Here is a 57,282-nt window from a genome sequence, read left to right as displayed (position 1 = left end):
CAGGAGCTGGGGGTGAGGGAGAGTCCGGCGGGAGAGCCCCTGAGTGCCGTCCGGGATGAACAAGGGCTGCAGCACTGGTTCTGGCAGGAAGAACCCTGGATCCCGGGAACCGTGGTGACCTTGCTGCAACCCAGGCTGAGCCAGCACCAAGCGGTGCCCGGCACCCTGCCCGGCGCGGGAATGCGGGTGCTGCTGGTGGAAGATCACGAGGTGAACCGGGTGCTGATCAGCATGCAGCTCAGCCAGCTCGGCGCCCGGGTACTGAGCGCGGCCAATGGTCGCCTGGCCCTGGATCTGTTGCAGGAGGAGACGGTGGATCTGGTGCTGACCGACTTGCAGATGCCGGTGATGGATGGCGCCGAACTGTGCCAGCAACTGCGTGGTAGCGAGCGCTGGCAGCATCTGCCGGTCTATGTGATCACCGCGGACCTGAGCGAGCAGGCCGCGCAACTGCTGACCAGCTGTGGCTGCCACGGTCATCTGGACAAACCGGTTCTGCTCAGGGAGCTCGCCACTTTGCTGCGCACTGTCTCCGGTCGCGAGGGCTTCACTTCGCAAGAGAGGGAGGAACCCACCCCCGCCTGGGTCCAGCAGGGCCTAGTACCACTGAGTCCCGAGTTGGCGACGCTCTACCTGACCTCCACCCGCCAGGATCTCGCCGACATTGAGCGCTGTGTCACACAAGGGGACATTGCAGCCCTCGAGACGGCTTTACACAAGATGAAGGGGGCCGCCAAAATGGTGGGGGCGATGCCCCTGGTCCAGGTGATCGATGCCTGGCAGAAGGCGCCCGATAAGCCCCTGGTGGAGCCCCTTACCCGTGCCGTGGATGATGTCTGCCGGCAACTGAGCAAGAGAGCATGAGATGATCATCACTGAGGAAGAGTTATTAGCGCTGCTGGAGTCCGATGTGAACCTGGAGCCGGCATTTCACCCCGTCAGCATTCATGCCCTCGACGCCGTGTCATACCAGGCCGCCAAGGCTCTGGGCATCCCGGATTATGCCAGCCTGCACCGTACTCAGCCTGATATCCACTGGCGCTGGGAGGGGGCCTTCACCACCAGCGCGATCGCCCTGTTCGAGCCCGAGGCCCACCAGGGTCAACCCTATCTGCCCCAGCTGATGGCCGAGGGGCAGGGGATCTACCGCGTGACGGATCCCTGGCTGGCCGAACTACAGGCCCGGGAGCTGCGCTGGCGTGACTGGCTGGCGAGGCTCTCGGTCTTGCTGCTCGAGGACCACCCGTTTCAAGGGGCCTGCATTGCCCAGGAGATCCAGTCTCTCGGGATGCCCTGCCAGTGGGTGCAAGATGGGGACGCCTGTCTGCAGGTACTGGCAAAGCACGAGGTGGGATTGCTGGTCTGCGATCTCAGCCTGGGGGAGGAGGATGCCATCGGCCTGTTGATGGGCCACGCCCAATACAAGCATCTGCCCATCATCCTGCTCTCCAGCCACGATCAGACGCTGATCGATGGTGCTCGCCGCCTGCTCCACGATGCGGGATTCAACGTGCTGGCGGCCCTCGCCAAACCGTTGAATCACGGCGATCTGCTGCGTCAGCTCAAGGCCCTCTATCTGGGGCCGGCCCAGTCACTCAGACGACACGGCTTGAAGCGCACCATCCGCAACTGGCAGGAGGAGGTGCTGGGCCAGATCAGCCTGATGGCGGATGCTGCCACCACCCATTCCCCCATCTGGCTGGCCCTGAGTGGCGTGCCACCTCATTGGGATCCCCTCAAGACCTGGCTGGAACAGCACGGTCGGCGAGCCGACGAACTGACCCTGATCGTGCACAAGCGGGATCAGCTCTTGAGCCGAGCGGATCGCTTCGCACTGGTCTTGCAGGCGAGCATGGCGGGGGGGCAGCTGGCGCTGCTGCTGGACAATGGTCAGCATCTGCCCTTCGAGGAGTTGGAGCGCTTGCCTCTGCGTTACCTGTTGCTGGGGCCCCACCTGTTGCCTGAACTGGAGGCGATGGCGACGGATTCCCTGCTGGATCGCTTCATCGCTCGCGCCAGAGAGCTCGGTATCGGCCTCTATATTGATGATCCCTTCAACCAGCAGGATGCGGCCTTGTGGCAGGAGCGCGGCGTCGCGGGTCACTGGTGACTCGCTATCTCTGCTGGCCAGTGGACGAGGCGCGGCTATTGGCCGGGTTTACCGGATGGCTGCATCCTGCGCGGCGCAGCGACCTGCCGGTCATGATGGTGGTGGGTGCGCGTGATTGCTGGTTACGGGAGTTGGCGGGGGCGGATCCCGTCCAGCTGGTGGCCGCTTACGAGCGTCTTAGCGAGCAGACAATTTACCTGCGCTTCATGCGCCCCAGACAGAAGCCAAGCGCCGAGCAGGTCTCCTTCTTCATCGATTACCCAAGGGACACCCAGATAGGCTTGCTGCTGACGGACAACGATGGGGCGCCATTGGCGCTGGCGCAGTCCATACGGCGGCGACGACATCCGGATCGGGCAGAGTTTTCCTGCGTGGTGGCGGATGACTTCCAGCATCAAGGGGCGGGTCGGCGCATCCTGCTGGCGCTGGCGTTGCTGGCATACGGGGAGGGGATCCGGGAGTGGACCGCCGAGGTGCTGAGTCAGAATCGCCCCATGCTGAGCCTGCTGAAGGGGTTGGGATTGCCACTGACCCTGGTGACGGGACGGGAGATGGTTTTCGTGCGCCTGGATTTGAGCGTTCTCGGCAAGCTGGATCTCCATCGGGCCTAAGACCAAGGGCGAATGGGCCGGACTCGTCCCCTGTGTTAAGGTTTGCTGGTCATCGTCAGAGGAAATCAACATGGTGCAGTCTGCCAAACATATCGTGATCCTCACCGGTGCCGGCATCTCGGCCGAGTCCGGCATCAAGACCTTCCGGGCCAGTGACGGTCTCTGGGAAGAGCACAGGGTTGAGGATGTCGCTACCCCGGAAGGCTATGCCCGGGATCCCGTTCTGGTGCAGGGTTTCTACAACGCCCGCCGCCAGCATCTGCAAAGTGCCGACATTCACCCCAACCCCGCCCACTATGCCCTGGCCCGTCTGGAGCGCTTGTTGCCAGGCCGGGTGACGCTGGTGACCCAGAATATCGACAACCTGCACGCAGAAGCGGGCAGCAAGAACCTCATTCACATGCACGGTGAACTGCTCAAGGCCCGTTGTCCCGCATCGGGTCAGGTGGTGGAGTGGCGGGGGGATCTGCATCAGGAGGAGCTCTGCTCCTGCTGCCAGTTTCCCCAGCCCTTGCGGCCCCATGTGGTCTGGTTCGGAGAGATGCCATTGGGACTGGATCGCATCTATGCCGCCCTGGCCCAGTGCGATCTCTTCATTTCCATCGGCACCTCGGGGGCCGTTTATCCGGCGGCGGGCTTTGTCCATGAGGCGGGGCTCAATGGTGCCCATACGATCGAACTCAATCTGGAACCGAGCGAGGTGGGCAGCCAGTTCGATGAGAAACGCTATGGCCCGGCTTCTGTACTGGTGCCAGCCTTCGTGGACGAGCTGCTGCAAGCCCTCGGGATACAGCAGCCCAAGGCCGTCCAGGGACATAACTGGATGGAGATGCGCGGTCCCTGACTATTGTGTCATTGCACAGTTGCATTGGTTCGATGAAGTCGCCACACTGACCATTAAAGTATCAGGTGCAGCTGGCGCAACCTCTCATGGATATCTTGAAACAATGGATGGCAGGTCTCCTGTTGGTACTGATCTCATTCGGTGCCGGGGCTTCTTCACCCCTGCTGCAGCTGGTCCTCGCTGACAAAACGGTCGTCAACATGGATGAGGCGGCGCTGGCGGCATTGCCAGAGGTGGAGTTCAAGACCGCCACCCCCTGGACCACGGGGGTGCACAGCTACCGGGGGCCGACCCTGGCCTCCCTGCTCGCGTCGCAGGGGCTCAAACAGGTGAGCATCATCGATGTCATCGGTCTCAATGGCTATCGTCAACGGCTGGATCTCTCCCTGTTTAGCGGGATTCCTCTTACCGTCACACGTTTTGAGGATGACAAACCGCTGACCCGTCGCAACAAGGGGCCGCTCTGGTTGCTGATGCCGTTTTCCGCCTACCCCGCGCTGGATCTGCCCACCATCCACAGCTACATGGTATGGCAGCTGATCCGTCTCGAGGTCGTCCAGTGAGTCGTCGCCAGCGCCATAATCTGCTGCTTGTCGCCATCTCCTCGCTCTTTCTGTTTTCGTCGGTCTGGGGGCTCTTCCTCCAGAACCGCCATGAACAGCTGGTCGATATCTTCTATCGCAATACGCACTGGAATATCAGCCAGGTCATGCTGGAGTCCCAGCGCTTCCTGTTTGACCTGCGCCTCTACCGGGCGGGCAGGCTCGACATGGAGACCCTGAGCCTGAATTACGACCTGTTGTGGAACCGGCTGGATATCTTTCTCATCAGCAGTGAAACCGCCGATGCCCGGACGCGCCACGGTCTTGGCGAGGTGCTGGCGCAACTGTTTGCCCAGGTGAAGCAACTGGAGCCCCAGATGCAGGCCGGGGCGCTGCAAAATGATGCCGCCCTGGATCAGATTGAGAGCCGGATTGCGGCGCTGACCCAGCAAGTGGAACAGATTGGGGAGCAGATCCTCTCCGGCCAGGAGCGGGAGGAGTCGGTCAACAAGCTGCGCCAGAGCTTGTTCTGGCTGCAGATCTGGCAACTGCTGCTGCTGGTGACCGGGGGTATCCTGGTGTTTGCCCTCATTCGCGCCAACCTGCAAAACCGCCGTCTCTCCCTGCTGGATCCCATGACGCGCCTCGGCAATCGCCGCGCCCTTCAGGGGCAGTTGCGACAGAGCCTCATCAAGAGCCCTGCCATGGCCCTGGTGGTGCTGGATCTCAAGCGCTTCAAGCAGGTCAATGATCAGCTGGGCTACCAGGTCGGTGATCGCCTGCTGCAGACGGTAGCGGCCAAGTTGCGGCAAGCCCATCCCAATCGGGCCTATCGGCTGGGGGGGGATGAGTTTGCGGTGATCCTGCATGGGGAGGAGTCACTGCTGGCATCCCAGCTGGCAGATCTGCAAGACCTCCTGCAGTTCGAGTTCGTCACCCGGGAGAGCAGCGTCGAGCTTGCCTGTCGCTTCGGGGTGGCGCTGGCTCAGGGGGGAGAGGCGAACCTGCTGCAGGAACAGGCCATCCTGGCCCTCAATCAGGCCAAGCGGGACAATCTCTCCCTCGTCTGGTTCCAGCCCGCCATGCAGATGGCGCTCAGGCGGGATCAGCAGCAGTTGCAGCAACTGCGCAACTGGCTGGCGGGAACGGGGCCTGCCCCCATTGAGAGCGTGTTTGAGGATCTCGAGGACGAGCGGGGCCAGCGCATCGCGGCCATGCGCCTGCGCTGGTGTGCGGGGCAGCAGGCGTGTGAAATGAGCTGGATGCAGGAGCGGGGCATACTGGGGCCCGTGGTATCACGACTCCTGACGGACGCCGTCGGCCCCTTGCCACTGTTGCTGGCGCTGGAACAGCAGGCACAGCTGGCTCATCTGCTCGCCAGCTTGCCACCCTTGCCGGGCGGTGCCGTGATCCTGGCGCTGCCCACCCTGTACGAGGAACCTGAACTGCTGACCAAGCTGCAACAGAGTGGTTGCGTGCTGGCGGTGCGGGAACTCGGCAGCCGCACGCCGGATCTGCTGGAGGCGGGCTGGCCCCTGGGTTATTGGCTGCCGATGATGGGGGAGCACGAAATCCTGTTGCAACCCCTGGCCCAGCGACTCGGGTTGCGGCGGCTGGCCAACGCCAGGGTCGGCACCAGATGGGACGAACTGATGGGCTAGACGGCCAGTCGAGCGGCCGTGCGGGTGAACAGGGCATTGAAAACGACAAAGGCGACCCAGGGTCGCCTTTTTCATGCCTGGCGTTTGCAAAGGCTCATGGCTGGGGGAAGGGGGCGCAGGATGACCTGATCACCAGATCCGGGTCCACGGTGATCAGCCGGTTGTCGATGGCTTCACCGTTGATCCGTGCCAGCAGGCGGGTGACGGCGAGGCGACCCAGCTCCTCCTTGGGCTGATTGACGGTGGTCAGTGGCGGCGACATGTATTGGGCGAGAGCCACGTTGTCATAGCCGACCAGGGAGAGATCCGCCGGGATGCTGAGCCCCGCCTGATGGGCGGCGCTGATGACCCCCATGGCCATCATGTCGTTGCACACGAAGAGGGCACTCGGCCGACTGGGTTGGCTGAGCAGCCGCACCATGGCGTCGTGACCGCTGGCGCAATCAAAATCCCCCTCCTGGATCCAGGCCGGATTGATGGTGAGCCCGGCCTCCTGCATCGCCTGGGTGAAGCCGGCGAGACGCTGATCGGCGGGGGCACGGTTGTGCGGGCCCGTGATGCAGCCGATGTCACGGTGGCCGAGGGCCAGCAGATGGCGGGTGGCCAGATAGCCTCCCTGATGGGAGTTGTCGGCGATGAGATCCACTTCACGGCTCTCCATGCCCCAGTCCATTACCACCACCGGCAGATTCTTGAGCCAGTCGAGCTGATTGAACACCTCCTGCTGGCCTTCACTGCACATGATGAGCAGGCCATCGACCCGCTTTCTGAGCATCATCTTGAGGTAGGAGAGGGCAGTGTGGGCCTCTCCTTCGGTGTTGCCCAGCATCAGGTTGTAGCCCTGCTCGAAGCAGTAGCGCTCCACCCCGCGCACCACTTCGGCGAAGAAGGGGTTGCTGGAGGTGGTGACCAGCATGCCGATGCTGTTGGTCTCCTTCACCTTGAGGCTGCGGGCCACCAGGCTCGGGGCATAGTTGAGAGCCTGCATGGCGGCGAAGACCCGCTCCCGGGTCTCCTCGGCCACGAAACGGGTCTCGTTGATGACGTGGGACACCGTGGTGGTGGAGACCCCGGCCCGGGCGGCGACTTCCTTGATATTGGCCATCAGCGACCCAGGGCCGTCTGGGCTTGCAGGAAGCGCTCGACCTCAGCCTTGGCGGGGATGGAGCTCTGGGCCCCGAGCCGGGTGACCGAGAGGGCCGCCGCGCCGTGGGCAAAGCGTACCGCGGCAGTGAAATCATCTCCTGCAAGTTCTGCTGACAGCAGGGCGCCGTTGAACGTATCCCCCGCGGCAGTGGTATCCACTGCCTCGACCCGGAAGCCCGGCACCAGCATCTGGCGCGCCTCGTTGCTGCAATACACGCCCTGGGAGCCTAACGTGATCATCACGTCCGCAATGCCCATCTGATGGAAGCGAAGAGCCGCCTCGCGGGCGCTCGCCTCGTCCTTCACTTTGATGCCGGTCAGCAGCTCGGCTTCGGTCTGATTGGGGGTGATGAGGTCCACCAGGGCCAGCAGTTCGGCACTGAGAGGGCGAGCGGGCGCCGGATTCAGCACCACCCGGGTGCCGTGGGCGCGGGCCAGCCGGGCGGCTTCCTGTACGCTTTCGAGCGGCACTTCCAGCTGCAACAGCAGGGTGTGGGCCGCGGCGATGAGGCCTTCGTGTTCCCTGACCATGGCGGGGGAGAGGGCGCCGTTGGCCTCGGCGGAGATACCGATGCTGTTCTCCCCTTCGTCGCTCACGTAGATGATGGCGATGCCGGTGGGGAGGGTCTGGTCGAGTTCCACCGCACTCACGTCGATGCCGTCGTTGGCGAAGCCATCGCGCATCTGGCGACCGATGGCATCATCCCCGACCCGGGCGATAAAGGAGACGTCTGCTCCTAACCGGGCGGCGGCGACTGCCTGATTAGCCCCCTTGCCGCCGGGCACTATCTTGTATCCGTGGCCGGTCAGGGTCTCACCGGGACGAGGGAAGTGGGGGACGCGCAGCACATGGTCCGCATTGACACTGCCGAGCACAACGAGACGATTCATATTCAGTCACCCTTGGTTTAGAACATCTTGGCTTGAGGGGGCTCAAGCCAAGAGGCACTGGGATGCAAAGCACCCTTGATACGGGTCTTGCACGGGGGAGGCGAGCCTCCCCCTTCTTGCACTTACTTGCTGACGATCTGCAGGGGAACCGGGATGGATTGCTCCACCGGCTGACCCTTGAGCACCTTGTCGGCGGTTTCCACACCGATGGCGCCGATGAGGGCCGGTTGCTGGGCCACGGTGGCGGCCAGTTTACCCTTGGCGACGGCGGCCTTGCCATCATCGGTGCCGTCGAAGCCGACGATCATCACCTCTTTGCCTGCCGCTTGCACGGCGCGGATGGCGCCGAGCGCCATTTCGTCGTTCTGGGCGAACACCGCCTGCACGGTCGGGTGGGCGGCCATCAGGTTTTCCATGACGTTCAGACCCTTGGTGCGGTCAAAGTCGGCAGGCTGGGAGGCCAGCACCTGCAGCTTGTTGGCGGCTACCGCCAGGGCGAAGCCTTCGCCACGGTCACGGGCGGCGGAGGTGCCGGCGATCCCCTCGAGCTGGATCACCTTGGCGCCGGTACCGAGCTTTTCGGTGATGAAGTCACCGGCCAGCTTGCCACCCGCCACGTTGTCGGAGGCGATATGAGCCTTGACCTCGCCCTGGGCGGCGCCGCGGTCCAGGGTCAGCACCGGGATGTTGGCCTTGTTGGCCAGGCGGATGGCGTTGCCCACGGCTTCGGAGTCGGTGGGGTTGATCAGGATGGCGTCGACCTTGCGCACGGTGAGATCTTCCACGTTGGAGAGCTCCTTGGCCGGGTCATTCTGGGAGTCCAGCACCACCAGGGTGTAGCCAAGCTCCTTGGCCTTGGCTTCCGCCCCTTCCTTCATGGTGACGAAGAAGGGGTTGTTGAGGGTGGAGACCACCATGGCCAGGGTGTTGTCGGCGGCGTGGGCCGTGCCCAGCACGGACATGACGGCGGCGGCGAGCAGGGTATTGAGCTTTTTCATCGTTTCATTCCTTGTGTGTGCGTGGTTAACGTTCTTATCGGGTGCTTTTGTTGTCGATCATCACGGCGAGCAGGATCACGCTGGCCTTGGCAATCATCTGGTAATAGGAGGAGACGTCGAGCAGGTTCAGGGCGTTGTTGAGGAAGCCGATGATGAGCGCCCCGATGAGGGTCCCCATGATCCGGCCCTTGCCGCCCATCAGGCTGGTACCGCCGAGTACCACGGCGGCGATGGCGTCCAGCTCATACCCCATGCCGGCGGTCGGCTGGGCCGACGACAGTCGTGAGGTGACGATGAGGCCAGCCAGGGCCGCGAGGGCGCCACAGAGGCCATAGACCGCGAGCTTGACCCTGTCCACGTTGATGCCGGAGAGGCGGGTGGCGGATTCATTGCCACCAAGGGCATAGATGTAGCGACCCAGGCGGGTGTGGTTGAGCATGAACCAGGCCAGCAGGAAGACGATGGCCATCAGCCAGATGGGGGCGGGTAGGCCGAACAGGTAACCGGTCCCGAGCCAGGCGAAGTGATCGGCGCCATCGCTGAAACCGGTGGAGATGGGGCGCCCCTCGGTGTAGACCATGGTCACCCCGCGCAGGGCTGTCATGGTCACCAGGGTGGCGATGAAGGCCTGCACCTTGCCCTTGGCGATGATGAGGCCGCTGATGCTGCCGAGCACGGCGCCGGCCCCGATGGTGAGGGGGACCACCAGCCAGATGGGGAGCTCCATGGCGACCAGGGTCGCGGCCAGGGCGCCACACAGGGCCAGCACGGACCCCACCGAGAGATCGATGCCACCGGTCAGGATGACCAGGGTCATGCCGACGGCGATGATGGCGTTGACCGAGGTCTGACGCAGGATGTTGAGCAGGTTGTCGGCGGTGAAGAAGTTCGGGCTCAGGAAGGAGACCACCCCGATCAGTACCAGCAGCGCGACCAGGGATTTGTTCTCTATCCACCACGCCTTGCTCATGAGACCACGGCGGGGAAGGGTTTGGGTTGTCATCGTTGTGCCTCTTGCTCTGCTTGCCACTGTTTGCCCACGGCGGCCGCCATCAGTTTCTCCTGATTGGCGTCCTGGGTGTTAAATTCTGCGCTGATGCGCCCTTCGTGCATCACCAGGATGCGGTCGCTCATGCCGAGCACTTCCGGCATCTCGGAGGAGACCAGGATGATGCTCATCCCCTCCTTCTTGAACTGGTTGATGAGCTGGTAGATCTCTTTCTTGGCCCCCACGTCCACGCCGCGGGTGGGTTCGTCCAGGATCAATACCTTGGGACGGGTGAGCAGCCCCTTGGCGATGGCCACCTTCTGCTGGTTGCCGCCGGAGAGCAGCTTGATGAGTTGCTCGCTGCTGGGGGTCTTGATATTGAACAGGCGCACGTAATCGGCCACCGCCTGACGCTCCGCCTTGCCGTCAATCTTGCCACCCTTGTTGAACTCGTCGAGGGCGCACAGGCTCATGTTTTCCCGCACCGAGAGCTCCAGCACCAGACCATCCCCCTTGCGATCCTCGGAGATGTAGGCGATGCCGGCATTGAGGCCGTCGGCGGGGCTGCGGGGGCGCAGGGGATGCCCATCCACGGTGATCTCGCCAGCGCTGATGAGGTTGGCGCCATAGATGAGCTTCATCAGCTCGGTGCGCCCGGATCCCATCAGGCCGCTGAAGCCCAGGATCTCTCCCTGGCGCAGGGTGAAGTTTACTCCGCGCACCCCGGGGCCCATCAGATCCCGCACCTGCAGGCTGACCGGGCCGAGTTCGCGCTCGAGGCGCGGATACTGCTCCTCCAGTCGACGGCCCACCATCATCTCGATGATCTTGTCTTCATCGAGGGCGCTCACCGCCTTCTGACCTATCCATTTGCCGTCCCGCAGCACGGTGACCTGATCGCAGATCTGGAAGATCTCTTTCAGGCGATGGGAGATGTAGACGATGCCGCAGCCCTGCTCGCGCAGCTCGCGAATGACTGCAAACAACTGCTCGGTCTCGGTGTCGGTGAGAGCGTCGGTGGGCTCGTCCATGATGATGACGCTGGCATCGAACGACAGCGCCTTGGCGATCTCCACCATCTGCTGTTCGCCGATGGAGAGATCCCCGAGCCGGGTGTCCGGGCCGTGCTTGACCCCGAGGCGCGCCAGCAGGCCACTGGCACGTTCGCGCAGTTGCTGGTGATCGATGTTGCCAAAGCGGGTGCGCGGCTCACGGCCGAGGAAGATGTTGGCGGCAATTGACAATTCCGGCAGCAGGTTTAGCTCCTGGTGGATGATGCTGATCCCCTGATCCTGGGAGTCGCGCGGTCCCTTGAAGTGAACCGGTTGGCCACGGTATTGAATGCTGCCCGCATCGGCCTGATAGATGCCGGTGAGCACCTTCATCAGGGTCGACTTGCCGGCGCCGTTCTCACCGAGCAGGGCCATCACCTGGCCCGGATAGACCCGCAGACCCGCCTCGTCGAGGGCGCGCACCCCGGGGAAGGTCTTGACGATGCCACTGAGCTCCAAAATGGGGCTGAGGACTTGGTCGGCGACGCTGTCGTGGCCGGTGGCGGGTGAGGGGGCCGAGGAGGTTGTGTTCATGACAGCTTCCTTTGGATGGCTTGTTCGAGGGCTCAAAACGCCACGCCGGCGCAGAGAATGAGATTGGCGTACGGGGTGACCTCGCCGCTGCGCACGATGGCCTTGCTCTGGCGGGAGCGGGTCTTGAACGCCTCGTGCAGGCAGTATTCGATGGCGATGGGCTTGCCCTGGGCGTTGGCATGCTGCTCAATCTGCAGGAGCAGGGCCTGATGGGTGGCGGGGCTTGTCAGCTTGATCTCGCTTGCCATGATCACCTTCTCCACCACCAGATCGGTGAGCAGGGCTCCCAGTACGGTATCGAGGCTGGGAATGCCCGCCATCAGCGCCAGATCGATGCGCTCGGGACCGGCCGGAATGGGCAGGCCGGCGTCGCAGACGGTGATCTCGTCGGTGTGGCCCATCTGTGCCACCAGGGCACTCAGGGGGGCATTGAGCAATTTGCCTCGTTTCATACTGCACCTCATCAGGCTTGGGCTTTCGCCTCGCGCATTTGGCTGGGCAACCGGTTACGCAACCGGTTGCGTTATGGGGTGGAAGATAGGCCCTAATGGTTAACGGGTCTAGAAAACCGTGATGAAAATGTGAAAACGATCTCAATGCGAAGGGGGATTGGGCAATAAACAGGCCGGCTTGCTGCCGGCCTGAGGGTCAAATGAGCAGTGCCTGCTGCACGGTCGGGCGGGCCAGCATCCGCCGGGTATGGTCTGCCACCCTGGGGAAGGTTTCGATGTCGACGCCGTCGCTCTTGAGCCAGCTCGCCACCACGTACAGATAGATGTCGGCCAGGCTGAACTGCTCCCCCAGTACCCAGGGGCCGGTGAGGTAGTGGTTTTCTATCTGGGCGAAGCCGTCGCGCATGTTTTGCGGCATCTTGGCCTGCATGGCAATGATGGCCTGCTCATCATCGGCCCAGCGGGCCGCGCGCCGGCCATGGGCGTGGGCGACGTGTACGGTGGAGGCGAGGAAGCTGTTGACCTCCTGCATGCGGGCCAGCAGGAAGGGATCGTCAAGGGGGGCGAGCCCGGCGGCCGGGAAGCGCTGGGCCACATAGAGCAGCAGAGCCGGTGTCTCGGTCAGCACGCCGCGTTCGGTGACCAGGGCCGGTACCCGTCCCTTGGGGTTGATGGCCAGATATTCGGGGGAGCGCTGCTCGCCGGCGGCGAAGTCGACGAGCTTGAGCTGATGCGGGGCATTGGCCTCCACCAGCGCGATGCGCACGGCCATGGCACAGGTGCCGGGGGTGAGATACAGGGTCAGTTCTGACATGCAAAGATCCTCAAGCTAACGGTGTGGCAGGGAGAGGGCACCCGGGGATCTCCTGGGCGTCTTGGGCATCCTACCCCCATGTCGTGCGAGGGCCAAGCGAGTAGGGACAGAAGGGGCGAGAAGAGAAAGGATAGCCGGGATCTTGTTTGGAAAAACTAAACGATATGGCGTGAAATCAATGGCTTTCTGAACAGAAGATAACAGGAAAAACGGCTACGCATGCCCGGTCAAATCGCTATAATGTGCCACCTTGATAGTCGCTTTCGATGTTGGATAGTCAATTGAGTAATAAAATGCGGATCGGTGGAACCCTCGAACAGTCCCTCAGCCAGGGATATCGTCTGGACCTGCAAGGGGTGCTGAAAGAGGGCTGGCAACAGACCCGTCGCACCGGCTTCGGTCTGGCGCTGGCCATCGCGGGTGTCATGGCGATCTGGATCCTGCTGAGCCAGACCCTGCTGAGTTCCCATATGGGGGCTGAGGGTGACATGGACATGGCGCTGGTGCTGAGCCTGCTCATCACCGTCATCATGTCCCCCATGACCTCGTCCCTCGACATGCTGGGCTTGCAGCAATCCGTCGGGGTTCGTGCCCGGCCGAACCAGGTGTTCGATTTCTTCCGCCACTTCCTGCGCCTGGGGAGCCTGAGTCTGCTGGGCAGCCTCATCACCAGCCTGTTTGGTCCCCTGTTCGAACTGGTGGGCCTGCCGGTGATGCTGGCTTTCATCCCCTCGGCCCTGGTCGGCATGGGGCTGGTGTTTACCGTGCCCCTGGTGCTGGAGCGCGGCTTGTCGCCCGCCCAGGCCATCCTGGTTTCCCTCAAGCTGTTCGCCCGTGGTTGGCCCAGCATAGTGTTGCTGCATGGCGTCATGCTGGCGCTCTTCTTCGTGGCCCTTATCCCCATGGGAATTGGCCTCATCTGGGTGGCCCCTCTCTACTTCAACTGCAAGGGGATCCTCTATCGGGATCTGTGCGGGGTCGCCGTCGAGGTGACCGAGGTGGGGGAGCAGAACACCCCGCAGGGGCCGGATCATTTCAACGCCTGATGGGCGCATGGCAAAAGGATTGCAGATGAAAAAGATCGATGCCGGCCTCGCGGTCACTTTGCTGCTCATACCGGCACTCGGGCTGGCGCAGCCCTCGCAGCCACTCGAGCTGCAATACGCCACCTTCTACAGCCAGATGAAGACGGCTGCCAGAGGGGATTTTGGCGATGCCCGCCTCGGTTTTTATCTGACCGATCCACAAAACAGCCAGCGCTGCACCCTGCTATCGGCTCGTGTATCGACGCCGGAGCGTGAAGTGCCCGCCGAGGTGACGGTGGATGGCGAGCTGCGTCTGCCCTATGACGACGATCTCAACCTCGACAAGGCCAGCGTCTGGGTCGAACTGGGGGAACCTCACGAGCGCTGCGATCTCTCGGTGCAGGTGATGGCGGACGCCCCAAAAGGGTTGCGGGTGAAGGAACTCCTGGTGCGCCAGCAGCAGATGCAGGCCTTGCTGGACAAGCTGGCGGGCATGATCGGCAAGCACTTCCTGCCGAAGATGGAAGGGGTGCGCATCAGCCTGGTCAGCCCAAGCGGCACCGCCTATCTGAGTGAAGGGGATCGCCGGTTGGCGCTGCCGTGGCAGGATGGGCAACTGCTGCTCAGCAATGACCAGCTAGCCGACTTTGCCAGTGGCAAGCTGCAGCTCGATGGTGAGGTCTTGCGGCTGACCCCCTGGCTGCATCAGGGCTGAACCTTGGGAAAATGAGACATGAAAAAGGAGCGCAAGGCGCTCCTTTTTTGTTGCTCGTGGGATGAGGGCTTAGCGCACCTCGATCACATCCAGCACATCCATCTCGTCGATGTTGAGCAGGGGCGCCGTGGGCAGCTCGGGGGGATCGAACGCCTTGTCACCGCCGTCTATGATGCCGGAGTCGCGATTGATGCTCTTGAAGTCAAACAGCTTGTGATCGAGCAGGTGGCTCGGGATCACGTCCTGAATGGCGGTGAACATGGTCTCGATACGGCCGGGGAAGCGGCGATCCCAATCCTGCATCATCTGCTTGATGGCCTTGCGCTGCAGGTTCTCCTGGGAGCCGCACAGGTTGCAGGGAATGATGGGGAAGGCCTTGACCTCGGCGTAGCGCACGAGATCCTTCTCCTTGCAGTAGGCCAGCGGGCGGATCACCACGTTCTTGCCATCGTCGCTCACCAGTTTGGGGGGCATGGATTTCAGCTTGCCGCCGTAGAACATGTTGAGGAACAGGGTCTCCAGGATGTCGTCCCTGTGATGGCCGAGGGCAATCTTGGTGCAGCCGAGCTCCTGGGCGGTCCGGTAGAGGATGCCGCGACGCAGGCGGGAGCAGAGGGCGCAAGTGGTCTTGCCCTCCGGCACCTTGTCTTTCACGATGGAATAGGTGTCTTCCTCGACGATCCTGAAATCGACGCCCAGGGTCGCCAGATACTCGGGTAGCACGTGCTCGGGGAAGCCGGGTTGCTTCTGATCCAGGTTCACGGCCACGAGATCGAAATGGATGGGAGCGCTGGCCTTGAGACTCATCAGGATGTCCAGCATGGCGAAGCTGTCCTTGCCGCCAGACAGGCACACCATGATCTTGTCGCCATCTTCAATCATGTTGAAGTCGGCGATGGCCTGGCCCACATTGCGCCGCAGGCGTTTCTGCAGCTTGTTGAAACTGTATTTCTCTTTGGCGTTAAGCTCTTCTAGCATGGCCTCAAACCCGGGACAAAAATAAGCGGCTTATTATAGCCATGTCCCGGGGGAGGGCAAGAAACGCTTATGTCGGATGGCGTCTGTCATCCACCGGGCAGCTGTAATCGTCCGGTTTGAGGATGAGGATGTCGCAGTTGAGCCGATCGACCACGTGTTCGGCGGTATTGCCGAGCAGGGCAGCGGACAGGCCGGTACGACCGACGCAGCCCATGATCATCAGGGTGGACTTGAGGCTGTCGGCCATGTCGGGCAGAACCTCCTCGGGCAACCCTTCTGCGACACGGGTCCACATGTGACCAATCCCGAACTGCTCCGCATGCTCGCGCAGCAGATCCTCGTGATGTTTGCGGATGGCGTCGTTGTAGGCGTTGGGATCAAATTCGGGCAGCTCGATGGCCACGTTGACCGGGGTGCCCGGGTAGGTATTGACCAGGTAGAGGTTGGAGCCGAGCAGATCGGCGATGGCGGCCCCCTCGCGGGTGATGCGCTCGTTGAGCACCTTCTGCTCCACATCGTCGCTCGAGCAGTTGATGGCGGCGATGATGTTGCCATCACGCTGCCAATGGCCCTCTTTCACCAGCAGCACCGGGCAGGGGCATTTGCGCAGCAGGTGCCAATCGGTGGGGGTGAAGATGAAGGTCTGCAGGAAGGAGTGTTTGTGGGTCGCCTTGACCACCAAATCGTGGCGCTGGGAGAGCACCTCCTGGATGACGCACTCAAACGGACGGTTGTGCCACATCACCTTGACTTCGCACTCCAGCCCTCTGGCACGATAGGGCTGCAGTATCTCTTCCAGCCATTCCCGGCGCTGGGAGAGTACACCGTGGCGCATCTCCTCACGCTCATCCACCGACAGCATGGCAGTCATCTCGTATGAGAAGTCGTAGATGGTCAGCAGCAGGGTCAGCTGGGCACCCTCGTCCAGCTCGGCGACCTTGACCGCACGTTCGAGGGCGATCTGGCGCTCCTCTTCGGGGTTGATCACCACCAGAATGTTTCGGTATTTGACCATGGTTCTCCTCCTTGGCAAAAAACGCCAATGATGGCAGCTCTTTAGCCTTTACAGCTTAGTCCAAGGGGAGGTGCAATAAGGTGGGCCGGATCAAAATTCGGGGCGAACAGACCCGGCCGAGAACGATTTGAGGAGGAGGATCAGCCGCAGGCGGGGCGGGTTGCACCGGCCATGATGCCGAGAGCCACGTGGTCCAGTACGGTGATGTACTTGCCCTTGACGCTGATGAGACCGGACTTCTGGAAGCGGCCGAGCAGACGGCTGATGGTCTCGACGGTGAGGCCGAGATAGTTGCCGATGTCGCCACGGGTCATGGAGAGGCGGAACTCCTTGGCGGAGAAACCGCGCTCGGAGAAGCGGACCGACAGGTTGTGCAGGAAGGCGGCGAGACGCTCTTCGGCATTTTTCTTGGAGAGCAGCAGGATCATCTCCTGATCCCCCATGATCTCGTTGCTCATCAGCCGCATGATCTGCTGGCGGAGCTTGGGCATCTTGCCGGAGAGGTCGTCCAGCACATCGAACGGGATCTCGCACACCATGGCGGTTTCCAGCGCCTGGGCGAAGGAGGGGTGAGCCTGCTTGTGGATGGCATCAAAACCGACCAGATCGCCGGCGAGGTGGAAGGCGGTGATCTGCTCGTCCCCCTGCTCGGTGATGGTATAAGACTTGATGGTCCCGGAGCGGATGGCATAGAGCGATTTCAGCTCGTCGCCAGCCTTGAACAGTTCTTCACCCTTCTGGATCGGCTTCTTGCGCTCGATGATGCTGTCGAGCTGATCGAGTTCGTTGTCGTTCAGGGTGAAGGGGATGCAGAGCTGGCTGATGCTGCAATCCTGGCAATGAATTGCACAGCCACCGCTCTGAATACGTCTGCCAGGTTTCTTGTCCGGGATCATAGGCTCAAATGAATAATTGATTTATATCAAACAAGTTTACCACCAACTCATCCGTTTTGGATAGGGTTTCAAAAGGATGTGATCCCGATCCAGAGGGTGTGCAGGCCGTAAGCGATGAGTAGCAGGGCGCCGCCGAGGCGCAGACTGCGCAGGGTCAGCCAGTAGCGAAGGCGATCGGCCAGACCTCCCAACGCAAACAGGGTCGGCAGGGTGCCGAGGCCGAAGAAGAGCATGATGAGAGCCCCACCCGTGGCAGAGCCCGCGGCCGCACTCCAGGTCAACATGGAGTAGACCAGACCACAGGGCAGCCAGCCCCATACCATGCCAAAGGGAAGGGCTTGTACGGGGGAGTGGAAGGGGAGGAATCTGCTGGCCAGCGGCTTGATATGTGGCCAAAGCTTCCCCCCCATGCGCTCAAGCAGCAGAATGCCCTGCCACCAGCCCGCGAGATAGAGGCCGAGCGCTATCATCAAGAGCGCCGCCATCAGTCTCAGCCCGGCAATGGCCTGTTTGCCGGCACCGAGCTCGCCGACACTGGCCAGCAGCCCCCCCACCAGCGCCCCCGCGATGACGTAGCTCAGGATCCGGCCGAGGTTGTAATTGAGCAGGTAGCCGAGCCGCCCCCAGAAGTGCTGGCTCTTCGGGGGGATCGCCATGGAGAGCGCCGCCGAGACCCCGCCGCACATGGCGATGCAGTGGCCGGATCCCGCCAGCCCCACCAGCAGGGCCCCCATCAGATCAAGGCTGCTGGTCATGGTGCCCCTTGCTCTCGTCCTCTGGCTCCTTGTCTTCAGCCTTGGCGAGCGGTTGCTCCTCATCGAACAGGATGTTGGAGCCCTGCCGGTCGAGATCCTCGAACTGCTCGGAGCGGATGGCCCAGAAGAAGACGACCCCGGCGATGATGACGAACAGGATGGCGATGGGGATGAGGACAAAGATGATGTTCATGGTCTCTACCTTGGCAAGTGTGCCCGTGGTGGCTGGTCCATGTTAACCCCGTTCGGGCCCGGCGCCAGCCGCCATCTGTCAGAAAATCTGGCCCGCCCCCTGGCAGGCCGTTCACTCAAGGGGCGGGATCAGCGGTTGAGCCGCATGGAGTTGGTGACCACTATGAGGGAGCTCAACGACATGCCCGCCGCCGCCAGGTAGGGGGGAAGCCAGCCGCTCGCCGCCAGCGGCAGCACCAGCAGGTTGTAGCCGATGGACCAGGCGAAGTTCTCCTTGATGATCTTGCGGGTGCGCAGCGCCAGGGTGCGGGCCGCCAGCAGGCGGGAGAGATCGTCCGCCAGCAAGATGGCGTCGGCACTGTTCTTGGCCAGATCCGTGCCCCCCGCCATGGCAAAAGAAGCATGGGCCCCGGCCAGCACGGGCGCATCGTTGATGCCATCCCCCACCATGATGCTGATCTCCCCGGCCGCTTCACGCCCCTTGAGATAAGCGAGCTTGCCATCCGGTGTCGCCCCCTTGATGAGTTCATCCACCCCGAGCTCCCGTGCCACCTCGTCGGCGGCGGCCGAGCCATCGCCCGTCAGTATGGTGGTTTTGAGGCCGGCATCCCGGAAGGCGGCGATGAGTGCCTTGGCATCTGTGCGCAGCGTATCGGCCAGGGTGAAGCGAGCCAGCAATCCGTGCTCGTCGGCTAGGTAGATGACAAGGCCGCTCTCCTGCGGCGCCTGGCCATGGTCGTCACTCAAACCCAGCCAGCGGGCACTGCCAATCCTGTACTGGGTGCCGGCAATCACGCCCTGGATGCCGTGACCGATGACAGGGGTCACCTCGCTCGCCGTCAGCAGAATGTCGGCGGGGGCGGCGCGCTTGAAGGCACGAGCGATGGGGTGTTCGGAATAGGCCTCCAGGGTGCGGGCGATGGCGAGGCATTCGGCATCGTCAAGCCCGGCCAGTGCCCGGGTGCTGACAAGGCGGATGTCCCCCGTGGTCAGGGTACCCGTCTTGTCCATCACTACCCGGTTGGCACGGGTCAAAATGTCCAGCACATGGCCACGGCGCAACAGTATGCCGCTGCGGGTAAGATGGGCGGTGGCCGAGGTGAGCGCCGTGGGGGTGGCCAGCGACAGAGCGCAGGGGCAGGTCGCCACCAGCACTGCCAGGGTGATCCAGAAGGCGCGCGCGGGGGCGTGGAAGTGCCAGAAGGTCCATACCCCGGCGGCGATCACCAGCAACACCAGGATAAAGTGGCGGGAGAGCACATCCGCCAGCTCGGCGATGGCAGGCTTGTCGTCCAGCGCATGATCCTGCAGGCGCATGATCTGGGCGAGGCGAGACTCCTCGATGGGATGGCTGACCCGGATCTCCAGCGGCGCATCGGTGTTGATGGTGCCGGCGAAGACGGGCTCTCCCGCTTGCTTGAGCAGGGGGAGCTGCTCGCCGGTCAACATGGATTCATCCAGACTGGCGTTCCCCGTCACTATGATGCCGTCGGCGGGCAGGGTGGCGCCCGCCAGCACCCGCACCCTGTCGCCTGTGCGCAGGGTCTTGGCGGCGACGTCGTGTTCCCCGTCGTCATCGATGCGGGTCGCCATGATGGGTACCAGCCGCGCCAGGTTGGAACTCGACTCCGATGCCTTGCGCCTGGCGCGCAGCTCGAGCAAACGCCCCAGCAGCAGGAAGAAGACGAACATGGTGATGGAGTCGTAATAGACCTCACCGGTGTTGAAGACGGTGGCCCAGATGGAGGCGACGAAGGCACCGATCAGCGCCAGCGATACTGACACATCCATGGAGAGGTGGCCCTGCTTCAGGGCGCGCCAGGCCCCCACGTAGAATGGCTGGGCGGAGTAGATCATGATGGGAGTCGAGAGCAAGAGGCTTATCCACTTGAAATAGATCATGAACTCCTCCTCGACGCTGATGAAGAAGTCCATGTAGAGCGCCACCGCGCACATCATCACCTGCATGGACCCGAGGCCCGCCAGCGCCATGCGAAACATGTAGCTGCGGACCTCGCGGGCGTAGAGGGCTTCCTGTTGATGGGTCTGGAAGGGGTAGGCGCGATAACCAATCTTGGCGAAACCCTTGAGGATGTCGCTCAAGGAGAGTTTGTCGGGGTCCCATTTGATGCGGGCGCGGTGGGTGGTGGTGTTGACGTTCACATAATGCAGGCCGGGGAGCCCCATCAGGTGGCGTTCAATCAACCAGGCACAGGCGGCGCAGGTGAGACCCTCTACGCTGAGCTGGATTTCGCGAAGTTTCTGACTGCCTGAGCCAGTTTCCACCACGAAATCCTGCTGCACCTCTGCCAGATCGTAGTGGGTCATGGCGGCCAGTTCGCTCGGTACCAGTTCCCCCTTGATGCCGGGAGCGGTACGGTGTTCGTAATAGCTGGCAAGGCCGCATTCGAGGATGGTCTGCGCCACGGCCTGGCAGCCGGGGCAGCACATGGGTTGCACTATACCCTTGATCTCGAGGGCATAATCACTGCCAGTGGGAACCGGTTCACCGCAGTGAAAACAGCCGGTCATGGTGTATCCCTCCTTGGGAGCGGGCGGGGTGTCTGGGAAGCAGGCCGACTCGTCCAGGACGGCCGATCAGGGGGCATCAACGCCCCTTGGGATCGAGCTCGACGGCCGCCCCGGTCGGCAGATGTACCGTCTCTTGCAGGCGCCACTCGTGGTTGAAGGCATCGACCCGGATGTGCCATTTGCCGGTGATGGGCTTGTCCAGCATCAGGCGATAGACGCCCTTGCCATCGGCGGTCACCAGATGTTCGCTGTCATGACCTGCCAGAGTGGGATGAAAGAGGGATACATGCAGGGCCTGACCGGGCGGCACATCGCCGGAGAGCGGCTTCAGGGTCAGCTCGCTGCCCTTGACCTCGAGGGCGATGCGGATGCCCAACGCCTCGGCGCGATCAAACTTGCTGAGATCCTGATTGATCTCCTTGCCCTGCTTGTAATAGTCCTCGGCCACCAGGTTGACCCCATCCTTGCTGGCGATGATGGCGGTTGCGATGCTGCCGACCACGGCGGCGCAGGGGAGGGCGATGATGAACCAGGGCCAGAATTGGCGATACCAGGGTTGAGTCATAGTTGCTACTGCCGTGAAACGTACGCTTAACGAATGGAGGGGTTTTAGCCAACACAAGATAACAAAAAGCCCCGAAGAGTCGAGGCTTTTTGCTGCGTAATCACGTGCTTATCACATGTTACTGCGCTTTTTGTCCCTCGTTGTGAGACAGGCTGTAGACATAGGATGCCAGCAGTTGCACCTTGTCTTCCCCGAGGATGTCCTTCCAGGCCGGCATGACCCCGTGACGCCCGTGGGTGATGGTCTGCTCGACCACCTGACGGGAGCCACCGTAGAGCCAGGTGTTGTTGGTGAGATCCGGTGCGCCGAAGGCGATGCCGCCCTTGGCATCCGGGCCGTGACAGGCGGCACAGATGGCAAAGCGTGCCTCGCCCTTCTTGGCTTCCACCAGATCCACCTTGCGACCGGAGAGGCTCAATACATAGGAGGCCACCTCCTTCACCCCATCCTGACCCAGGATCTCGCCCCAGGCGGCCATGACCCCCTGACGACCGCCCATGATGGTGGTCTTGATCTGCTCAGGCGCCCCGCCCCACTGCCATTCGCTGTCGGTCAGGTTCGGGAAACCGCGACCACCGCGGGCATCGGAGCCGTGGCACTGGGAGCAGTTTTGCAGGAACAGGCGCTGACCCACCTTGCGGGCTTCCGGATCGGCGGCGATCTCCTCGATGGGGCGATAGCTCTTGCCGTCAGCCTGGTAGGCCAGCTCGCGGAACTTGGCACCATAGACCTCATCGGCCTTGGCGAGCTCCCGATCGTACTCGACCGCGCGCCCCTCGGCCTTGGCGGAGGCCGCCGCCGCCTTGGACTCGGCCAGGGAGCGGACGTCCTGGTTCGAGCTCTGCCAGCCCAGCAGACCCTTCCAGTTGCCCAGGCCCGGGAAGGCGAGCAAGTAGATGAGGCCGGTGACGATGAAGAAGATGAACATGTAGGACCACCACTTGGGCAGCGGGTTGTTGATCTCCTCGATGCCGTCGAAGGTGTGCCCCATGGGCTTGCCTTCTTCGGTTCCCAGCTTGTCCTTCATGCACCAGAGCAGCAGCAGGAAGCAGCCGATGATGGTGCCCAGACTTATCACGGTGACAAAAATGCTAAACAGAGTGCTCATTATTGCTTCGCTCCTGCGTTCTTGTTATCAGCACTGGGTTGCTCATCATCGGCAAAAACCAGGTTGGCGGCCTCATCGAAGGAGGCCTTGCGGCGCTTGCTGTAGGCCCAGACGATGATGGCGATCATGATGATCAGCAGCAGCAGGGTGTACAGGCCGCGAAATGTACCGTAATCCATTTCCGCCTCCTTATTTCAGGGCATGACCCAGTGATTGCAGATAAGCGACCAGGGCGTCGAGCTCTGTCTTGCCCTTCACCGCCTCACCGGCACCTGCGATGTCGGCGTCGGTATAGGGCACGCCGAAGTGATCCCGGAACAGGGCCAGCTTCTTGCCGGTCAGCTCGCCGCTCAGGACGTTGGTCTCGAGCCAGGGGAAGCCGGGCATGTTGGACTCGGGCACCACGTCCCGCGGGTTGATGAGGTGGGCACGGTGCCAGTCATCGGAGTAGCGGCCGCCGACCCGGGCCAGATCCGGCCCGGTACGCTTGGAGCCCCACAGGAAGGGGTGCTCCCAGACGCTTTCACCGGCGACCGAGTAGTGGCCGTAGCGCTCGGTCTCGGCGCGGAACGGACGGATCATCTGGCTGTGGCAGACGTTGCAGCCTTCGCGGATGAAAATATCGCGCCCTTCCATCTGCAGGGCGGTGTAGGGCTTGAGGCCCTCCACCGGCTCCGTGGTCTGCTTCTGGAAGAACAGGGGGGTGATTTCGACCAGGCCCCCCAGGCTGATGGCAAAGATGATGCCGACCACCAGCATGGGAACGCTTTTTTCAAATATTTCGTGACGGTTATTGTTGCTCATGGCGTGACCTCTTCAATCAGGCTGGCTGTGCGACGGGTTCCAGGGAACCCTTGGGCGCAGTGATGGTGCGATAGGCGTTGTAGGCCATCAGCAACATGCCGGTGACGAAGAAGCAGCCACCCAGGAAGCGCACGAAGTAGAAGGGGTAAGAGGCCTGCAGGGCTTCCACGAAGCTGTAGGTCAGGGTGCCGTCGTCGTTGACCGCACGCCACATCAGACCCTGCATCACACCGGAAATCCACATGGAGACGATGTAGAGCACGGTGCCCACGGTCGCCAGCCAGAAGTGGACGTTGATGAGCTTGATGCTGTACATGCGGCCCTGATCAAACAGGTTCGGGATCAGGTGATACACGGCGCCGATGGATACCATGGCGACCCAGCCCAGAGCACCGGAGTGAACGTGACCTATGGTCCAGTCGGTGTAGTGGGAGAGGGCGTTGACCGTCTTGATGGCCATCATGGGGCCTTCGAAGGTGGACATGCCGTAGAACGACAGGGAGACGATCAGGAAGCGCAGGATGGGGTCATAGCGCAGTTTGTGCCAGGCACCGGACAGGGTCATGATGCCGTTGATCATGCCGCCCCAGGAGGGAACGAACAGGATGAGAGACATCACCATGCCGAGGGACTGTGCCCAGTCGGGCAGCGCCGTGTAGTGCAGGTGGTGCGGACCGGCCCATATGTAGAGGGAGATCAGCGCCCAGAAGTGCACGATGGAGAGGCGATAGGAGTAGACCGGACGGCCCGCCTGCTTGGGCACGAAGTAGTACATCATGCCGAGGAAACCGGCGGTCAGCAGGAAGCCCACCGCGTTGTGGCCATACCACCACTGCACCATGGCATCCATGGCACCGGAGTACATGGAGTAGGACTTCATGCCGGAGAGGGGCACTTCCATGTTGTTGACGATGTGCAGCACGGCCACCGTGATGATGAAGGCGCCGAAGAACCAGTTCGCCACATAGATGTGGGAGGTGGTGCGCTTGGCCAGGGTACCGAAGAAGACCACGGCGTAGGCGACCCAGACCACGGTGATGGCGATGTCGATGGGCCACTCCAGCTCGGCGTACTCCTTGGAGGTGGTGTATCCCAGCGGCAGCGAGATGGCGGCCGAGAGGATGATCGCCTGCCAGCCCCAGAACACGAAGGAGGCAAGCTTGCCACCAAACAACCGGGTCTGGCAGGTGCGCTGTACCACATAGAAGGAGGTGGCCATCAAGGCACTGCAACCAAAGGCGAAGATAACCGCGTTGGTGTGCAGGGGTCGCAGGCGGCTGTAGGTCAGCCAGGGGGTGTCAAAGTTGAGGGCAGGCCAGATCAGCTGGGCTGCAATCAGTACGCCCACCGACATACCGACAATTCCCCAGACAATCGTCATGACGGTGAACTGACGTACAACGGTGTAGTTGTACTCAGGATGGTTCGTAGTGTGGCTCATCGTTGTATTCCGCTTCCGATGCTGTTGTTTGTTTTTTGTCCGGAAATGAGGACCATTTTCATTCCAGATTTGCCGACTTCCGCTCGTTAACTTTTGTTAATAAAAGGAAAAGCAAAATGTGGATAAATGAAAATTCATTGGGAATGATACTGAACTGACCGGTAAAATAACAGTACAAACAGTGATATATTTGGCTCTGACGGGTCTCACCGCCGCCAGTTTTTTACCTTGCGCGAGATCACGAAAATGGCATTTTTTACGTACCTTACAAGGTTGTTTTTTCATGAAAGAGAGACTCACTTCACGCAAATTTGGGCACTTGGTGCTGGTGTTGGCCATTTTGCTCGCCCTGATGACTTATCGGACCTGGTTTTGGTCTCCACACGGGGCTGATTCTGAGGGGGGAAATGATCAGATTTGTGATCTATCCCACAGTGCCTGTGCGCTTATTATCGGAGACAAGCCCCTCTCTGCCAGTGTCGTCAACCTGCCGATCAAGGCTGAACATGACTTTAGCCTACGTCTTCAGGGGGGGGATCCTGCCATTAGTCCGACTCAGGCCTGGCTCGAGGGAAAGGAGATGTTCATGGGCCGCATCCCCGTGCAATTCGAGGCTGGCGAGGGGGGATGGCAGGGGACGGCCCAGGTGGGTTCCTGCACCTCGGCAACCATGACCTGGCTGCTCAATATCGAGTGGAGCAATGGTCAACGCCAGCAGTTGGCGCTCTCCGTCTCCCGCTGAAGCAGTGGCTTGTTTGAGGCTTATAAGGGGGGATAGATGAAATTTGATTTGAATTTTTCAGGTGGGACTGTACCTTGCATTCATTATCAAGGAGTGAAGTTCATTTAATCATGATTGAAAAACAAGCATTTTATCGCACCCTGAACCAGCAAGCCCAGGCCCTGCTGGAAGGGGAACCGGATCGCATTGCCACCCTGGCCAACCTCTCGGCCCTGCTCAATCAGGAACTGGCTGACATCAACTGGGTCGGCTTCTACCTGTTGCAGGGAGAGACCCTGGTGCTCGGCCCCTTCCAGGGCAAGCCCGCCTGCGTGCGCATTCCGGTGGGGCGAGGTGTCTGCGGCACAGCGGTATCCGAGGGCAAGACCCAATTGGTAGACGACGTGCACCAGTTTGTCGGTCACATCGCCTGTGACGGTGCCAGCAACTCGGAAATCGTGATCCCCGTTCGCCACAACGGCGAGATCATCGGGGTGCTGGATATCGATAGTCCGATTTTTAACCGTTTCGACGCCGAGGACCAGCTTGGTCTGGAAGAAACGGTGCAAATTTTGGAAAGCATGCTCTAAGTCATTGCTAGATGGTTCGCAAAAGGCCCCAAGCTCTCTATAATAGGGCCTTTGTTGTGTTCGGGCTCGCCCGTGCGTCTATATGAAAGCCAAGGTTATACATGGAAAACACTGAAAAGCTGAAGAACAGTAAAGAGATCGTTGCCTACCTGGTCGAGAAATTCCCGGCCTGCTTCATCGCTGAAGGAGAGGCCAAGCCACTCAAGATTGGCATCTTCCAGGATCTGGCCGCGCGTCTTGCTGATGACGAGAGAGTCTCCAAGACCATGCTGCGCTCTGCTCTGCGTCAATACACTTCCAGCTGGCGTTACCTGCATGGCCTCAAGGCTGGCCAGGCCCGTGTCGATCTGGACGGCAATCCGGGTGAGCTCTTGACCGAAGAGCACATCGAACATGCCAAACAGGCCCTCAAAGAGAGCAAAGAGCGTGTCTTTGCCAGCCGCCGCACCAATACCAAAGAGAAGGACGACAAGCCCAAACAGCCCCGTCGCCCGGCTCCTCGCAAGTCTGATGCCCCCCGCGCCGACAAGCCCAAAGCCGCCCCCAAGGCTGCTGCTCCTGCCGTCGACGCACCGCTGGTGAAAGTGGATGCCGCTACCCTGAAAGTGGATCAGGGCGTGCGCGTCGTACTGGGCAAGTCCCCCGTACCCGCCACCATCAAGGAAGTGACCAAGGATGACGTACAGGTTCAATTGCAGACTGGCATGATGTTGCGGGTCAAGTTCGAGCACCTGGTTCTCTAAGGAGACAAATGTTGAAGCATGGCGTAATTCGTTTTTCCCTCGTTGCCTGTAGCCTGGCGCTTGCCGGGCTTGCACAGGCCATCGAGCCGGTGCTCAAGGAAAGTGATTTGCCTGTGTTGGCTCAAGAGAGCCAACATGCTACGGCCAGCAAGCGAATTACCAATCTGTTTACCCGCTCCCATTACAAGCAGTTCAAGCTGGATGATGCTTTCTCCGCGGTTGTCTTTGACAAATACCTGGAGAATCTGGATTACAGCCGCAACCTGTTTTTGGCCTCTGATATCAGCCGTTTTGAAAAGTACCGTAACGGGTTTGACACCGACCTCGAGAGAGGACGGCTGGCGCCCGCCTACGAGATGTTCAACCTGAGTCAGCAGCGGCGTTATGAGCGGTTCGAATACGCCCTCAAACTGCTCGACACTCCCTTCGATTTTACCCAGAAAGACAACTACGTCTTCGATCGGGAAGGGGCGCCCTGGCCCAAGGATGAAGCGGAACTCAACGAGTTGTGGCGCCAGCGGGTCAAGTTCGATGCCCTGAGCCTCAAGCTCAGCGGCAAGGAGTGGCCGGAGATCAAGGAGCTGCTTGGCAAGCGTTACAACAACGCCATTAAGCGGATGTCCCAGACCGAGAGCGAGGACGTGTTCCAGCTCTTCATGAACTCCTTCGCCCGCGCCATCGAACCCCACACCAGCTACCTCTCTCCGCGCAGCGCCGATCGCTTCAACACCGAGATGAACCTCTCGCTGGAGGGCATTGGTGCCGTGCTGCAGGCGGAGGATGACTTCACCGTCATCCGTTCCTTGGTGCCCGGTGGCCCGGCCGCCAAGTCCAATCACCTCAAACCCGATGACAAGATCACCGGGGTAGGGCAGGACGATGGCAAGATTGTCGATGTGATCGGCTGGCGTCTCGATGACGTGGTCGAGCTCATCAAGGGCCCGAAAGGCAGCAAGGTGAAGCTGGAGATCCAGCGCGGCAAGGGCGCCAACGCCAAGACCGAGCTGGTGGAGCTGACCCGTGACAAGGTGCGTCTGGAAGACAGGGCCGCCAAGTCCAAGGTGATCACCGCGGAAGGCAAGAAGATAGGGGTACTCGAGATCCCGAGCTTCTATGTCAACCTGCACGATGACGTCATCAAGGAGCTCTCCAGCCTCAACAAGCAGAAGATAGATGGTCTCATCGTCGATCTGCGCGGCAACGGTGGTGGTGCCCTGACGGAAGCCTCTGCCCTGAGCGGCCTCTTCTTCGGCAGCGGTCCCGTGGTGCAAATTCGCGATCACATGGGCCGGATCACGGTCAATGGGGACGACGATGGCAACGTCTACTACGGCGGCCCCATGTCGGTGCTGATCGACAGATACAGCGCCTCGGCCTCCGAGATCTTCGCTGCCGCCATGCAGGATTACGGTCGTGCCCTGATCCTGGGTGAGAACTCGTTCGGTAAGGGCACGGTGCAGCAACACCGCAGCCTCGCCAAGGTGTACGACTTCTATGAGCAGCCGCTCGGCCACGTGCAATACACCATCGCCAAGTTCTACCGGATCAACGGTGGCAGCACCCAGAACAAGGGTGTGGCACCGGACATCAGCTTCCCCACCGCCGTCTCGCCTGACGAGACCGGGGAGAGCCGGGAGTTCAACGCGCTGCCCTGGGACAAGATTGCCTCAGCGGGTTACACCAGGCTGGGTGATTTCAGCGGCATGCTGGCCAAGCTGAAGGCGGATCACGAGGCGCGGATCAACAAGGATCCGGAGTTCGCCTACGTGTTGCAGGACATCAAGGAGTATCAGGCTGACAAGGACAAGAAATCCGTCTCCCTGAATGAAGCCGAGCGGTTGGCCGAACAGGCCAAGCAGGACGAGAAGGCGCTGGCGCGAGCCAATGAGCGGCTGCTTCGTCTTGGCAAGCCGACGGTGAAGAGCCTGGATGATCTGCCCACCGACTTCGAGGCACCTGATGAGTATCAGGTCGAGGCGGCCAATATCACGGCTGATCTCGCCACTCTCAGCAAGAAGAGCTGATGGGACAACACTATGACAAGGGCGACTCGGGTCGCCCTTTCTTTTGCCTGAATGCAAACTATTTGACCCTGTTCGAGCCTTGTGACAGCCTCTGACACGTCAATAACAAAGCGTGGAAGCAACAATAATGACTGAACAACCTCAGGCCATGACGGCCAAGTATCGCCAGGATTACCAAGCCCCCCATTACTGGTGCGACAGCATCGACCTCGATTTCCAGTTGCAGGATCCCCTGACCCGGGTCACCGCCATCTCCCGCCTGCGTCGCAATGGCGAGCACAAGGAGCCCTTGGTTCTGGATGGGGAAGGGCTCTCCCTCGTCAGCGTCACTCTGGACGGGGTGCCCTTTACCCAGTACGAGCAGGGGGAGAGCAGCCTGACCCTGTTCAACCTGCCGGCCGAGTGCGTGCTGACCATCGTCACCGACCTGGATCCCGCCGCCAACACGGCGCTGGAGGGGCTCTACAAGTCCGGCGACGCCTACTGCACCCAGTGTGAGGCGGAAGGCTTTCGGCGCATCACCTATTACATGGACAGGCCGGATATCCTGACCCGTTACAGCACCCGCATCAGCGCCGACAAGGCCAAGTTCCCCTATTTGCTCTCCAACGGCAACAAGGTGGCGAGCGGCGAGCTGGACGGCGGTCGTCACTTCGTGCAGTGGCAGGATCCCTTCCCCAAGCCCAGCTATCTGTTTGCCCTGGTGGCCGGTGATTTCGACGTGGAGCGCAACCACTATGTGACCATGAGTGGCCGCAAGGTGGCGCTGGAGATCTTCGTGGACAAGGGCAACCTGGACCGCGCCGGTTTCGCCATGGAGAGCCTCATCAACTCCATGGGCTGGGACGAGCAGCGCTTCGGTCTCGAGTATGACCTCGACATCTACATGATCGTCGCGGTGGACTTCTTCAACATGGGCGCCATGGAGAACAAGGGGCTGAACATCTTCAACTCCAAGTTCGTGCTGGCAAACCCCGCCACCGCCACCGACGTCGATTACCATGGCATCGAGCGGGTGATCGGCCACGAGTATTTCCACAACTGGACCGGCAACCGGGTCACCTGCCGCGACTGGTTCCAGCTCAGCCTGAAAGAGGGGCTGACGGTGTTCCGGGATCAGGAGTTTTCCTCCGATCTGGGCTCGCGCGGGGTCAATCGCATCAACAACGTGCGCACCGTGCGCGGCCCGCAGTTTGCCGAAGACGCCGGCCCCATGGCGCACCCCATCCGCCCGGATGTGGTGATCGAGATGAACAACTTCTACACCCTGACCGTCTACGAGAAGGGCTCCGAAGTCATCCGCATGCTGCACACCCTGCTGGGGGAGGAAAGCTTCCAGGCCGGCATAAAGCTCTACTTCGAGCGCCACGATGGCTCGGCCGCCACCTGTGACGACTTCGTGCAGGCGATGGAAGACGCTTCCGGTGTCGATCTGGGCCGTTTCCGCCGCTGGTACAGCCAGTCCGGTACTCCGGAACTCACCGTGACTGACGACTACGATGCCGCCACCGGCACCTATCGCCTGCACGTGCGCCAGCACACTCCGCCGACCCAGGATCAACCCCAGAAGCTGCCGCTGCATATCCCGCTGGATATCGAGCTGTATGATGCGAACGGGGCGGTGATCCCGCTCCAGTATCAGGGGGAGCCTATCGGCCAGGTGTTGAATGTGCTGGAAGAGACACAGACCTTCGTGTTCGACCAGGTGCCGGTGAAACCCGTGCCCTCCCTGCTGCGGGACTTCTCCGCTCCGGTCAAGCTGCACCATGACTACAGCGACGAGGCGCTGGCCTTCCTGATGCGCCATGCCCGCAACGAGTTCGCTCGCTGGGACGCGGCCCAGATGCTGGTGAACAAGGCGGTGATCGCCGGGGTGGCCAGCGTGCAGCAGGGCCAGGCGGTCGCCGTTTCCGACTCCCTGCTGGCGGCCTTCGTCGCCATCTTCGATGAGGCCGCGCTGGATCCGGCTCTGAAAGCCGAGATCCTGACCCTGCCGGGAGAGGTCACCCTGGGCGAGCTGTTCGACACCGCCGATATCGACGCCATCCACCTAGTGCGAGACGTGATTCAGGCTCGTCTGGCCGAGGCCTTCGGCGTCCGACTGGTCAAGGCCTACGAGGGTCTGCGTCTGACCGGTTACAAGGTGGTGCACGAAGACGTGGGCAAGCGCGCCCTCAAAGCCGTGGTACTCGGTTATCTGGCTGCCCTGAACCCGGAGCAGGCCGATGCCCTGGTACGGGAACAGTACGCCCAAGCGGACAATATGACTGACACCCTGGCCGCGCTGCAGGTGGCCAACGCCCATCTGCTGCCATGCCGCGCAGCGCTGCTCGCCGACTTCGAGGGCAAGTGGGCCCACGACGGTCTGGTGCTGGACAACTGGCTGCGGCTGGTGGGGGCGAAACCCGCCGCCGACGTGCTGGAAGAGGTGAAGCAGGCGATGGCGCATCCCACCTTCAGCATCCGCAACCCGAATCGGCTGCGAGCCCTGGTGGGGAGCTTTGCTTACAACCAGGCGCAGTTCCACGCCGTCGATGGCAGCGGCTATCGTTTCCTGACCGATCTGATGATTGAACTCAACGAGGTGAACCCTCAGGTGGCGTCTCGCCTCATCACCCCGCTCATCCAGTTCAAGCGGCTCGATGCAGGGCGTCAGACGCTGATCCGTGCCGAGTTGAGCCGTCTGGCCGCGCTGGACGGGTTGGCGCGGGATCTGTTCGAGAAGGTGAGCAAGGCGCTGGCGCAGTAAGCCGGCGCCGGTGACGGGCAGGGGAGCCAGGCTCTCCTGCCCGTTTCATTGGGGCCCCGACAATCCAGAGGAGGATGCCATGCGGCACTATACCTTTCACCTCGCCCTCAGCCGGGATGAGATCATGCTGATGTACCAGGGACATGCCAATAGGCTGGTAGTGCGTACCGAGCAGGGGCTGACCCTGGAGCTGGGACTTGAGAAGATCCGGCCCTTCGTCGCCACCAACGGGGTTCACGGTCGTTTTCGACTCTCCACCGAGGATGATCACCGCTTCGTGCGGCTAGAGAGAGTCAACTGATCCGGCTTTGGAACCGGACCTAGGCAGTCGGGATGGTCAATATTGGCGGTAAAACCAGCACAAATCGCTACCGGATTCCCTCAAACGCATAAATTAACAAAACACGAACATATTTCCGGGTAAATATCTGCTTTAAGTCACTATCTATCCGGTAAATAGGCTTACAGCCAGTGCGTTTTTCTAAAAATGAACGACTTGGCAAAATTTTTCACAACCCAAGCCGTGATCTGCCCCTTGTTTTTAACATCCCGTTATCACCATCGCTCGCCTTCCTTGATCCAAGACATTACACTTCGCTGCAACTCTGAACCGGCTGGCATCCAGGGTGGATGTCGCCGTGTCTGTGATGTCGTCCGATAAGGAAACTAGCAATGGCATTGAAAGACGCCCCTACCTCAGTTCTGCTCGAAAACGTTCTCAACCTGATCCATCAGAAGTTGCCCAAGAAGAGTGCCTCTCTGGTGGAGCGCTTTGTTGCCAAGTTCTACGGCAACATGGCCAGCACCGATCTGCATGATCGCAATGACAGCGATCTCTACGGCGCGGCCCTGAGTCTGTGGAATGCGCTCAACCAGCGTACCGGTACCGACCCCTATATCCGGGTCTACAACCCCGAGCTGACTCGCCACGGATGGCAGTCTCCCCACACCATTGTCGAAATCATCCTGCAAGATTCCCCCTTCCTGGTGGACTCCATCCGCATGGCCCTCAAGCGTCGCGGCATCACCGCCCACATGATGCTGCACCAGCCGCTGCACCTCATTCGCGGAGAAGAGGGCAAGATCAGCGCCATCCTGACCCTGGACAACACCGCCGAGCAGACGTCGGTCGAAACCGCCTTCCTCATCGAGATCGATCACCTCACCAGTGAAGAAGAGATGGAAGGGCTCTGCGCCGAGCTCAAGTCCGTAGCCGGCGAAGTAGCGCTGGCGGTGGGGGACTGGCAGCCCATGCTGGCGCGCCTGAACGAGATCATCGACGAGTTGCCAAAGCGCAAGAACCCGGTCAGCAAGGAAGAGGTGGACTCCTGCGTCGCTTTCCTCAAGTGGGTGGCCGCCCACAACTTCACCCTGATGGGTTATCGCCGCTACGACGTTCGCGCGGTGGAGGGGGATCACGAGATCCTGCCCCAGCCGGAGTCGAGCCTCGGCCTGATGAAGAACTCCATCAAGGACGAAGGCCAGCGCCTTGGCAACATGCCCGCCAGCGCCCGCCACGCGGCCTTAAGCTCCGATTTGCTGATCCTCACCAAATCCAACAGCAAGGCTCGCGTACACCGCCCGGCCTATGTGGATTACATCGGCATCAAGCGCTTTGACGAGCACGGCAAGGTCGTGGGGGAGGATCGCTTCATCGGTCTGTATGCTTCCTCCATCTACAACACCAGCGCCACCCAGATCCCCCTCATCAGCCATCGCCTCGAGCGCATCATGGCCGCCTCCGGCCACGAGACCGGCTCCCACGCCTACAAGGCGCTGCTGAACGTGCTGGAAACCTACCCGCGCGATGAGCTCATTCAGGCCCGTGAGGAAGAGCTGCTGGCCACCGGCCTCGGGGTACTGGAGATGCAGGAGCGCGACATGCTGCGCCTGTTCGTACGCCGGGATGTCTATGGCCGCTTCTTCTCCTGCATGGTCTATGTCACCAAGGAGCGTTACAACACGGCGCTGCGGGTCAAGACCCAGCAGATCCTGCAGAAATATTTCGGCAGCAGCGACGAGGTGGAGTTCAACGTCTACTTCTCCGAAGGCGTGCTGGCCCGGACCCACTACATAGTACGGGTCAACAATAACAACGTGGATGTGGATGTGAACGAAGTACAAAACAACCTGATTGAAGCCGCCCGCAGCTGGGATGACCGTCTGGATTCCGTGCTGCTCTCCCACTACGGGGAAGCCCGTGGCAACGCCCTGCGCCGCCGTTTCAGCGCCGCCTTCCCCCGCGCCTACAAAGAGGACGTGCTGCCGGGCTCCGCGGTGGCAGACATCATGGCCCTCGACGGCCTGAGTGAAGAGGCGCCGCTTGGCATGCAGTTCTACCGTGCCCAGGAGGAGGAGAACGATCGCCGGGTTCGCCTCAAGCTGTTCCACCGCGCCGAGCCCATCCACCTATCCGATGTGCTGCCCATGCTGGAAAACATGGGGCTGAGAGTCATCGGTGAAACCCCCTACCAGGTGCGTACCCCGGCGGGAGAGGTGTTCTGGATCCTGGACTTCTCCATGCTGCTGCGCGGCGATCAGCCGTTCGATCTGGCCCAGAGCCAAGAGCGCTTCCAGCAGGCCTTCGCCGCCATCTGGAACAAGACCCTGGAAGATGACGGCTTCAACCGTCTGGTGCTGGGCGCCGGCCTGTGCGGTCGCCAGGTCTCGGTGCTGCGGGCCTATGCCAAGTACATGCGCCAGACTGGTGTCTCCTTCAGCCAGTCCTACATCGAGGAGACGTTGACCCGCTATCCGGATATCGCCGAACTGCTGTTCACCCTGTTCGATCTGCGCCTGAACCCGTCCATCAAGCAAGATGCCAAGGTCCAGGACAAGCTGCGTGAGCAGCTCGCCGCCAAGCTGGATCAGGTGGCGAACCTGGATGACGATCGTATCATCCGCCGCTACATGGAGATGATCGACGCCACCCTGCGCACCAACTACTACCAGCAGGACAAGGCGGGCAAGATCAAGCCCTACATCTCCTTCAAGCTGGCCCCCGCCAGCATCACCGACATGCCGCTGCCGCTGCCCAAGTTCGAGATCTTCGTCTACTCGCCGCGGGTGGAAGGGGTGCACCTGCGCTGGGGCAAGGTGGCCCGGGGCGGTCTGCGCTGGTCCGATCGCAAGGAAGACTTCCGCACCGAGGTGCTGGGTCTGGTGAAGGCGCAGCAGGTCAAGAACACCGTCATCGTACCGGTCGGCGCCAAGGGCGGCTTCTACTGCAAGCAGATGCCGGTGGGCGCGGCCCGTGCCGTCATCCAGGAAGAGGGCAAGGCCTGCTATCGCCTGTTTATCCGCGGCCTCTTGGATGTCACCGACAACATCATCGGTGGTGAGGTGATCCCGCCCCGTGACGTGGTTCGCCACGACGAGGATGACTACTACCTGGTGGTCGCGGCCGACAAGGGCACCGCCACCTTCTCCGACATCGCCAACGAAATCAGCCAGGAGTATGGCCACTGGCTCGGCGATGCCTTCGCCTCCGGCGGCTCCGTCGGCTATGACCACAAGAAGATGGGGATCACCGCCCGCGGCGCCTGGGAGTCGGTCAAGCGCCACTTCCGTGAGCTCGGCATCAACTGCCAGAGCACGGACTTCACCTGCGTGGGCATCGGCGACATGGCGGGCGACGTGTTCGGCAACGGCATGCTGCTCTCCGAACATACCCAGCTGGTGGGCGCCTTCAACCACATGCACATCTTCATCGACCCGACCCCGAATGCGGCCAAGAGCTTCGTCGAGCGCAAGCGCCTGTTCGAGCTGCCGGGATCGAGCTGGGAAGACTACAACAAGGAGCTCATCTCCAAGGGGGGCGGCATCTTCCTGCGCTCGGCCAAGTCCATCAAGCTGAGCCCGGAAATCCAGACTCTGCTTGGCACGGACAAGTCCAGCATGGCGCCGAACGAGCTCATCAAGGCGCTGATCTGCCTGAACGTGGACCTGCTCTGGAACGGCGGCATCGGCACCTATGTGAAGAGTGCCAAAGAGAGCGATGCGGACGTGGGGGATCGCAGCAACGACGTGCTGCGGGTCAACGGTCGCAACCTGCGTGCCCGCATCGTGGGGGAGGGCGGCAACCTCGGCTTCACCCAGCTCGGCCGGGTGGAATACGCGAGCCAGGGCGGTCACATCAACACCGACTTCACCGACAACGTGGGCGGGGTGGATTGCTCCGACAACGAGGTGAACATCAAGATCCTGCTCAATCAGCTGGTGGCCGCCGGTGATCTGACCCTCAAGCAGCGCAACCAGATGCTCTATGAGATGACCGACGACGTCGCCCAGATCGTCATCACCAACGCCTATCGCCAGTCCCAGTCCATCTCGGTCACCGCCTTCCGCGGCGCCGAGCAGGTCAAGGAGCAGCAACGCTTCATCCAGGGGCTGGAGCGCGAAGGTAAGCTGGATCGCGCCCTCGAGTTCCTGCCCAGTGACGAGGAGCTCTCCGAGCGGATGGCTGCGGGCCAGGGGCTGACTCGTCCCGAGCTCGCCGTGCTGGTGGCCTATGGCAAGATGGTACTGAAAGAGCAGCTCAACTGCCCCGAGGTGACCGACGAGCCCTTCCTCGCCAACATGCTGGTGACCAGCTTCCCGGCCCAGTTGCAGCAGCAGTTCGGGGCGGCCCTGGCCCAGCATCCGCTGCGCTCCGAGATCATCGCGACCCGGGTGGCCAACATGCTGGTCAACGACATGGGGCTGAACTTCGCCAGCCGGATGAAGGATGAGACCGGCGCCTCTGTGGCGGAAGTGGCCTGCTGCTTCGCCATGGCCCGGGAGGTGTTTGGCCTGGATCGGCTGTGGCGTGACATCGAAGGGTGTGACAACCAGGTGGATGCCAACACCCAGCTCGAGCTGATGTTCTACAGCCGCCGCATCGTGCGCCGCGCCACCCGCTGGTTCCTGCGCGCCCGCAATCGCAGCTGGAGCATCGGCGAGAACATCGCCTTCTTCCGCCCGGCCTTCGAGACCTTGGGGACCCATCTCTACGAGGTGATGGACGAGAGCGAAGTGGCCGAGCACCAGCAGGCGGTCGCCATCCTGGTGGCCAAGCAGGTGCCGGAGCACATCGCCCGTCAGGTAGCGCACATGAGCAGCCTCTTCTCCAGCCTGGATCTGGCCCAGATCGCCGCGGAGCACAAGACGGACATCCTGCGCGCCGCCAACGTCTACTATCGCCTCGGCGCCAAGCTGGATCTGCACTGGTTCCTCGAGCAGATCAACCATCAGCCGGTGGGCAACCACTGGCAGGCGATGGCGCGGGCCTCCTTCCGCGAGGATCTGGACTGGCAGCAACGCAGTCTCACTTCCGTGGTACTGGAAGGGTGCAAAGAGCAAGGGGAATGCGCTACCATACTGGCCAACTGGATTTCGGAGCATGAACAACTCTTGTCCCGTTGGACCCACATGTTGGCCGACTTCAAGACCTCCAGCACCCACGAGTTCGCCAAGTTCTCGGTGGCCTTGCGAGAGTTGAACCTGCTCCAGTTGAATTGCCGAACGCTTTAATCGCACACAGTGGCATCACCCCAAAAGCCCCGGCCAGTTGCCGGGGCTTTTTTTAAGGAGCAAACATGCTGTACCCCATCGCCAGGCATTTTCTGTTCAAACTCAACCCGGAGCAGGCTCACGATCTCTCCATCAAATATTTGCCCCGCCTTCTCGGTACGCCGCTCGATTGTTTCTTCCGCAACTCCCTGCCCAAACGCCCCGTCACTTGCATGGGGCTTAATTTTGCCAATCCGGTGGGCCTGGCCGCTGGCCTGGATAAAGACGGGGAGTGCATCGATGCATTTGGCGCCATGGGGTTCGGCTTTATTGAAGTGGGTACCGTGACTCCCAAGCCCCAGAGCGGCAATGACAAACCCAGGCTGTTCCGGGTTATTCCTGCCGAGGGGATCATCAACCGGATGGGATTCAACAACAAGGGAGTCGATCATCTGGTGGCCAAGGTTCGCGAGGCCAAATATCAGGGGGTCATCGGCATCAATATCGGCAAGAACAAGGACACCCCCATCGAGCAGGGCAAGGATGATTATCTGATCTGCATGGACAAGGTCTATGATCACGCCGGTTATATCGCGGTCAATATTTCCTCGCCCAACACCCCGGGCCTGCGTCAATTGCAATACGGTGAGGCGCTCGATGAGTTGCTGGCAGCATTGAAAGCACGTCAGCAGGAGCTCGCCGCCAAATATAAAAAGTATGTGCCGCTTGCCGTTAAAATCGCGCCGGATCTCAGCGTCGATGAAATAAACCAGGTGGCCGAGTCCTTAATCAAAAACCGGATCGATGGCGTGATTGCCACCAATACCACCCTCGAGCGCGACATGATTTATGACATGCCCCACGCCGCCGAAGCGGGGGGGCTCAGCGGTCGTCCGCTGCAGCACAAGAGCACGGAAGTGATCCGTCAGCTGGCCAAGGCGCTGGATGGTGCCCTGCCTATTATCGGCGTCGGTGGCATCGACAGTGCCATGGCGGCACGGGAGAAATTGGCCGCGGGTGCCACCTTGGTCCAAATTTACAGTGGCTTTATTTATAAAGGCCCGGCATTGGTCAAAGAGATAGTGACCCATATTTAAAAAATAACCGGTTACCCTTATATAAAGTTGCTCAATTTCTCGACATGGAATAAAGTCGAATAACGGCTTAAGTAAGGGTAACCTCATGTGCATCCAACCCAATGACAATTGGCAATGGCATTATGACGCTCAGGATGATCGTCTGATGCTGGATTTATCCGATCGCATGATATTCGCCACCGAATATAAGGGGCGACAACTGGTGCCTTGCTCCTTCACCACCCAGCCTTTTTGCGTGGACGATGCCGCTCTCTATTATCAGTTGATGGACAAGATCGTTGAACTCGATTGGAGCACACCCCATCAGGTTCAGCTGGTATTGAATGCCATCGCCGTCAGCCGCTTTTATAAACCGCTGATGCCACAGAGCTGGTTCTTTAATGAACAGCAATCACCCTGTTCATTGGAAGTGGGTACCCTGGTGTGCATGCAGACCCCTCATGGCCGTGGTGAATTCATGGTGATCGAGGCGGGCGATCAGGCCAGCGTCTGTCTGAATCTGACCGATGAATTAATTTTGACCACCAGCAAGATATTGCCCCGCTTCGGGGTGATCAAGGTGATGAATAATCGCATGCAGGCGAGAGCGACCCAAACGGCGCAATATCGCCAGGTCAGCTGATCAGTAAATAGCCGCACGCTCAACAACCCGTCATTCGATCAACAGGTCGTTTGCTCTCGCGGGTATTTCCCGCATTTCCATCGTCTCTTTTCAAATACGGCCCGGGCATTTCGCCGAACACCTCCTGTGGCGAGGGGCAACCCCTTCATCGGCCCATTGAGTTGTCCGTCCCCATACCTTCCACTGCCCATCATCAATAAAACAGATCAGTTATGCTGGATGATGGCGCGCAAGCCACTTTGCAGGCTGTCATGCCGGTGAGAAGGTCAATATTGCGCTATTCCCGGCAGATGATGCCGACGCGTCGCCCTTTATGTGCCGGTGGAGGCCAAGGTTCGGATGCCGAGTGCGGGCCGATAAGGTATAATGCGGCACTATTTTTATGGCATCCCCGTGAGCGTGATGAAAGAATTTTTTGCAACCTGCCCCAAGGGGCTGGAAAACCTGTTGGCCGACGAGCTGACCACCCTGGGCGCAGAGCAGGTCCGTGAGACCGTTGCCGGCGTGCATTTCAAAGGCGAGCTGGCCATTGGCTACAAGGCCTGCCTGTGGAGCCGTTTCGCTTCCCGCATCGTGCTGGTGCTGTCCGAATTCCAGATGAACGACGACCTGGACCTCTACCTCGGCGCCCACACCATCCCCTGGGAAGAGCACTTCTCCGGCACGGCCACCATCGCCGTGGATTTCACCGGTACCAACCCGGCCATTCGCAACACCCAGTACGGCGCGCTCAAGATCAAGGATGCCATCGTCGATCGCTTCACCAAGCGCGGTCATGTGCGCCCGGACGTGGACAAGAAGTCCCCGGACATCCGCATCATGGCGCATCTGGGCAAAGGCAAGGCCAACATCACCCTGGACTTGTCCGGTCCGGCCCTGCACCAGCGCTTCTATCGTCAGGGGACCGGTGAGGCTCCGCTCAAAGAGAACCTGGCAGCGGCCATGATCGCCCGCAGCGGCTGGGCAGGGGAACCCATGATGGACCCCATGTGCGGCTCCGGCACCCTGCTGATTGAAGCGGCCTTCATCGCCGCCGACATGGCGCCGGCCCTGCGCCGCGAGCGTTTCGGTTTCGATCGCTGGCTGCAGCACGATGGCGAGCTGTGGCAGAGTCTGATGATGGAAGCCCAGGTGCGCGCCAAGCGCGGCCTGCAGCGCTGCGAAGTGAAGCTGTTTGGTTGCGATGCGGATACCCGGGTACTGATGAAGGCCCGCGACAACGCCAAGGCCGCCGGCGTCGCGCACCTCATCACCTTCAAGCAGGCCGATGTGACCCAGTTGCAGAACCCGCTGCCCAAGGCCGCCATCGAGGCGAACGATGCCATGGCGCAAGGGGATCAGCCGACGGCGCCGGTGGGCATGCTCATCTCCAACCCGCCCTACGGCGAGCGCCTCGGCGAGTTCCCGGCGCTGCTGGAAGTGCACCAGGCGCTGGGGGATGCTCTGCGCCGCAGCTTCCAGGGCTGGCGTGTCTCCATCCTCTCTGCCTCTCCCGAGCTTTTGAGCTGCCTGCGCCTGCGGGCCGACAAGCAGTATCGCCTGTTCAACGGGGCGCTGGAGTGCCAGCTGCGTAACTACCAGATTGCCCTGGATTCCGTCGCCTCCCAGAAAGAGGTGGCCCAGGACTTCGCGAACCGTCTTCGCAAGAATCTCAAAGCGCTGGAGAAGTGGGCGAGCAAGGAGAACCTCGACTGCTACCGCCTCTATGACGCCGACTTGCCGGAATACAACGCCGCCATCGACCGCTACAAGGATTATCTGGTGGTGCAGGAATACGCCGCACCCAAGGACATTCCTGCCCAGAAGACCCGCCAGCGTCTGCTCGACATGGTGCAGGCTGCCATCAAGGTGACCGGCATGGATGGCGAGAAGGTGATCCTGAAAGTGCGCGAGCGCCAGGAAGGCAAACAGCAGTACCAGAAACTCGGGGAAGAGCAGCACCGGATGGAAGTGCAGGAGTACGGCGCCCGTCTGTGGGTCAACCTCTACGACTACCTGGATACCGGCCTGTTCCTGGATCACCGTCAGACCCGGCGCATGCTGGGCCAGATGGCCAAGGGCAAGCGCTTCCTCAACCTGTTCGCCTATACCGGCAGTGCCACGGTGCACGCGGGCCTAGGCGGTGCGAGCGAGACCACCACGGTGGATATGTCGCGCACCTATCTGAGCTGGGCCGAGGACAACATGCGCCTCAACTCCCTGGTGGGTCGTCAGCACAAGTTCGTGCAGGCGGATTGCCTGAAGTGGCTCTCCGAGGCCGATGGCCAGTACGATCTCATCTTCATCGATCCGCCCACCTTCTCCAACTCCAAGCGGATGGACGAGAGCTTCGACGTGCAGCGGGATCACCTGGTGTTGATGCAGCACTTGAAACGCCTGCTGGCGGCGGACGGCACCCTGGTGTTCTCCAACAACAAGCGTCACTTCAAGATGGATCTGGCCGGCCTCGAGGCCGCCGGTCTCAAGGCGCAGAACATCACCGGCAAGACCCGTCCCAAGGACTTTGAGCGCAACCAGCATATCCACAACTGCTGGCTCATCACCCATGCCCCCGAGGGGAGCGACGCGTGATGCTGAGCCTGTTTCACACCGACGGCTGCCACCTGTGCGAACAGGCCTGGGCGCTGGTGGAGCAGGCCGGGCTGGCTGAGCGGACCCGTCGCTGCGACATCATGGCGGATGATGCCTGGCTCGCCGCCTACCGGGTTCGCATCCCGGTGCTGCGCGACGAGGCGGGCCGGGAGCTTGGCTGGCCGTTTACCCTGGCGGATCTCGGCGCCTGGGTTGCGGGCGAGACAACATAATGTAGCGAAAGGGTGGGTCAGGGCAGTGCCTTCTTCCACCCTTTGGCCGTTAACAAGGATACTTCATGGCTTTATTAACATTGCACGACGCTTGTCTGTCGTTCAGTGACTTCCCGCTGTTGGACAAGGCGGAGCTCTCCATCGAACGGGGGGAGCGTCTGTGTCTGGTGGGTCGCAACGGGGCGGGCAAATCCACCCTGATGAAGGTGATCGCGGGGGAATTGCCGCTGGACGATGGCCGTCTGGTGCTGCAGCAGGATCTGAAAGTGACGCGCCTCGAGCAGGATCCTCCCGCTTCCAGTGAACTGACGGTATTTGACTATGCCGCAGAAGGGTTGGCCGGGGTCGGCGAGCTGCTCAAGCAATATCACCACATCTCCCTCGAGCTGGCCCATGATCCGAGCGATACCAACATCCGCATCATGAGCGAGTTGCAAGAGAAGCTCGATTACCAGAATGGCTGGCAGCTGGAGACCCGCATCAACCAGGTGCTGACCCTGCTCAACCTCGACCCCGACGTGACCCTCGACAGCCTCTCCGGCGGCTGGCTGCGCAAGGTGGCCCTGGCCCGGGCCCTGGCCTGCGATCCGGATCTGCTGCTCCTGGACGAGCCGACCAACCACCTGGATATCGAGGCCATCAACTGGCTGGAAGATTTCCTGAAAGATTTCCGTGGCGCCATCGTCTTCATCTCCCACGATCGGGAGTTCATCCACAAGCTGGCGACCCGGATCATCGATCTGGATCGCGGCGAGATCACCTCCTGGCCCGGCAACTATGACGAGTATCTGCAGGGCAAAGAGGAGTGGCTGCGAGTCGAGGAGCTGAAAAACGCCGAGTTCGACAGAAAGCTGGCCCAGGAAGAGGTGTGGGTACGCCAGGGCATCAAGGCCCGTCGTACCCGCAACGAGGGACGAGTGAGAGCCCTTGAGGCGATGCGCATAGAGCGCAGTCAGCGCCGCGAGCTGCAGGGCAAGGCCAAGTTGCAGCTCGATGAGGTCAATCGCTCCGGCAAGCTGGTGTTTGAGACCGAGGGGCTGGGGCTGGACTTCGGCGATCGCACCCTGTTCCAGGGGCTGGACTTGCAGGTGCTGCGTGGTGACAAGATTGCCCTGGTCGGCCCCAATGGTTGTGGCAAGTCCACCCTCATCAAGCTGCTGCTGGGGCAACTGGCCCCCAGCCGTGGCAAGGTGAAGGGGGGAACCAACCTCGAGGTGGCCTATTTTGATCAGTACCGCGAGCAGCTCGATCCCGAGCAGACCGTGGTGGACAACGTGGGGGAGGGCAAGCAGGAGGTGATGGTCCGCGGTCGCTCCCGCCATATCCTCGGCTACCTGCAGGACTTCCTGTTTGAACCCAAACGGGCACGTACGCCGGTCAAGGCCTTGTCAGGGGGCGAGAAAAACCGTCTACTGTTGGCCAAGCTGTTCTTGAAACCCAGTAACTTGTTGATTTTGGATGAACCAACCAACGATCTGGATGTCGAAACGCTGGAATTGCTGGAGGAGTTGCTGACAGACTACCCCGGCACCCTGCTGCTGGTCAGTCACGATCGCCGTTTCATCGACAACACGGTGACCGGTTGCTGGCTGTTTGAAGGGGACGGGCGGATCAGCGATTATGTGGGCGGCTACGCCGACATGATGGCGACCCGGGCGCAGCAAGCCGCGCAAGCGACCAGCAAGCCGGCGCCGAGCAAGACGCCAGAGCCTGTCGTGGTGGCGAGCCCTGTGGCCACAAAAGCCAAAAAACTCTCTTACAAGTTGCAGTTGGAGCTGGATAATCTACCGGCCCGACTGGAACAACTGGAAGCTGAGCTCGATGCCCTGCAGACGGAGATCAACCACCCCGGTTTCTTCTCCCTGCCGGCGGAGCAGACTCAGTCCAAACTGGATGCATTGAATGCGGCAGAGTCCGCATTGGAACATGCCTTCTCCCGTTGGGAGGAGTTGGAAGCGTTGAAACATCAGGAATAAGGAAGTAGATGAAAAAGCAATTATCCATACTGGCCGTACTGGTCGGCGCTAGCCTCAGCGCGCAGGCGGCACAAGGCTCTTTCTTCACCATTGTCGATGTCTCTGACAAAGGGTATGCCAGCGGGATCAGCACTGATGGCAGCGGGCTCATCGGGATCAATGCCAAGAACAATACGGCCGAGTATTTCTCGACCGTCCAGTTTGCCGACTTCCTGGTGGATCGCTTCCGCTTTGAGCAGGGCTGCCTGCTGTCCAGCTCCGTCTGTGACTCCTTCTGGGATGACAACAGCACGGGCAACTTCGCCTACCAGTGGCGCGTCGATTTCCGTGCCAACACGAATCAGCGCAGCAACGTCGGCTATGTGGTCAGCAATGAGACCGATGGCTTGGTGACGGCGCTGGGGGAAACCCCTTCCGATCGCGTCGGCTACAAGATGGCTGGCAAGGTGCGCACCGCCTACGCGGTCATCAATGATGGCAACCCTGTTGAGCTCAAGGATGCCGCCAGCACGCACAGCCTGGCTCATAGCATCAGCATTCCGACCGCCATCAAGGATCTGGATGGTCAGTATCTGGTGACCGGGACGGCCGCCACGGGTCTGAATCATGTGGTCAATGGCGACTTCTATCGCTACTGCTTCGAAGGCAATGAAGATCAGTACGGTGACTACCGTTACTGCCCGGGGGTCGATACCCAGGCCAGCTTCTGGTTGTTCAACGGCTCGGGCAATCTGGACAAGCTGATCCAGCCGACCAGCTATGCCAATGGCCGGGACTCCGTCTTGCAGACGGCATCGGCCCTGGATGCGGCCAAATACAACGGCACCGTCTATGGGGTTGGGTATAGCTCCACTGGCGAATATGGCTCCGGTGATCTGGATGGCCGCAACCTGGCCAGCTACTGGACCCTGGATCTGGCCGCCGGTACCGTGGGCACCACTCAGGTGATCCCGCTGCCGGAAGGTCAACCGGGCAAAGATGATGCGAAGCTGCAACACAGCTGGGCGGTGGCGGTCAACGACAACGGCTACGTGATTGGCAACCAGCGCTATCGCATCAACAAGGGCCAGAACCGCCCGGTGGAGATGTTCCTCTTCAACCTGAACACCCCGACCACCTCGGCCGTGGTGCCCATGCAGGACAATCCGCTCTCCGGTTCCGGCTCTGAAGCTTCGGCCATCAACGATCACAACATGGTGGTTGGCTGGCGCGACTCCCGCCATCAGACCCAGCCGGTGGTCAATGGCACCAACCGCATGCAGGAAGCCTTCCTGCTGAACGCGGCGGCCCCGAACAACAGTTGGTACCTGAACGACCTCATCTGCGGTCAGGATGATGCGGGCAACAAGCAGTGTGCCCAGAACGGCAAGTTCTATCACATCGCCTATGCCAGTGGCATCAGTGCTGACGGCACCATCGCCGCCACCGCCTATCGCTACGACAGCGAGGATGATCTCAACAAACGCACCAACGCGACCGTGGTCGCGGTGAAGCTGGCGCCGACCGTGAAAGATTACCAGGGCAACACCCCCGCCAACTACGTGGTGAGCAATGTTCCGGCCAACAACCAGACCGGTCAGGATGGTGACGGTGGTGGCGGTGGCAGCCTGTTCTGGCTGACTCTGCTGGCATTGCCCTTCGCCTGGCTGCGCCGTTACCAGCGCTAAAAAAGGGTGTCATTAAAAGTTAATGCAGTTCAGTATCTTGTGTCACATGGGCTGAATAGCATGGTATTTTTTGTTTGACCCTGCTCCCCCCCTGGGGTAAAGATGAAAGCGACCGGTGAAAACTTGGTCGCTTTTTTTGTTCCACGAAGAGGGTCGTAGATGATGAAGAGACAGAAACGGGACCGTCTGGAAAGAGCTCGCGCTCGTGGTTATCAGGCTGGCGTTGTCGGCAAACAAAAAGAAGCCTGTCCGTATCAATGCCTGGATGCCAGAGGCCATTGGCTTGGTGGTTGGCGCGATGCCATGGAAGGGCGAGGCTCAGGCCTCTTCATGAAGTAATTGATACTTCATCACTCATTGAAACAGGGAAGGGGCCACGATGGCCCCTTTACATTGCCGTTCGCATCAAGAGATGGATGAGCGCAGAGACGGAAAAGGGGCCTGAGGGCCCCTTTTTGCACGATGTTCAACCCGCATCAGAAGGCGGTGGTGTCCTTGAACAGGCCCACTTTCAGGTCGGTTGCGCTGTAGATGGGACGACCGTCCACTTCGACTACGCCATCGGCGATCCCCATCACCAGCTTGCGGTTGATGACGCGCTTGAAGGTGATCTTGTAGGTGACTTTCTTGGCCGTCGGCAGGATCTGGCCGGTGAATTTTACTTCACCCACACCCAGAGCACGGCCTTTGCCAGGGCCGCCTTTCCAGCCGAGGAAGAAGCCGACCAGTTGCCACATGGCATCGAGCCCCAGGCAACCGGGCATGACGGGATCACCCGGGAAATGGCAGTCGAAGAACCAGAGATCCGGCGTGATATCGAGTTCGGCCAGGATCTCGCCCTTGCCATGCTCACCGCCGTTGTCATTGATCTTGACGATGCGGTCCATCATCAGCATGTTGGGGGCGGGGAGCTGGCTGTTACCTTCACCAAATAATTCGCCACGGCTGCATGCGAGCAGCTCTTCACGGGTAAACGAGTTTTTGCCTTGTTCACACAGGGAAAGGCTGGGATTGGTGTCGTTATCTAGGGTCACGCTGATTATCCTTCATATGGGTCAAAGCCGAGCCAATTTAGCGTACAGTTGTTCGCTAAACAACTCCGATCTCTTTATTACAAGCCAAACAGGCGGCCAAACAGACTGCGCAGCAGCCCGCTCTTGGGCGCAGTGCCATTGAGTTCATCCAGCCTTTCCTGGATCCGGCCAAACAGGGTGTCCGGCATGTCAGGCTCGCCCGCCACGCAGCCGGTGAGCAGCTCGATGGCTTCCTCCACATGATCCACCGGATGGATGTGGAACTGGCCTGCCTCAACGGCGGCAATCACCTCATCGGACAGGTTGAGCTGCTGGGCGTTGGTGCCGGGCAGCAGTATCCCTTGCTTGCCGGTGAGGCCGTGGATCTTGCACACCCGGAAGAAGCCTTCGATCTTCTCGTTGACGCCCCCCACGGCCTGCACATTGCCAAACTGGTCAACGGCGCCGGTTACGGCAAAGTGTTGATAAATGGGCTGGCGGGCGAGGGCGGAGAGCAGGGCACACAGGCCGGTCAGGGAGGCGCTGTCACCATCTATCTCGTGGTAGGACTGCTCAAACACCAGGTTGGCCGAGAGGGGGGAGGGATTCTCTGCACCAAACTTGTTGGAGAGGTAACCGTGGATGATCATCATCGCCTTGGCGTGGATATGGCCGGCGAGTTCCGCCTTGCGCTCGATGTCCGCCACGTCGCCATCCCCCAGATGAACAGTGGCAGTGAGGCGCACAGGCTCACCAAAGTCGTAGGGATGACCGGCCACCTGAATGACGGAGAGACCGTTGATCTGGCCGACCTCCTCACCATCGGTCTGCAGCAGGATCTGGCCATCGATGACCCCCTGATCCGATTGCTCCACCAGATAATTGAGGCGGTAATCCTGCTCCTCCAGCGCGAGCATGATGTGCTCGTCGGTGACGATGTCAGCCTCCATCTCCCGTGCCAGGCTGTCGGCCATGCGCATGAGGGCACTGAGCTGCACTTCTGACAGGGCGAGCCACTCCTGATGATCGCACAACCGGCTGGCATGACGGCACAGAGCGAGGAGGGCAGCCGGCGTAAAGTCCAGCAGCTCCCAACGCTCCCGCAGCCAGGCCAGATATTGCAGAAACGCTGGCAAGTCCTCCTCGATGTTCACCTCGGAGACCAGATCGGCCCGCAGGAAGATGCGCTCCGACATGTCTCTGTCCAGCATCTGGAACTCCGCCACTTCCAGTCGGTCTCCCACCAGGATCAGCTTGAACCGGATAGGAGTCGCTTCTGGCGTGAAGAAGGGGGTCAGAGTCTTGCCTTCCTGGTAGGCGTTCCAGTCCAGTTCTCCCTTGAACATGGCGTTCTTGAGTTTGAACCAGAGATGGGGCTGATCCAGCAGTTCATCGAGCTGCAAGATGAGATAGCCGCCATTGGCTTCACGCATCAGGCCTGGCTCCAGCAAGTGCTGGTTGGCATACACAGAGCCTTGTTCTGTCTGGTAATTGATGGAACCAAACAGGGTGTCCCAGTTCAGATCCCGACCGTAAACGATAGGCGCCTGTTGCTCTTCATGATGGATCAACAGGTTGATGAGCACCGGATGCTGGAATTCGAGCCCTTGAGCGACATGGGCCGCCAGATCGGAGAGAAAATCCACGATCTTGGGGTCGTTTTCCTGCTTGCGGATGATGCGGGTGACCAATCGTTCGGCATCCAGATGATGGCTCATCAGCTTGAGCAGCTCACCAACCATCTCGCAGAACTCGAATCCGGTGCCTGGTTGCAGACGTAGCCAGATAGGCTTGAACGGGTTATTGAGGTTCTCGGTGTAGCAAAGATCGAACAGATCGCCATCCTTGCCGTTGGAGGCGGCGATCAGCGTCTGGCAGACATGTTCATAATCCGCGCCAGGAAATCCGTTGAGCAGCATGACCGGGCAGTCACCATCAAAACTGGCCAGCCTCTTGATGCCCGAAATGGCCCTGGGTTGCAGGGCTGCGAAAGGGATAGGTTCGAGTTCACTCAGGGCAGGAAACTGCTCGATCGAGAAAGCGGGTTTTAATTGTTCTGATGCTAATTCAGCCACTTAAGACATCCGGTCGGGGATAGGATCAATGATTCCCATTATACACAGTTCAATGGGTGGAAACAGAATACCCGAACACTTTATTTAACATAATATACATTATGCGCGGTTGTGGCTTGCTGTGTGGCGGGATGGGGTGTCAGAGTTGGCTGATGCCGATAATTCTGTTTATCGGCACCAACTGCGCCGGGCCGCTGGCCCTTGCCGCTCGGCCCGCTACGCGGGCTGCGCGGCCCGGCGCAGTCGTATTTTTTTAGCTCGACAAATTGGTCATGTTTGCCAACTGGACAACGTTGTCAGGCATGACATTTTTGCCAGATGCCTCGGGCTTGCTGTAGATCCTCGGTGCACAGTTGACGGTGATGGCCCGGCCAGTCTTGTCAGTCACCACCGAATAGCAATCGCCCAGGTAATCGACCTTATAGCCCATGTTCACCAAGTCGTCAGAGTTAAAGGCCAGCTCTTGATTGCCACGAACGCCAGAGAAAATGACCATCCCCTCGAACCGCCCGGCATATATGGCACCACTGGCCCCAGTCATAAATAATTCAGTCACCCGGAACGGCATCAAAAAAGGCTGCCCAGCAACTGCGCCGACACCATCCGAACCAGAAACAGGCATAGCCACAGAACCAGCAGTCGAATCAGCACCACCCGAACTATCCACCATAGCGGCCTCTTTAACGAGCGGATTATCCATCGCAGACCGCTGATAAAGAAGATAAAAGAAATAACCAAGTAAGCACGGAAGGACGCCAAATAAGACAAGCCGGACTTTAAAAGAAGAAAGCGGGCCTTTTGACTGCCCTGACTTGGTAATGTTTCCAGTTTGCGTGGATTTATATAGACGGTGAACAGCCACAGGCACATGCCTTTTAAATATAACGCTCTGCTTCGTAGGGATGCCGTTATCAAGCGGATTGTGCTCATAGATGCGTGGTTTCCGTTTTGAAAGAATAAAGCTGTCCTTGCTGCTATAAGAAAAAGCCACTTCACAGCAAGCGCGAACAGGTCGAGGAATAGCCGTTATATCTGGGGTTGCAAGCACCACATCCCAGTTATAATGACGATGCCGCATAAAAGATTCTTTTGGCGATGTGGGATACATAATTCGCCCGGCCTCATCAAATACAACCTTTCCAGTGTCATCAATATCACACTCTTCGATATTATCAGGGCGATAGCTCTCTAATGTATCCTTGTACTGCTGAATAAAGTCAGCAGGTAAAATACTATCGTAATAGTCTATGGGCTTTAAGTCATATTCAGGCTTACCTGAAAATACATCCCGATCATATATATCCTGACACTCATCTATAAATACAAATGCACCTATTGGCATCCAGTGATGCCAAACTCGCCATAATTGCTGTGCTTTAGGGTCTTGCGATGAAACTCTAAATAGCCTGGCTGTTTCTGGGAATTTTTCACCCAAGAACTCTTCAATACGATGCAAAGGATACATCCCGGCGGCGTTCGTTACCACTAAACGCCCTTCCCTTAATGCCGGTAATAATCGATACCAAATGACTGACGAGCTTTTATATGAGCCGTTGTGACCATGTTCAATTACGATTGCCATTTACCACCCCATAATATTCATTACGAAGCGGGTTATGTAACAATTAATAATTAAATTTAACCCATTAACGAACCCCAATTGCTCAAGCCCCCAACGTACACTAGAAGGCAATTGAGATATAGAAGAGAGCAAGTAACCACTGATATTTATATCGGTGGCTATCTGCTTAGCGACCAGATAGGCAAACTCAATCATCTGTAATTTAGCTGTTATGACGCAGAGAGTATAAAACTCAATACCCCAAGCAACAAAGCGATGGAATATGCCCGGCACCTCTTCGGTAATAACGTAGTGCATGCCGTTGAGCCTATCGGCTATGTAGTCAAGGAATGACGGCTCGTCAGCGGCCAGCGCAAGCGAAGGCATAAGCAGCAAACCCCATAAAATGATATTACGCATTTTTCCTCCCCCCCATCAAAATTGCGAACGCGACTAGGACAGCCAAGAACCAGAGCGCTTGTTTTGGCCCCAGTGAAAAGAAAAGTTCAAAATTAGATTTGCCACTTAAATCTATATTGGCGCCTTTAATATCGTGAAAGTCTGTATTGTAAGTGCCTGATATCTCGAGCGGGTCGGCAATGAACACAGATCTAACCTCTTGCATCTTGTCTTTAAGCGCCTTTTCCTTTTCAACAATCTGCTGCTTAACGCCGGCAATCGCCACTTCGCCAAAGATGTCAGAGAACCCCGTGCCGCCAGCACCAGAAGGCGGCGAGAACGTGCAAAGCGGGCCAGTGCAAGGCTTGTCCCCTACCCCGCCATCGCCACCCGAGCCAGCCCCATCCTTGATTGCGTCCTTGATGGCAGCCAAATCCCCGGCCATCTGAGTTTGTAAATTCGTCTGCTGTTTATTGAAGTGTTCCAGCATGGGAAACATAGGAGCCACACTATTAGAAATCCCCGTGAGCTGGCTATTAATAGCACTCAAGTTTCCAGGCGTACCGCCCCACCAACCCATGGCCGTTTGCATCATGTTTTTAATCGCCGCCGTGTCACCCGACGAAGAACCACCACCCCCATTACCACCACCCAAATGCTCACAGTTATTTCCATTTGGGTTTACAACACAGTTAGTTAATTGCTGCAAGGTGTCTTGGGTTTTCCACATAACACCTTGTTGCTGACGAAGGACCTCCTCAATACCACCCATGCCGTTATTAGTCGCCTTGGCCGTATGTAGCAAGTCATACATCTTTACATCCATTGAATTGGCATAAGCCACCATGCCAGCCCCTTGCTCAGTGAGTTTTAGCATTCCTCCCCGCAAAGTATCATTAACATGCCTCAAGGCTGCGGTTGTTGCATCCTGATAAGCTCCACCAACTTGAATAGGGTTCGTTGGTGGAAGCCAAGACGGAAAACCACCGTTATCACCACCGCCGTTATCACCACCGCCATTATCACCACCGCCATTATCACCACCGCCATTATCACCACCGCCGCCTAATTCACATTCCGTACCGTCAGAGAAATAAGGGCCTTTACTAGGTGGTGTGGCTGCAGGCAATTCAACGCAAACAGATGAACCTGCCCCACCGCCGCAATAAGCAGTACATCCCCCAAGTGTGGAGCCAGAATAAGCAATACAGACAGGGCTGGGAGACGTTAAATCGAGAGAGCCATAGTTAACGCCGGGGGCACAGGCCGCATATGAAAGCGAGGGAATGAACAGAAGGGGAAAGAAATGACGCATGACACCACCAGATCTCGAAGGGGGCCGAAGCCCCCTAATTACGATGTGAACACTCCAGAGAAGAAGGCCGAACCAAATACGAACGCACCCGTGGAGGCCATGATAGCCGCGACTAACATTACTTACGCAGCCAGGAAACGACCATACCCACGCAGAAGCCGAACGCCGCCGCAGAGATAACACCGGTAATAACCAGCTCATAGCTCAAAGAGCCATTGCTGACGGCCGCGGTGATAGCGGCCTTGATCTCTTCATAGCCAGCATGTGCCCCAGTGGATACCGACAACGCAGGAACGGCAACAACCGCAGGAACAGCCACTTTACGAACAGCAGCACTTTTCAGACCAGCCTGGAACAACTCAACAATCTTCTTCATGGTTTTACTTCCCTTTTGTTATTAACGGCCAAGCTTTCTAGCTATAAGGCCAGCGAAATATCCTGATACAAAGAGCAGGACGTAATACATCAAAAACATTGAAAATATTTCAGCGTCAAAGCCGAATAGTTCATTTAAAGAGGCAGCGTTTTTATATTCGGCTTGAGTTAAAGCCGTAAAAACAGTTTCACCTTGGGGCCCTATATCGGGGCAGGTTTCGAGATTCCTGATATAGACAGCATCCGAACCAGCCCCCACGAAGAAACAAGGGCGAAGCATTAGAACTTATCCTTATTCCCCTCAGTGTTCAGCTTCCCGCCTTCACTGGCCTGTTTGATGGCCTCAGCAAGGGGGAGTTTCTTACCGTTAGGCACGAAGCCCACCACGGTCGGCTTAGAGCCTTTGAGGCTGAACGAGAGTTGGAACTCAAATTCAGCGTTACCTGGAACAAGCTCACCCGAGCGAACGGCGGCATGGATGGACTTGGCCAGCTTGTTACCGTCGGAGGTGTCGAGGGTGATTTTACCCAAGTCACACCCGGCGAACCCGTCACGAACGTCTATGGTGTCCTCGATAACGTGGATATGAGCCCAGACGTTGCCGCCGTCGCTCTCATCCATCTGGCCATAGCGAACGTTCACGAAGTTCACGGTTTGCTTCATACCTGACATGCAATTTCCCCTTGTTTGATGTTGCGGCCACGGGAGTCAGTGACCTGATTGGCCCAATACCAGAGACGGTCTAACCGCCGCTTGGTGTGGGTGATTCGTTCGCGGAGCTTGACCGCCTTGGCGATCATTTCCGGGTCTTGTTCGGCGTCGGCCAGCTCGGCCCGCAGGTAATCGAGGATGCGAGATTGCTTACCGTGCTCAGCTTCCGCATATGACCGGGCATCAAATTCAGGCGCGGCCTTCGTGCCCAGATAAGCGGCGAAGTCGTCCCGCAGCTCCTGCTCGGTGCCATATTTGGGTTGCTCTGGAAGCGGGATCTTGTAGTTCTCGTGGTACTCAATAACATCGCCACGAACCAGCTCGAACGAACCGTCATCAAAGACAGCAAGATGCAGGTCAAAGCCCTCACTGACACGCAGCGGTCGGCCTGCAATGAGGTGCTGGACGGATGCCTCAGCAGCGGCAAGATCCACATAGGATCCAACAGCACGGGCAATAAGCTGCTCGCGGGACTGGCCGAACGACTGGACGAAGCCACGGCCAAACTTATCGCCAATGCTCAACAGGTCGCCCTGCTTATCAAGCACGGTGCCGACTGGCTCGACGTAATTGGCGGGACGCTGGTTAGCGAAATCTATCTTGATCAGGTGCAAGAGCTTGAGGGTCTGGCGCTTCTTCAGGTTCTGAAGCTGGGCCTTGGTCAGACCGATGGCCATCAAGCAGTTCACGGCATCATAGAAGGTGCTGGAAGCGGTCAGGCGCTTGGTCTTATCCCACCCGTCTGTTGCCAGACTGCGATAGAACAACATCAAGCGATCCGCACGGGCATAGCTCCACTTTTCGGCAGTGGTGCCGTCAGGGTTGTTGATCACCTTGCAGCGGCCGTAATGCTTGCGAAGCTGCTCCTGCACCCGGCTGTTTTGAGTCAGGGAAACCTTGGTTGCCCCCAGTGCCTGGAACATGTCAGAGAACAGGTCACGCCATGCCCACTCGCAGAACGTCATGCCCGCATTGTCCGGGTTGCTCTCAAACTGACCAACGAACGTCAGGAACTGCCACACGTTGCGGGGGATCTTGTTGCGCTCAAACCACCGGGTCAGCGCCCTCCCCTCAAAACGGAGACGGTTCGCCGCAAACGCATTCAGTTCGGGGTTTTCAAGGCTGCGGATTACAGCGTCATAGCGGGAGGTTTTTTCGGTGCGCTTGGCCCGGCGTAGCTGCTCAAGCTGGTGCTGCATCTCATTGTGCTTGGCGTAGACCACGAGCACCTTAGTTCGCCCGGCATCCTTCTGGTCTTGGCTGCGCTTGTTGAAATAGATCGTCGATTCATAATCAGCCTCTTTGGCTGCCCTCATATGGCGGTGTGAGAGATTACCAATGGCAGAAAGGCAGTTCGCCAGCGTCTCGGCGTCTGGAAGCTGGATCGAGTTGGTGACGTCTACCCGGCGAATATGGGCATGCCCCCAATCGAGCATTTCGGCGACTCGTGGAAGGCTTCGAGCGAAGGCCGCGAGTAATTCGAGGATACCAGCAGCAGCATTGTCCGGCCCGTAGACGTTGTGACCTTGCAGCAACTTAGCCGGTGATGCCTTGAGAGCAATGCAAGGCCAACTGCGCTTGAGATGGGCTTGATGGAGCTTGACCGCGATGTCAGTGAAGCTTGAAGGGAGAGACTCCCAGGGGTGATACAGGTCATGGATGGTGCCCTCTCTATCGATGGCGAAGTCAACACGTCTAGAGCCAAGGGATAAACCACGACGACCGCACTCTTCAAGATCTACCATCCCCACGATATCGGCAGAGCCAGCGCCTACACGCTGGGTTGTGCACCACCTATCGGCAAAGGGGATATGGATTTCCCAGAAGTCGTACATTTTCGTGATTTCCCGGTCGAATATTTAACGCATGCGCGCATGTGACCGAAAAATCATACGGTGATCGCATACGCCATGCAAGCATGGTGATCACAAAAAACTAGCATGCTGTAGACTTGTGCCCACGTGTTGAGGAGTGAATCAGGAGGCTCACATGAGCAAGCCACAGAGAGAAGACACCACCGTTCGTATAAACGGACCCCGGCGAATGAGGCTGGAACGGAAGGCCATAGAGACAAGTTTCAAGTGCAGCTCAACTGTGAAGATGAGCGACATAGTGAACTGGCTGATCGATAACAGGCTAGAAGAGGCCGCAAGCGCCATTGAAAGGGAGAGAAAGGAAGCCGCCAACTAATCCCACAAGCCCCACTCTCGATTTAGCACCCCATACCAAAGCTAACACACTAAAAAACAACAAGAATTGTCCCGAGTCCTAGTCCGGCTCCCGGAGTCAAAGCCACAGTTAGAGTACGTGGCTTGCTCCAACCCCACCCGGCCCCCTTCGGGGGCCAAAATTCCCCGCCTTGAACCTGCTGCCCGCGAGCGGGCCCACCCTCTCTGTAGATGGACGAACGTCACCGGGCCGCAAAGACGGTTTAGCAGGAAGGGGGGTGCTCACTGCCTCTGGGGAGCACTCCAAAGAAGTTGCGGCGGGCCTACCGCTTTCCCAGATATGAGCAACTGGGGGCCGCCTTATACTCGCTTGCACTGCGTGCGCTCGTTTGCAGCAGTGGATCACATGGGAAGTGGGGGGAGTCGGAATGATAGCAGGGGGAGCAGCTGCAGGAAGTTGGCCAAGGCCGAACGCGCGAGAAGGTGATAGCAAAAAGTCGCCCCGGGTTTATCCAGGGCGATGCGTTTTGCTACAGGTTGTCGAAGTCTTGCCGAGCCGCCTTGTACCGCCCGACGACCTGCCGATACTCGGCGAACTCACGGCGCAGGGTCTCCAGTTCGGACCGCTGCCGTTCAACGGTCTGGCCTAACTGGACGAACGAACCAGCCGCCATCATCACGGCCTTGGAGGCGGCACTCTGCCCGGTGGCCTGCTTCAACTGCTCGACAACTTGATCCTCTTCCGGGGTCAATCGCAGGGTAAGGATCATGCGCCCTCCCCTTTGCGAGCTTTACAGCGGGCAATGCGTCTTGCACGGGCACGGCGTTCAGTCCAATCAGCGAAAGAGGCTATGCCGAACATCAGGGCAGCGCCCACAAACGGCGAGGCAACCAGCGCAACGATGAAGCCCCAGAAGGTGATAGAGAAACCGAGATAATGAGCCGCACCCAGAGGGCCTAGCAAACCGAGCACTACGAACAGCGGGAACACTTCTTTCAAGCTCATTTGGTATCACTCCGTTGATGGGCACCGATGCCCCATGACAGTAATGATAGCAAATAGGGCTCGCCAGGTAAACATCGATGTGCTGTTTTGATAGCAGAAAGTCGCCCAGGTAGCGCGCCGGCGACAAGTTTTTGATAGCAATCCCCAGTCGCGCACAACACAGATTATGTTACGGGCGCTCTGTCGTTGCGACGATGCCGCTGCGCGTCCCACGTAGCGGCCTTGTCGCGTCCCCCTGCCCCTTCGGGATGCTGGCAGGGGGCAGACCCTCAACATAATGCTGAACGACATTATGCGCGGTTGTGGCTTGCTGTGTGGCGGGATGGGGTGTCAGAGTTGGCTGATGCCGATAATTCTGTTTATCGGCACCAACTGCGCCGGGCCGCTGGCCCTTGCCGCTCGGCCCGCTACGCGGGCTGCGCGGCCCGGCGCAGTCGTATTTTTTTAGCTCGACAAATTGGTCATGTTTGCCAACTGGACAACGTTGTCAGGCATGACATTTTTGCCAGATGCCTCGGGCTTGCTGTAGATCCTCGGTGCACAGTTGACGGTGATGGCCCGGCCAGTCTTGTCAGTCACCACCGAATAGCAATCGCCCAGGTAATCGACCTTATAGCCCATGTTCACCAAGTCGTCAGAGTTAAAGGCCAGCTCTTGATTGCCACGAACGCCAGAGAAAATGACCATCCCCTCGAACCGCCCGGCATATATGGCACCACTGGCCCCAGTCATAAATAATTCAGTCACCCGGAACGGCATCAAAAAAGGCTGCCCAGCAACTGCGCCGACACCATCCGAACCAGAAACAGGCATAGCCACAGAACCAGCAGTCGAATCAGCACCACCCGAACTATCCACCATAGCGGCCTCTTTAACGAGCGGATTATCCATCGCAGACCGCTGATAAAGAAGATAAAAGAAATAACCAAGTAAGCACGGAAGGACGCCAAATAAGACAAGCCGGACTTTAAAAGAAGAAAGCGGGCCTTTTGACTGCCCTGACTTGGTAATGTTTCCAGTTTGCGTGGATTTATATAGACGGTGAACAGCCACAGGCACATGCCTTTTAAATATAACGCTCTGCTTCGTAGGGATGCCGTTATCAAGCGGATTGTGCTCATAGATGCGTGGTTTCCGTTTTGAAAGAATAAAGCTGTCCTTGCTGCTATAAGAAAAAGCCACTTCACAGCAAGCGCGAACAGGTCGAGGAATAGCCGTTATATCTGGGGTTGCAAGCACCACATCCCAGTTATAATGACGATGCCGCATAAAAGATTCTTTTGGCGATGTGGGATACATAATTCGCCCGGCCTCATCAAATACAACCTTTCCAGTGTCATCAATATCACACTCTTCGATATTATCAGGGCGATAGCTCTCTAATGTATCCTTGTACTGCTGAATAAAGTCAGCAGGTAAAATACTATCGTAATAGTCTATGGGCTTTAAGTCATATTCAGGCTTACCTGAAAATACATCCCGATCATATATATCCTGACACTCATCT

At 59.5% G+C, this 57,282-nt stretch carries 53 protein-coding genes (2 of these 53 cut by a window edge); 23 read left to right on the top strand and 30 right to left on the bottom strand.

Annotation, left to right across the window (positions count from 1 at the left end):
• From ABNP46_RS10550 to ABNP46_RS10525, 6 genes are all read left to right on the top strand, one after another.
• A protein-coding gene (locus ABNP46_RS10550; RefSeq protein ID WP_349922325.1) for an ATP-binding protein crosses the window boundary here: on the top strand, positions 1 to 864 show its 3' portion. Its footprint begins 3,090 nt before the window's first position; only the last 864 of its 3,954 coding nucleotides appear in the window; its start codon lies beyond the left edge, outside the window; the stop codon is at positions 862 to 864.
• Position 865: 1 nt separating this feature from the next.
• The gene (locus tag ABNP46_RS10545) at positions 866 to 2,110 is read left to right on the top strand and encodes a response regulator (protein WP_349922324.1); all 1,245 of its coding nucleotides are present in this window, start codon (positions 866 to 868) and stop codon (positions 2,108 to 2,110) included.
• Positions 2,107 to 2,721, top strand: a complete 615-nt coding sequence (locus ABNP46_RS10540) for a GNAT family N-acetyltransferase (RefSeq protein ID WP_349922322.1) — start codon at positions 2,107 to 2,109, stop codon at positions 2,719 to 2,721. Before ABNP46_RS10545 ends, ABNP46_RS10540 begins: the two co-directional genes overlap by 4 nt.
• A 70-nt stretch (positions 2,722 to 2,791) precedes the next feature.
• On the top strand, positions 2,792 to 3,565 hold the full coding sequence (gene cobB, locus ABNP46_RS10535) for a Sir2 family NAD+-dependent deacetylase (protein WP_349922320.1): 774 nt from the start codon (positions 2,792 to 2,794) through the stop codon (positions 3,563 to 3,565).
• Positions 3,566 to 3,651: 86 nt separating this feature from the next.
• The gene (locus ABNP46_RS10530) at positions 3,652 to 4,128 is read left to right on the top strand and encodes a hypothetical protein (RefSeq protein ID WP_349922318.1); all 477 of its coding nucleotides are present in this window, start codon (positions 3,652 to 3,654) and stop codon (positions 4,126 to 4,128) included.
• The gene (locus ABNP46_RS10525) at positions 4,125 to 5,768 is read left to right on the top strand and encodes a GGDEF domain-containing protein (protein ID WP_349922316.1); all 1,644 of its coding nucleotides are present in this window, start codon (positions 4,125 to 4,127) and stop codon (positions 5,766 to 5,768) included. The genes ABNP46_RS10530 and ABNP46_RS10525 overlap by 4 nt, the downstream gene beginning before the upstream one ends.
• 94 nt (positions 5,769 to 5,862) lie before the next feature.
• Here the strand turns inward: ABNP46_RS10525 and ABNP46_RS10520 are convergent, their stop codons facing one another.
• From ABNP46_RS10520 to ABNP46_RS10490, 7 genes are all read right to left on the bottom strand, one after another.
• Positions 5,863 to 6,873, bottom strand: coding sequence for a substrate-binding domain-containing protein (locus ABNP46_RS10520; RefSeq protein WP_349922314.1), 1,011 nt, complete (start codon positions 6,871 to 6,873; stop codon positions 5,863 to 5,865).
• Positions 6,873 to 7,805, bottom strand: coding sequence for a ribokinase (gene rbsK / locus ABNP46_RS10515; protein ID WP_349922312.1), 933 nt, complete (start codon positions 7,803 to 7,805; stop codon positions 6,873 to 6,875). Before rbsK ends, ABNP46_RS10520 begins: the two co-directional genes overlap by 1 nt.
• Before the next feature lie 122 nt (positions 7,806 to 7,927).
• Positions 7,928 to 8,803, bottom strand: a complete 876-nt coding sequence (gene rbsB, locus ABNP46_RS10510; RefSeq protein ID WP_349922310.1) for a ribose ABC transporter substrate-binding protein RbsB — start codon at positions 8,801 to 8,803, stop codon at positions 7,928 to 7,930.
• A 34-nt stretch (positions 8,804 to 8,837) separates the two neighbouring features.
• Positions 8,838 to 9,806 carry a ribose ABC transporter permease gene (gene rbsC, locus ABNP46_RS10505; RefSeq protein ID WP_349922308.1) on the bottom strand — a complete coding sequence of 323 codons (969 nt, stop codon included), beginning with the start codon at positions 9,804 to 9,806 and terminating at the stop codon, positions 8,838 to 8,840.
• The gene (gene rbsA, locus ABNP46_RS10500; RefSeq protein ID WP_349922306.1) at positions 9,803 to 11,377 is read right to left on the bottom strand and encodes a ribose ABC transporter ATP-binding protein RbsA; all 1,575 of its coding nucleotides are present in this window, start codon (positions 11,375 to 11,377) and stop codon (positions 9,803 to 9,805) included. Before rbsA ends, rbsC begins: the two co-directional genes overlap by 4 nt.
• Before the next feature lie 32 nt (positions 11,378 to 11,409).
• Complete coding sequence (rbsD, locus tag ABNP46_RS10495; protein WP_349922304.1) at positions 11,410 to 11,829, bottom strand: D-ribose pyranase; 420 nt, start codon at positions 11,827 to 11,829, stop codon at positions 11,410 to 11,412.
• Between the two features lie 196 nt (positions 11,830 to 12,025).
• A complete protein-coding gene (locus ABNP46_RS10490) occupies positions 12,026 to 12,643 on the bottom strand; it encodes a glutathione S-transferase family protein (RefSeq protein WP_349922302.1) in 618 nt (205 codons plus the stop codon).
• A gap of 293 nt (positions 12,644 to 12,936) precedes the next feature.
• Between ABNP46_RS10490 and ABNP46_RS10485 the strand changes: the two genes are divergently transcribed.
• Positions 12,937 to 13,689 (top strand): hypothetical protein, encoded by a 753-nt coding sequence (locus ABNP46_RS10485; RefSeq protein ID WP_349922300.1) that lies wholly within the window; start codon positions 12,937 to 12,939, stop codon positions 13,687 to 13,689.
• A gap of 25 nt (positions 13,690 to 13,714) precedes the next feature.
• Positions 13,715 to 14,383: a DUF2987 domain-containing protein gene (locus tag ABNP46_RS10480; RefSeq protein ID WP_349922298.1), complete on the top strand. Its 669-nt coding sequence runs from the start codon at positions 13,715 to 13,717 to the stop codon at positions 14,381 to 14,383.
• A 69-nt stretch (positions 14,384 to 14,452) separates the two neighbouring features.
• On the opposite strand, the gene ttcA is transcribed toward ABNP46_RS10480, so the two are convergent.
• From ttcA to ccoN, 11 genes are all read right to left on the bottom strand, one after another.
• Complete coding sequence (gene ttcA / locus ABNP46_RS10475; RefSeq protein ID WP_349922297.1) at positions 14,453 to 15,361, bottom strand: tRNA 2-thiocytidine(32) synthetase TtcA; 909 nt, start codon at positions 15,359 to 15,361, stop codon at positions 14,453 to 14,455.
• A gap of 67 nt (positions 15,362 to 15,428) precedes the next feature.
• Positions 15,429 to 16,376, bottom strand: coding sequence for a universal stress protein UspE (uspE, locus tag ABNP46_RS10470; protein ID WP_349922296.1), 948 nt, complete (start codon positions 16,374 to 16,376; stop codon positions 15,429 to 15,431).
• A 140-nt stretch (positions 16,377 to 16,516) separates the two neighbouring features.
• Complete coding sequence (locus tag ABNP46_RS10465) at positions 16,517 to 17,272, bottom strand: FNR family transcription factor (RefSeq protein WP_349922295.1); 756 nt, start codon at positions 17,270 to 17,272, stop codon at positions 16,517 to 16,519.
• 68 nt (positions 17,273 to 17,340) lie between these two features.
• Positions 17,341 to 18,027 carry a sulfite exporter TauE/SafE family protein gene (locus ABNP46_RS10460; RefSeq protein ID WP_349922294.1) on the bottom strand — a complete coding sequence of 229 codons (687 nt, stop codon included), beginning with the start codon at positions 18,025 to 18,027 and terminating at the stop codon, positions 17,341 to 17,343.
• Complete coding sequence (gene ccoS, locus ABNP46_RS10455) at positions 18,011 to 18,220, bottom strand: cbb3-type cytochrome oxidase assembly protein CcoS (protein WP_349922293.1); 210 nt, start codon at positions 18,218 to 18,220, stop codon at positions 18,011 to 18,013. The genes ABNP46_RS10460 and ccoS overlap by 17 nt, the downstream gene beginning before the upstream one ends.
• 128 nt (positions 18,221 to 18,348) lie before the next feature.
• Entirely contained in the window at positions 18,349 to 20,751 is a 2,403-nt protein-coding gene (locus tag ABNP46_RS10450) for a heavy metal translocating P-type ATPase (RefSeq protein ID WP_349922292.1), read from the bottom strand.
• A gap of 76 nt (positions 20,752 to 20,827) precedes the next feature.
• Positions 20,828 to 21,316 carry a FixH family protein gene (locus tag ABNP46_RS10445; RefSeq protein WP_349922291.1) on the bottom strand — a complete coding sequence of 163 codons (489 nt, stop codon included), beginning with the start codon at positions 21,314 to 21,316 and terminating at the stop codon, positions 20,828 to 20,830.
• A gap of 118 nt (positions 21,317 to 21,434) precedes the next feature.
• Positions 21,435 to 22,424 (bottom strand): cytochrome-c oxidase, cbb3-type subunit III, encoded by a 990-nt coding sequence (ccoP, locus tag ABNP46_RS10440; RefSeq protein WP_349922290.1) that lies wholly within the window; start codon positions 22,422 to 22,424, stop codon positions 21,435 to 21,437.
• Positions 22,424 to 22,603 carry a cbb3-type cytochrome oxidase subunit 3 gene (locus tag ABNP46_RS10435; protein ID WP_349922289.1) on the bottom strand — a complete coding sequence of 60 codons (180 nt, stop codon included), beginning with the start codon at positions 22,601 to 22,603 and terminating at the stop codon, positions 22,424 to 22,426. Before ABNP46_RS10435 ends, ccoP begins: the two co-directional genes overlap by 1 nt.
• A gap of 10 nt (positions 22,604 to 22,613) precedes the next feature.
• Positions 22,614 to 23,228, bottom strand: a complete 615-nt coding sequence (gene ccoO / locus ABNP46_RS10430) for a cytochrome-c oxidase, cbb3-type subunit II (protein WP_349922288.1) — start codon at positions 23,226 to 23,228, stop codon at positions 22,614 to 22,616.
• A gap of 16 nt (positions 23,229 to 23,244) precedes the next feature.
• Positions 23,245 to 24,669 (bottom strand): cytochrome-c oxidase, cbb3-type subunit I, encoded by a 1,425-nt coding sequence (gene ccoN, locus ABNP46_RS10425; RefSeq protein WP_349922287.1) that lies wholly within the window; start codon positions 24,667 to 24,669, stop codon positions 23,245 to 23,247.
• A gap of 283 nt (positions 24,670 to 24,952) precedes the next feature.
• Here ccoN and ABNP46_RS10420 point away from each other — a divergent pair, with 283 nt between their 5' ends.
• The 14 genes from ABNP46_RS10420 (at position 24,953) to rmf (ending at position 45,491) form a co-directional block, all read left to right on the top strand.
• Positions 24,953 to 25,411 (top strand): hypothetical protein, encoded by a 459-nt coding sequence (locus ABNP46_RS10420; protein WP_349922286.1) that lies wholly within the window; start codon positions 24,953 to 24,955, stop codon positions 25,409 to 25,411.
• Positions 25,412 to 25,521: 110 nt separating this feature from the next.
• Positions 25,522 to 25,980, top strand: coding sequence for a GAF domain-containing protein (locus ABNP46_RS10415; protein ID WP_349922285.1), 459 nt, complete (start codon positions 25,522 to 25,524; stop codon positions 25,978 to 25,980).
• A 101-nt stretch (positions 25,981 to 26,081) separates the two neighbouring features.
• The gene (gene proQ / locus ABNP46_RS10410) at positions 26,082 to 26,723 is read left to right on the top strand and encodes an RNA chaperone ProQ (RefSeq protein ID WP_349922284.1); all 642 of its coding nucleotides are present in this window, start codon (positions 26,082 to 26,084) and stop codon (positions 26,721 to 26,723) included.
• Positions 26,724 to 26,731: 8 nt separating this feature from the next.
• Entirely contained in the window at positions 26,732 to 28,747 is a 2,016-nt protein-coding gene (gene prc, locus ABNP46_RS10405) for a carboxy terminal-processing peptidase (RefSeq protein WP_349922283.1), read from the top strand.
• A 127-nt stretch (positions 28,748 to 28,874) separates the two neighbouring features.
• Positions 28,875 to 31,496 carry an aminopeptidase N gene (gene pepN, locus ABNP46_RS10400; RefSeq protein ID WP_349922282.1) on the top strand — a complete coding sequence of 874 codons (2,622 nt, stop codon included), beginning with the start codon at positions 28,875 to 28,877 and terminating at the stop codon, positions 31,494 to 31,496.
• Between the two features lie 79 nt (positions 31,497 to 31,575).
• The gene (locus ABNP46_RS10395; RefSeq protein WP_349922281.1) at positions 31,576 to 31,797 is read left to right on the top strand and encodes a DUF2835 family protein; all 222 of its coding nucleotides are present in this window, start codon (positions 31,576 to 31,578) and stop codon (positions 31,795 to 31,797) included.
• Between the two features lie 371 nt (positions 31,798 to 32,168).
• Entirely contained in the window at positions 32,169 to 37,007 is a 4,839-nt protein-coding gene (locus ABNP46_RS10390; protein WP_349922280.1) for an NAD-glutamate dehydrogenase, read from the top strand.
• A gap of 65 nt (positions 37,008 to 37,072) precedes the next feature.
• Positions 37,073 to 38,083 carry a quinone-dependent dihydroorotate dehydrogenase gene (gene pyrD, locus ABNP46_RS10385; protein ID WP_349922279.1) on the top strand — a complete coding sequence of 337 codons (1,011 nt, stop codon included), beginning with the start codon at positions 37,073 to 37,075 and terminating at the stop codon, positions 38,081 to 38,083.
• 85 nt (positions 38,084 to 38,168) lie between these two features.
• Entirely contained in the window at positions 38,169 to 38,705 is a 537-nt protein-coding gene (locus ABNP46_RS10380; protein ID WP_349922278.1) for a cell division protein ZapC, read from the top strand.
• Positions 38,706 to 39,071: 366 nt separating this feature from the next.
• The gene (gene rlmKL, locus ABNP46_RS10375; RefSeq protein ID WP_349922277.1) at positions 39,072 to 41,276 is read left to right on the top strand and encodes a bifunctional 23S rRNA (guanine(2069)-N(7))-methyltransferase RlmK/23S rRNA (guanine(2445)-N(2))-methyltransferase RlmL; all 2,205 of its coding nucleotides are present in this window, start codon (positions 39,072 to 39,074) and stop codon (positions 41,274 to 41,276) included.
• The gene (locus ABNP46_RS10370; protein ID WP_349922276.1) at positions 41,276 to 41,509 is read left to right on the top strand and encodes a glutaredoxin family protein; all 234 of its coding nucleotides are present in this window, start codon (positions 41,276 to 41,278) and stop codon (positions 41,507 to 41,509) included. The genes rlmKL and ABNP46_RS10370 overlap by 1 nt, the downstream gene beginning before the upstream one ends.
• 65 nt (positions 41,510 to 41,574) lie before the next feature.
• Entirely contained in the window at positions 41,575 to 43,485 is a 1,911-nt protein-coding gene (uup, locus tag ABNP46_RS10365; protein ID WP_349922275.1) for an ATP-binding cassette ATPase Uup, read from the top strand.
• An 8-nt stretch (positions 43,486 to 43,493) separates the two neighbouring features.
• Positions 43,494 to 45,152 (top strand): DUF3466 family protein, encoded by a 1,659-nt coding sequence (locus tag ABNP46_RS10360; RefSeq protein WP_349922274.1) that lies wholly within the window; start codon positions 43,494 to 43,496, stop codon positions 45,150 to 45,152.
• A 159-nt stretch (positions 45,153 to 45,311) separates the two neighbouring features.
• Positions 45,312 to 45,491, top strand: a complete 180-nt coding sequence (gene rmf / locus ABNP46_RS10355) for a ribosome modulation factor (RefSeq protein WP_005315693.1) — start codon at positions 45,312 to 45,314, stop codon at positions 45,489 to 45,491.
• A 137-nt stretch (positions 45,492 to 45,628) separates the two neighbouring features.
• Here rmf and fabA read toward each other — a convergent pair whose 3' ends face one another.
• From fabA to ABNP46_RS10310, 9 genes are all read right to left on the bottom strand, one after another.
• Complete coding sequence (fabA, locus tag ABNP46_RS10350) at positions 45,629 to 46,186, bottom strand: 3-hydroxyacyl-[acyl-carrier-protein] dehydratase FabA (RefSeq protein ID WP_349922273.1); 558 nt, start codon at positions 46,184 to 46,186, stop codon at positions 45,629 to 45,631.
• Positions 46,187 to 46,263: 77 nt separating this feature from the next.
• Positions 46,264 to 48,240, bottom strand: a complete 1,977-nt coding sequence (locus ABNP46_RS10345; RefSeq protein ID WP_349922272.1) for a Lon protease family protein — start codon at positions 48,238 to 48,240, stop codon at positions 46,264 to 46,266.
• A gap of 253 nt (positions 48,241 to 48,493) precedes the next feature.
• The gene (locus tag ABNP46_RS10340) at positions 48,494 to 49,822 is read right to left on the bottom strand and encodes a zonular occludens toxin domain-containing protein (RefSeq protein WP_349922271.1); all 1,329 of its coding nucleotides are present in this window, start codon (positions 49,820 to 49,822) and stop codon (positions 48,494 to 48,496) included.
• Positions 49,823 to 50,221 carry a hypothetical protein gene (locus ABNP46_RS10335; protein ID WP_349922270.1) on the bottom strand — a complete coding sequence of 133 codons (399 nt, stop codon included), beginning with the start codon at positions 50,219 to 50,221 and terminating at the stop codon, positions 49,823 to 49,825.
• On the bottom strand, positions 50,214 to 51,515 hold the full coding sequence (locus ABNP46_RS10330) for a hypothetical protein (RefSeq protein WP_349922269.1): 1,302 nt from the start codon (positions 51,513 to 51,515) through the stop codon (positions 50,214 to 50,216). Before ABNP46_RS10330 ends, ABNP46_RS10335 begins: the two co-directional genes overlap by 8 nt.
• Before the next feature lie 118 nt (positions 51,516 to 51,633).
• Positions 51,634 to 51,891 (bottom strand): hypothetical protein, encoded by a 258-nt coding sequence (locus ABNP46_RS10325; protein WP_349922268.1) that lies wholly within the window; start codon positions 51,889 to 51,891, stop codon positions 51,634 to 51,636.
• 21 nt (positions 51,892 to 51,912) lie between these two features.
• Positions 51,913 to 52,170: a hypothetical protein gene (locus ABNP46_RS10320; RefSeq protein ID WP_349922267.1), complete on the bottom strand. Its 258-nt coding sequence runs from the start codon at positions 52,168 to 52,170 to the stop codon at positions 51,913 to 51,915.
• Positions 52,170 to 52,562 (bottom strand): hypothetical protein, encoded by a 393-nt coding sequence (locus tag ABNP46_RS10315; RefSeq protein ID WP_349922266.1) that lies wholly within the window; start codon positions 52,560 to 52,562, stop codon positions 52,170 to 52,172. The genes ABNP46_RS10320 and ABNP46_RS10315 overlap by 1 nt, the downstream gene beginning before the upstream one ends.
• Positions 52,550 to 54,436 carry a phage/plasmid replication protein, II/X family gene (locus ABNP46_RS10310; RefSeq protein ID WP_349922265.1) on the bottom strand — a complete coding sequence of 629 codons (1,887 nt, stop codon included), beginning with the start codon at positions 54,434 to 54,436 and terminating at the stop codon, positions 52,550 to 52,552. The genes ABNP46_RS10315 and ABNP46_RS10310 overlap by 13 nt, the downstream gene beginning before the upstream one ends.
• A gap of 154 nt (positions 54,437 to 54,590) precedes the next feature.
• On the opposite strand from ABNP46_RS10310, the gene ABNP46_RS10305 reads away from it, so the two are divergent.
• On the top strand, positions 54,591 to 54,791 hold the full coding sequence (locus tag ABNP46_RS10305) for a hypothetical protein (protein WP_349922264.1): 201 nt from the start codon (positions 54,591 to 54,593) through the stop codon (positions 54,789 to 54,791).
• Between the two features lie 508 nt (positions 54,792 to 55,299).
• Here the strand turns inward: ABNP46_RS10305 and ABNP46_RS10300 are convergent.
• The 3 genes from ABNP46_RS10300 to ABNP46_RS10290 all read right to left on the bottom strand — a co-directional run.
• Positions 55,300 to 55,539: a hypothetical protein gene (locus ABNP46_RS10300; RefSeq protein WP_349922263.1), complete on the bottom strand. Its 240-nt coding sequence runs from the start codon at positions 55,537 to 55,539 to the stop codon at positions 55,300 to 55,302.
• Positions 55,536 to 55,775 (bottom strand): hypothetical protein, encoded by a 240-nt coding sequence (locus tag ABNP46_RS10295; protein WP_349922262.1) that lies wholly within the window; start codon positions 55,773 to 55,775, stop codon positions 55,536 to 55,538. The genes ABNP46_RS10300 and ABNP46_RS10295 overlap by 4 nt, the downstream gene beginning before the upstream one ends.
• Positions 55,776 to 56,219: 444 nt before the next feature.
• Positions 56,220 to 57,282: the 3' portion of a zonular occludens toxin domain-containing protein gene (locus ABNP46_RS10290; protein ID WP_349922271.1), read on the bottom strand. 266 nt of this gene lie beyond the right edge of the window; only the last 1,063 of its 1,329 coding nucleotides appear in the window; its start codon lies off the right edge, out of view; its stop codon occupies positions 56,220 to 56,222.

The sequence above is a fragment of the Aeromonas veronii genome (genome assembly GCF_040215105.1).
Classification (GTDB): Bacteria; Pseudomonadota; Gammaproteobacteria; order Enterobacterales; family Aeromonadaceae; genus Aeromonas; species Aeromonas veronii_G.
The sequence above is the reverse complement of the archived record's forward strand: the minus strand, read 5'-3'. Positions and strand labels throughout refer to the sequence as shown.

Bases quoted from the DNA above. Each gene is read 5' to 3' on its own strand.
- ABNP46_RS10545 (WP_349922324.1), top strand. From the start codon at position 866: ATGATCATCACTGAGGAAGAGTTATTAGCGCTGCTGGAGTCCGATGTG.
- cobB (WP_349922320.1), top strand. From the start codon at position 2,792: ATGGTGCAGTCTGCCAAACATATCGTGATCCTCACCGGTGCCGGCATC.
- ABNP46_RS10530 (WP_349922318.1), top strand. From the start codon at position 3,652: ATGGATATCTTGAAACAATGGATGGCAGGTCTCCTGTTGGTACTGATC.
- ABNP46_RS10520 (WP_349922314.1), bottom strand. From the start codon at position 6,873: ATGGCCAATATCAAGGAAGTCGCCGCCCGGGCCGGGGTCTCCACCACC.
- rbsK (WP_349922312.1), bottom strand. From the start codon at position 7,805: ATGAATCGTCTCGTTGTGCTCGGCAGTGTCAATGCGGACCATGTGCTG.
- rbsB (WP_349922310.1), bottom strand. From the start codon at position 8,803: ATGAAAAAGCTCAATACCCTGCTCGCCGCCGCCGTCATGTCCGTGCTG.
- rbsC (WP_349922308.1), bottom strand. From the start codon at position 9,806: ATGACAACCCAAACCCTTCCCCGCCGTGGTCTCATGAGCAAGGCGTGG.
- rbsA (WP_349922306.1), bottom strand. From the start codon at position 11,377: ATGAACACAACCTCCTCGGCCCCCTCACCCGCCACCGGCCACGACAGC.
- rbsD (WP_349922304.1), bottom strand. From the start codon at position 11,829: ATGAAACGAGGCAAATTGCTCAATGCCCCCCTGAGTGCCCTGGTGGCA.
- ABNP46_RS10490 (WP_349922302.1), bottom strand. From the start codon at position 12,643: ATGTCAGAACTGACCCTGTATCTCACCCCCGGCACCTGTGCCATGGCC.
- ABNP46_RS10485 (WP_349922300.1), top strand. From the start codon at position 12,937: ATGCGGATCGGTGGAACCCTCGAACAGTCCCTCAGCCAGGGATATCGT.
- ABNP46_RS10480 (WP_349922298.1), top strand. From the start codon at position 13,715: ATGAAAAAGATCGATGCCGGCCTCGCGGTCACTTTGCTGCTCATACCG.
- ttcA (WP_349922297.1), bottom strand. From the start codon at position 15,361: ATGCTAGAAGAGCTTAACGCCAAAGAGAAATACAGTTTCAACAAGCTG.
- uspE (WP_349922296.1), bottom strand. From the start codon at position 16,376: ATGGTCAAATACCGAAACATTCTGGTGGTGATCAACCCCGAAGAGGAG.
- ABNP46_RS10465 (WP_349922295.1), bottom strand. From the start codon at position 17,272: ATGATCCCGGACAAGAAACCTGGCAGACGTATTCAGAGCGGTGGCTGT.
- ABNP46_RS10460 (WP_349922294.1), bottom strand. From the start codon at position 18,027: ATGACCAGCAGCCTTGATCTGATGGGGGCCCTGCTGGTGGGGCTGGCG.
- ccoS (WP_349922293.1), bottom strand. From the start codon at position 18,220: ATGAACATCATCTTTGTCCTCATCCCCATCGCCATCCTGTTCGTCATC.
- ABNP46_RS10450 (WP_349922292.1), bottom strand. From the start codon at position 20,751: ATGACCGGCTGTTTTCACTGCGGTGAACCGGTTCCCACTGGCAGTGAT.
- ABNP46_RS10445 (WP_349922291.1), bottom strand. From the start codon at position 21,316: ATGACTCAACCCTGGTATCGCCAATTCTGGCCCTGGTTCATCATCGCC.
- ccoP (WP_349922290.1), bottom strand. From the start codon at position 22,424: ATGAGCACTCTGTTTAGCATTTTTGTCACCGTGATAAGTCTGGGCACC.
- ABNP46_RS10435 (WP_349922289.1), bottom strand. From the start codon at position 22,603: ATGGATTACGGTACATTTCGCGGCCTGTACACCCTGCTGCTGCTGATC.
- ccoO (WP_349922288.1), bottom strand. From the start codon at position 23,228: ATGAGCAACAATAACCGTCACGAAATATTTGAAAAAAGCGTTCCCATG.
- ccoN (WP_349922287.1), bottom strand. From the start codon at position 24,669: ATGAGCCACACTACGAACCATCCTGAGTACAACTACACCGTTGTACGT.
- ABNP46_RS10420 (WP_349922286.1), top strand. From the start codon at position 24,953: ATGAAAGAGAGACTCACTTCACGCAAATTTGGGCACTTGGTGCTGGTG.
- ABNP46_RS10415 (WP_349922285.1), top strand. From the start codon at position 25,522: ATGATTGAAAAACAAGCATTTTATCGCACCCTGAACCAGCAAGCCCAG.
- proQ (WP_349922284.1), top strand. From the start codon at position 26,082: ATGGAAAACACTGAAAAGCTGAAGAACAGTAAAGAGATCGTTGCCTAC.
- prc (WP_349922283.1), top strand. From the start codon at position 26,732: ATGTTGAAGCATGGCGTAATTCGTTTTTCCCTCGTTGCCTGTAGCCTG.
- pepN (WP_349922282.1), top strand. From the start codon at position 28,875: ATGACTGAACAACCTCAGGCCATGACGGCCAAGTATCGCCAGGATTAC.
- ABNP46_RS10395 (WP_349922281.1), top strand. From the start codon at position 31,576: ATGCGGCACTATACCTTTCACCTCGCCCTCAGCCGGGATGAGATCATG.
- ABNP46_RS10390 (WP_349922280.1), top strand. From the start codon at position 32,169: ATGGCATTGAAAGACGCCCCTACCTCAGTTCTGCTCGAAAACGTTCTC.
- pyrD (WP_349922279.1), top strand. From the start codon at position 37,073: ATGCTGTACCCCATCGCCAGGCATTTTCTGTTCAAACTCAACCCGGAG.
- ABNP46_RS10380 (WP_349922278.1), top strand. From the start codon at position 38,169: ATGTGCATCCAACCCAATGACAATTGGCAATGGCATTATGACGCTCAG.
- rlmKL (WP_349922277.1), top strand. From the start codon at position 39,072: ATGCGGCACTATTTTTATGGCATCCCCGTGAGCGTGATGAAAGAATTT.
- ABNP46_RS10370 (WP_349922276.1), top strand. From the start codon at position 41,276: ATGCTGAGCCTGTTTCACACCGACGGCTGCCACCTGTGCGAACAGGCC.
- uup (WP_349922275.1), top strand. From the start codon at position 41,575: ATGGCTTTATTAACATTGCACGACGCTTGTCTGTCGTTCAGTGACTTC.
- ABNP46_RS10360 (WP_349922274.1), top strand. From the start codon at position 43,494: ATGAAAAAGCAATTATCCATACTGGCCGTACTGGTCGGCGCTAGCCTC.
- rmf (WP_005315693.1), top strand. From the start codon at position 45,312: ATGATGAAGAGACAGAAACGGGACCGTCTGGAAAGAGCTCGCGCTCGT.
- ABNP46_RS10340 (WP_349922271.1), bottom strand. From the start codon at position 49,822: ATGGCAATCGTAATTGAACATGGTCACAACGGCTCATATAAAAGCTCG.
- ABNP46_RS10335 (WP_349922270.1), bottom strand. From the start codon at position 50,221: ATGCGTAATATCATTTTATGGGGTTTGCTGCTTATGCCTTCGCTTGCG.
- ABNP46_RS10330 (WP_349922269.1), bottom strand. From the start codon at position 51,515: ATGCGTCATTTCTTTCCCCTTCTGTTCATTCCCTCGCTTTCATATGCG.
- ABNP46_RS10325 (WP_349922268.1), bottom strand. From the start codon at position 51,891: ATGAAGAAGATTGTTGAGTTGTTCCAGGCTGGTCTGAAAAGTGCTGCT.
- ABNP46_RS10320 (WP_349922267.1), bottom strand. From the start codon at position 52,170: ATGCTTCGCCCTTGTTTCTTCGTGGGGGCTGGTTCGGATGCTGTCTAT.
- ABNP46_RS10315 (WP_349922266.1), bottom strand. From the start codon at position 52,562: ATGTCAGGTATGAAGCAAACCGTGAACTTCGTGAACGTTCGCTATGGC.
- ABNP46_RS10310 (WP_349922265.1), bottom strand. From the start codon at position 54,436: ATGTACGACTTCTGGGAAATCCATATCCCCTTTGCCGATAGGTGGTGC.
- ABNP46_RS10305 (WP_349922264.1), top strand. From the start codon at position 54,591: ATGAGCAAGCCACAGAGAGAAGACACCACCGTTCGTATAAACGGACCC.
- ABNP46_RS10300 (WP_349922263.1), bottom strand. From the start codon at position 55,539: ATGATCCTTACCCTGCGATTGACCCCGGAAGAGGATCAAGTTGTCGAG.
- ABNP46_RS10295 (WP_349922262.1), bottom strand. From the start codon at position 55,775: ATGAGCTTGAAAGAAGTGTTCCCGCTGTTCGTAGTGCTCGGTTTGCTA.